Here is a 41156-nt window from a genome sequence, read left to right on the forward strand (position 1 = left end):
GTCGACTCCCGTTGCCGATGGCGTTGCCGGCGAGGAAGCCGGCGAGCACCAGCGGCATCGTGCAGTAGAACGCGCTCGGGCCGAGCCCGCCGTGTGGTCCGATCGGGTGGCCCACCCCCGCCTCGACGGGAATCGGATCCCCGAGCAGCAGGGCAGAGGCGTTGGGCACCCGGGTGCCCTGCCGGGCGGCGCGCCGCACGGGATCCGTCTTCGTCCGACCTGCTCACTTCGGGCCGACGGCCGGTGCCTCGGTGGCCTCGGCGACCAGCACTTCCTTGCGGGTGTCGCAGCCGTCCTTGTCGGCATCGATCCGGTGTCGGAAGGCGGTGCGCACATAGCCGGTGCGGTCCTCGTCGGCCACCGGCAGCACGTCGATCGCCTCGTACAACGTCGTCGTGACCGTCTCTCCGGCCGCCCGATGCGGCGCAGCGGCGGCGGAACGGCTGGTGGCGTGGGCGGGGACGGCGAGCAGCAGGGCGGCTGCGGCGGCGAGGGCGGAGGCGCGCAGTGGTCGTTGGGCGTGTGGGTCGCTCTGCCAACGCATGGGTGGTGTGCGGGTTTCGTGGGTGGGATGTTGATCGCCCGATCGTGCCGTGTGCGACTACCTTTGGATTTCCCAGGTGTCCTCGGGGAGGAAGTAGGAGCCGCCGTCGAACGCTTCGGTGCTGAGGAGCATCGGCCGGGTGAGCAGGTGGTCGCCGGCCCGCTGCACGTTGATCACCACGCCGAGGGACTCCGAGCAGGCCAGGCCCCCGCCCATGTAGGTGACCGTGCCGTCCGGCTCGTGGGCCGGGGCCCGGTCGAGCATCCACCGCTCCAGCGTCGACGGCACCCGGGCCACCAGGGCCGCGCCGTCCGCGTAGACCTGTGGCCCGCACAGGGCGTCGACGATGACCGCGGCGAGCTGTTCCTGCCAGTAGTACAGGCGCAGGCCGAAGTCGAGGTATCGGCCGTCCTCGCTCCCGCGAACGCTCCACGGCGCGGGGTGGTAGTGCCGGTGCGGCTCGGCGTCGGCAGTGATGTTCTTCATCGCCTCCACCGTCTCGCCGGGGCTCATGCCGAAGCGCAACGGCCCCACCCCCGCGAACGGCTCCAGGGTCCACTGCCAGCGCTCGTCGTCCGGCACCACGGGCCACAGTTCGATCATGGTCACGGAGTGTACGGCGGCTGCCGCCGGCGCCGGGCCGGCAGTCAGTCAGCCGCCGTTGGAGAACGTCAGTCCGCCGTCGGCCAGGGGCCGGCGTGCGGGAGCCGGGGCGGGCGGCTCGGTCGCCGGTGGCGGCAGGAACAGGGCCCGGCCGACCGGCGGCAGAGTCCGTCGGCCAGCGGCGGCCGGACGGTCGGTGGCGGGTGCGGAGAACTCGGGCAGGCCCAGCTGGCGGCGATCATCACTCACGCCCGCAAGTATGACCTTCCGTCAGTACGGCAAGCGCACGGCCCGCCCTTCCGCGACCGTTCAGGACCAACCTGCCGCCTGAATCTGATCAGGAAGTTCGCGGACCTACCGGCCGGTGAGGGCGGCCCTGAACTCCCGGGTGGCCGCGGACACCGACCCGGACGCCACCCGCTGGCTGGCGTCGGCCCGGTGCTGCTCGACCGTCTCGACCGCGGTCCGCATCCGGGGCAGCCAGACCCGCTCGACCTCACCGGTGAACTCCTGCGGCACCGGCCGGCGATCGACGATCCCCACGATGACACCGTCGTGCGTCGCCATGCCGTAGGTCTCGAAGCGCCAGCCGAGCGAACGGGCGGCGGCCCGCATCGCGGAGCGCAGCAGGTCCAACCCGCCGACCTCCTCGGCCTCGGCGTGGGTCAGGCGGATCTCCCATGCTCCGCCGTAGCCGCCGGCTCGCGGCGGGCAGGAGCGGGTGAGCAGAGGGGGCAGGACGGTGAGCAGGTGGGTGTGGCGGGGGTCCGCGGCAAGGGAGGGCACGGCCGGGAGCTTACGACGCTGGTGCGGGGTGTTCGGGGAGGCCCGCAATAGTCCGACGAACGGTGGCGCGGTGCCCCGCCCGGTGGGGATCGGTGCAGGTCGCGCGGGGTTGATTCGCGCTGTGGGTGGTGCATGCCGTACGGTTCCTTGCCTTTGTCCGGCGGTTTGGGCGGGCCCTGATTCGGCAGCTCGCGGGGGTTGATCGGCGCGGTGGGCTTCCTACTCTCCCAACCTGTCGGACCGCTGGTGGGTTGTCAGCTGCAGGACCACCCACCGCTGCTCGCGTCCCGGTGCGACACTCGGCAGTCCGCCGACGCCGTGTCCGGCCGGAACCGGCCCGCTGCAGCGGGCCTGCGGAGCCGGGGGAAGCGCGGTGGCCGGCTGTGGGACCGGCCACCGCGTCGATCCGCCCGCCACCGGCTGTCGGGGGAGTCAGCGGGTGGGGACCGTCCGCACCGCATCGACGGTGCTCGATGAAGACAACGAGCCCCGAGGCCGGACGGGCACGGGCACTACCGCAGGCCGTTCGGTCCGGGACCGCAGGGAACCGTCGATCTTGTTGCCCACTGGCCTTTCTCCAGGCCGCCCGGGCCGAGACGCACACCTCCCCGGGCGGGTCCTCTGCGTGGACCCATGCGGCGGCGGCCAGGGGCTGGCCGCGCTCGGGGGTCCGCAGCCAGCCCCTGGAAGACCAGAGTCGCGCAACGACTGCTGGTGGTGCGGGGCGGACTGCGCCGCTCGGGCTGCGCGGTCGCCCTGGCGTGCGATGAAGGCTCCGCTGCACGGACCAGTCCGTACCGATGCGGTTCGGCCCAGCCCGTCTTGTAACGGGCGAGCAGGGTGACGCGGGACGCGGACTCGTCAACGAACGCGCCGCCGCGGGCCGGGGCCCGAGGCTCCCGCTCCCCGCTCCGCTGCCACGCGGCCGACCCGGGCCAGCGGGCAGGGCCGGTGCCGGTGCCGGGACATCGAGGTCAGCGCCGAAGATCGGCCGGTTGCCAGCGGCGGCGGTGCACACGTTCGCGAAGCGCACCGCGTCGGCGGCTGTGCCGCGGTCCGTCAGCGCGAGCGCGTCCGGCAGGCTCGCGCCGTACCGGCACGCACCCACCGACCACCGCCGCCGGTAGATCCTGCCGGGGGCGTGCAGATGGCACCGTCCCGGACGGGTGATGTGCGCTCCTCCCGCGAGCGGTCGGCCACGATCAGCAGTTGCGCTCACCGAGTGCAGTGATCGCCCGGCCGGGCACGGCCTCCGCCGGACGGCGGCCTGCCGGACTCCTGAACCGTGTCAGCACCCGCCTCCGCCGCCCGTCGAACCGCCGTGGCCCAGGGCGCCCCACCAGGAGGCGCGCGAGCGGTCCTCAGGAGCTGCAGGAGGTTCGGCCCGGGTGCTGCGCCGGGCGTACAGGTCGACCGGGACGGCGGGCGCCAGGGCTTCCGTCAATGTGCGGTGCAGTTGCCCGGTGTCGGTTGCCGACGGCAGGGAGCACGTGAAGGTCACCCCGTTCGTCATCACGACGGCCAGAGACGCGGTGACGGTGGGCGGGCGGGCGTCGCCCGGATAGGGCTCTTCCACGGTGTGGTCGATCCGGACCCGGCGCACCCGGCTGATCGGCTGCGGCACGGCGCGCCCGGAACCCTTCACGACGGTGACCGAGGTCGGCCCGGGTACCGGCGCGAACCGCACCCGCCGCACGCAGGTGAAGGCGCGTACGGCAGAGGCCGCCCATACCAGGGCCGCCGTGCTGCCGCCGATCGCGAGGGCCGTCGGCCACACTGGGCGCCATCCCGTTCCGGCGAACAGCATGACCACCGCTACCGGGACGGCGGCGAGGAGACCGAAGGCGAAGGCGAACGGCACCACCGTCACCGAGGAAACCGCCTCGTGCAGCGCGGCGCGGCGGGTCGCCGTTCCCGGCTCGATCACCAGATCCGCTTGTCCGGGGACCGAGTTGTCGATGAGGGCTTGGAAGCCGTCCACGGTATCCGTCATGACACCACGTTAGTTTCGTGTCGGTCGCTTCGACAGAGGGCCAGGGCCTGCTGGACTGTTGGACTGCTGGGCGGCCGCCGCCGGTGTCGGTCGGGGGCGGCGGGCCGGCACGTGCCCCCCGTCGGCCGCCCGGTGCTCCGGACGGGTGCCCTGCCGCCTGAAAGCGCGAAGCGGTGGGCACGGTCCCCGGCATGCCGGCACGCCGCCACCGTCTGCGGAACACCCGCTGCCTGGATGCCGCCGTCGCCCAGCTCCGCATCGAGGGTCAGGACATCAGGGACAAGGACGTGGCCCGCCGCCTCTCCCGCTCAAGGAGCGGCACATCGACTTCCTGGGCCTGCACCCCTTCCGGACCCGGAGGCTGTCGAGGACGACGAGGATCGGCGGCGGCGCACCCGGCCCGCGGGGCCACTCATTGCCTCCCGTGGAGGCCGGGCGCCCGACGTTCCTGGGCCGACCCGACGTTCCTGGGCCGAGGCGAGGAACGCCGGGCTGGGCCTGCCGTGCGCCGGCTCAACGACCCCGCGGAGCCCTATACGGCAGGCTCCTGAACGGGATCCCGGGATTCCGTGTGATCCGGGTCATCGGCCGGGGCGGCGGCACGCAGCGCCGTCTCGACCCGGCGGTTGCTGGTCATGGTCGCGGTGACGGTGGTCATGGTGAGGAGGAGGCCGGCGGCGGCGTAGAGCGGGGTGCGTACGTCGTAGGTGGTGGCCAGCCAGCCGCCGAGGAAGGCGCCGAACGGGGCGGCGCACATGGCGAGCATGCGGGAGGTGGAGGCGACCCGGCCCATCAGGTGGGCGGGGACGATCGCCTGTCGGAGGGAGGGGCCGAGCACCATCGTGGCGCCCATGCCCGCTCCGCAGACGGCGAGTGCGAGGCCGGCGACGTACGGGTTCGGGGCGGCGGCAAGGCCCAGGACGGCGAGTCCTTCGACTGCGGCCGTGCAGGTCAGCGCGGCACCGGTGCCGAGTCGTCGGCCGAGGAAGGAGGCGATGCCCGCGCCGAGCAGACCGCCGGTGGCCTCCGCCGTGAGGAGCAGACCGAAGCCGTAGGTGCCGATGCCGAGGCGGTCGTGCGCGAAGAGGGCGAGGACGGTCTCCACGGCGAGGAAGGCGATGTTCCCGACCGCCGGACGGAGCGCGAGCCCGAGCAGCAACTGATCCCGGAAGACGTACGAGGCGCCGGCCCGCGCCTGCCGCAGCAGTGACTCGCGGGCCTGCGGTACGGGCCGGGGTGCGGCAGGCAGCGACCGTACGAGCAGTGCGGAGAGCGCGAACGAGACCGCGTCGGCGAGCAGCGGAACCGCCCGCCCGAGCGCGAGCAGGGCACTGCCCGCGGGCGGCCCGGCGAAGCCGGACGCGGCGGTCTGGGTGCCGCGCAGGCGGGAGTTGGCGCGCTCCAGGAGCGCGGGGTCGCGGCCGAGCAGATCCGGCAGATAGGCCGTGGCGGCCGTGTCGAAGAAGAGTCCGCCGAGGCCGAGCAGGAAGGCGACGGCCGCGAGCAGTGGAATGCTCAGCACGTCGAGCGCGGCCGCGGCTGCCGGTATCGCGAGCAGCACCGCACGCGCCGCGTCCGTGACCCACATCGTGCGCCGGCGGTCCCAGCGGTCCACCAGCGCACCGCCGAGCACCCCGAAGAGCAGCCACGGCAGCGTTCCGGCGGCCGTGACGACGGCGAGCGCCGTCGGATCCCGCGTCAACGTCAACGCGAGCAGCGGCAGCGCGGCATGCGACACCCCGTCACCGAGCGAGGACACCGTCTGCGCGGTCCACAGCCGTCCGAACCCGGTCGGCAGCTTCCGGATGTCCGAGGTCACTTGGCGTCCCCTTCGGCCTGCTGGCGCGATGCCGGGTGGAACAGTGCGAAGACGAGTGACGCATCCGGCAGCGACGGATCGGACAGCTCCCGGTACTCGTCCGCCAGTGCCTGCAGCCGCGCCCCCAACTCCGCGAACTGCTCATCGGTGAGCCGCAGGTGCGCCATCCGCACATGCCGCTCGGCATCCGCCGGCGCCGCCTCCAGGTCCGCCACCGCATGCCGCATCAGCACGTCCGGGCCTCCCTCGCCCGGGTCCGGCAGCACGATCGCCCGCGCGGCCATTGCGTAGTACCGCTCGGTGACCCCCCGGACCTTCCGAGTGCGCACCACCTTCACCAGGCCGGCCCGCTCCAGCAGTCGTACGTGGTAGCTGGAACTCCCCTTCGCAAGACCCACTCGCTCGGCGATCTGCGTGATCGTCGCGGGCTCGAAGCGGAGCACGGCCATGATCCGGTGACGCGTCAGATTGGAGACGGCGCGCAGCTGCTCGTCAGTGGTGACGTGGAACGTCTCGGGAAGATCGTCGGTAGGCATGCCCTCAATGGTCAACACTTCTTGACCATTGGTCAAGGGAGTTTTTGTTCGGCTTCCGGAATCGGCTGTCCAGCACGTGAGGCCTTCGCCCCTGCACCGCCCCTGGCGCACCCTCCGTCCGGTGGAACGTGCGAGCAGCCCGGTGGAGGGGGCAGTGCGGCCGGGTGCGCCGACTTCCGCGTGCCAAGGGCCGGGCTTCAGGCCCACGCCGGCGACCGCCGTCCACCACCGGCTGCGTGCCCGTACAGCCTCGGCCCCGAGGAGCTCGGCCGGGGCGCAATCGGTCGGGTCGGCCTGGCCGCGATCGAACTCGCGGCAAGCGGGGCCGGCCGGAGTGGGGCGATGGGCAACGCGGCGCACTTCCTCGGTTGCGCGGAAGCGTTCGCAGCCATGGGCATGATCGACGACGCCCCCGAATGCTGCTGACCCCTCCCCCACCGGTCTGCAGCCCTCAGCCCTGGACCGCGGCCGGCCAGCACCGTCAGGCTGGTCGCGTAAGGTGCCCCGATGCCGCGGGACCGCGGCGAGAGAAAACGGCACGGGCATGGCGGTGAGAGCAATGGACGGCGCAGCACGAACGCGCACCTGGTGCCCGCCGTACCCGCTCGACCTGGCCGCGGTCGTCTCGCCGCTGCGCCGCGGGGCGGGCGATCCGACGATCCGCGTCGAGACCGGCGTCGTGTGGCGGGCCTCCCGCACACCGGCGGGGCTCGGCACGCTACGGATCATGGCGCGGCCGGCCGACGGCGCCGTCGCCGCGACGGCGTGGGGGCCGGGCGCGGACTGGCTGCTGGAGCAGATGCCGGCGATGCTCGGCGCGAACGACCAGCCGGACGGCCTGGTGCTGCCGCCCGGGAAGCTGCGGGACGTCCAACGACGCAACCCCGGGCTGCGGCTCGGCGCGACGGCTCTGGTGATGGACGCGCTCGTGCCGGCCGTACTGGAGCAGAAGGTCACCGTGACCGAGGCGCACTGTGGGTGGAGGACCCTGCTGCGGCGCTACGGGACTCCTGCGCCGGGGCCCGGCGCGGAGCTCGGCCTCATGGTGCCGCCTTCGGCCAGGGAGTGGGCGCTGGTGCCCTCGTGGACGTGGCACCGGGCCGGGGTGGATGCGAAGCGCGCCGAGACGATCCTCCGCGCGGTACGGCTCGCGCCCCGCCTGGAGGAGGCCTCCGCGATGGCCGGCCCCGAGGCGGCGGCCCGGCTGACGCACGTGCCCGGGATCGGGCCGTGGACGGCGGCCGAGACGCTGCAGCGCTGCAACGGCGACCCGGACGCGGTCTCGGTCGGCGACCTGCACCTGCCGAACACCGTCGTCTGGGCGCTCGCCGGGAAGGCCCGCGGCACGGACGAGGAGATGCTCGAACTCCTCGCCCCCTACGCCGGCCACCGGCACCGTGTCTGCCGTCTGATCCGCGCGCTCGGTGTGCGCGCACCGCGGTTCGGGCCGCGCCCTGCACCCAACGGCCACCGCCGCCGGTAAGTCGCGCTGTGGGAGGAAGCGTGGCACGCCCCTGGCCCTGGACAGTCGGCCGATTCAGCGGCTTGGCTCCCGCAGCGCGGTGATCGCGCGGCTCGTCACCTCGCCGAGTGTGCCGCCCGCGTCGAGTTCGAGGAGGAAGAGGTGCTGCTTGACGTAGTGCTGCGTGACGGGCTCCCGCAGCGATCCATGTTCGTTGAACAGGCGACGGACGTGGTCCTCGTCGTCGTGCTGATACAGCAGCACCGGTTGCCGGCGCTCAGTGACGGTAGGCGGCTGTCGCGATCTCGATGAAGGATCGGATCAGCGGGTTGGTGTCACCTTCGTTCCACGCCGCCACCACTCGGCTCGGCGCCATGTCGGTCAGCGGTACCAGCGCCAACTCCGCGGGCAGGTCGTGTCCGAGCGGGGCCAGGCCGACCGTGCCGTTCCACAGCACGGCGTGCAGGCATTCCTGGACGGCGCGCACCACCGGGCCCTCGCGCGGCGTGTTGCCGTTCCAGTAGGACCGCCAGACGGGGTCGGTACCCTGCGGGAACTGGAACCAGCGGCGGTCGCTCAGCTCGGCGAGCCGCAGCCGGTCGCGGCGGGCCAGCGGATCGTCGGCGCGCAGGACCGCGCCGACCGGATCGGTTCGCAGCACACGCACCGTCAGGGCGGTCTCGTCGAACGGCGCCCGGGTCAGGGCGACGTCGACCAGTCCGGCGCGCAGCCCGCATGTCGGGTCGGTCAGATCGGTGTCGCGGATGCGGATGTCGATGCCGGGGTGGCTTCGGCGGTAGGCGGCGGCCAGCCTGGACACTCCCGGGTCGGTGCCGTCGCCCAGGATGCCGACGGTGATGGTCGCGGCGCCGGCTGCCGCACTCACGCGTACCCGGACGCGGTCGGCGTGGTCGAGCAGGGCCCGCGCCTCGTCGAGCAGCACCGCGCCCACCGGAGTGAGCGTGACGCCGGTGGGCGAGCGGGCGAACAGCAGGGCCCCGACATCGGCCTCCAACCGCTTGATCGCCCGGCTCAGTGGCGGCTGACTCATGTGCAGTCGGGTGGCTGCCCGGCCGAAGTGGAGTTCCTCGGCGACGGCCACGAAATAGCGCAAGATCCGTAGCTCCACGCTGCAAAGATACCCTCGGGGTATCGGCGTCGCGGGATGGGTCTTGGACACCGGCAGGCCCCCGGCGGTGCACTTGTGCCCATGACCGAAGAAGCAGAGGCCAACGCGGCGCAGGCCAAGCCCGCCGTATCGGTGGTGGGTCCCGGCGACGGCGAGACGATCGTTCTGGGCACCACGCGCATGCGGGTCCTGGAGGACGGCAGCCACACCGGGCACCGTCTCGCGATCGCCGAGTCCGTCCTCGCCCCGCACACCCAGGGACCGCCGCAGCACCGTCACGCTCAGCACGACGAGGGCTTCTACATCCTCTCCGGCACCGTGCGGTTCACCGTCGGGGACGAGGACCACGACGCCACCGCGGGCACGCTCGTGATGGTTTCGCCCGGTACCCCGCACACCTTCGCCAACCTGACCGACCAACCCGCCGTCATGCTCAGCACCTTCACCCCCGACCTGTACGTGCAGTACTTCCGAGACCTCCAGGAGGTGCTCGCCGGCGGCCGGCCGTTGACGCCGCAGGCCAATATCGACGCGATGAGCCGCTACGCGACCGCACCTGCCACCGACCTCGCCTGAAGCATTCGACGGGTCCCCGTGAACCGGTGACCCATGAACGGGAACCATGAACACCGCCTACTGGATCGTCGCGGGACTACTCGCTCTCTTCTACTTCTACGCGGGCACGCTGAAGGTGATCCGCAGCCGCGATCAGCTCCGACCGATGATGGCCTGGGTCGACCGCGTACCACTGCCCGCCCTCAGGGCACTGGGTACGGTCGAAATACTCGGCGCGGCCGGCCTGATCCTGCCGCCGCTGACGGGCATCGCGCCCCCACTGGCGCCGGCCGCGGCCAGCGGCTTCGTACTCCTCCAGGCCGGTGCGATCGCCGTCCACCTGACCGGCGACGACCGCCGGATCGCACTCAACGTCGGGCTCACCACCACCGCGGCTGTGACCATCTGGCTGGCCACCGGGCTGTGATGGAGCCCGCCCCTCGGCTGGCGGTCGAAACCACAGGGACAGCCGCCACACGACCGCTGTCATCTCTCGTGAACAAAACCACGCCGGCACCCCTTTGCCCGGGCGGTCACCTCCTGCCGCTCCGGCCGGCTGCGTGCGAGCAGCACCGGTCACCGCGCGGCCCGGCCGCGCCCGAGTAGGGGCGGGGCGGCCGGGCCGGCAGCCAAGGAGCGGGAGCGGCAGCACGTCGTCCCACGGCGATGACGGTACGGCCTGCACATGCTGCGGGGGTGGAAGGGTGCGCGGCGGGTTGCTGTTGTCAGCCGTTTGCGCGTGCCGGACCCCGACCGGTGCAGCGGCCGGGGTCCGGCGTTCCACTTCTTGGGAGGCGGGGGTCAGATTCGCCGACCGGTGACGGGCCCGCCCTCGTCGTTGTCGTCCGGGTCGGTCTCGGCGTCGTAGACGCCGGCCACGGCCTTCGGGTTCGCGGCCCGTCCCGTCCCTCGTCGGCGGTCAGCCGCGCACGTGCAGTCCGAACCCCGTGCGGCCCGCGGGCTCCAGTCCCTCCTTCAGGTGCAGCGAGGGGATCTCGTAGTCGCCGAAGTTCTGCCGTCGGAAGGCGATCGGCTCGGTCGATTCCAGGGTGAGCAGGCGCTGCTGCCAGGCCTTGGCGACGTCCGGGTAGTCCTCGTCGGTCATCCGGTCGGTGCCGTACAGCACGAACGGCGGCAGCACCTCGATGCCGGGGTAGTAGAGGATGCCGTGGTGGATCGGGAACAGCAGGTCGTCGATGGGGCCGTTGATGCCGCGGGCGGCGTAGTGCGACTCGGGGCCGCCGACGGTCACCGACAGCAGGGCCTTCCTGCCCGCGAGGGTGCCTTCGCCGAAGCGCTCGCCGTACTTGGTGTCGCTGTGCTCACCGACGCCGTACGCGAAGCGGTAGGTGAACACCCGGTCCACCCAGCCCTTGAGGATCGCGGGCATCGTGTACCACCACAGCGGGAACTGGAAGACGATCGTGTCGGCCCACAGCAGCTTCTCCTGCTCGGCCAGGACGTCCGGGGTGAGCGTCCCGGCGTCGAAGGCCCGGCCCGAGTCGAGGGCGACCCTCAGCGGACTCGAGGCGTTGGGGCCGTAGTCCGCGGCGTCCACGACCGCCTTCCAGTTCATCGCGTACAGATCGCTCACCCGTACCTCGTGCCCGGCGGTCTCCAACGTGGACACCGCGAGGTCCTTCAGCGAGCTGTTGAGCGACTTCGGCTCCGGGTGGGCGTGGACGATCAGCGTCTTCACGGGAACTCCTTCGGATCGGATGCCTTCGATCCTGGGCGCTGCGACGCCCGGCGTTCAGGGGCTCCTCTTCCGTCGGACGGGGCTTCCTGGTAACGACAGGACCACCTTCACGGCCGTCACCGAGGCCATACTGAGAGGCATGGACGATCTTGCGGGCTTCCTGCGCACCCGGCGTTCCCGGGTCGACCCGGCGGCCGCCGGCATCCCCACCGACAGCCGCCGCCGGGTCGAAGGGCTGCGCCGCGAAGAGGTCGCCCACCTGTCCGGAGTCAGCGTCGACTACTACGTACGCCTGGAGCAGGGCCGCGCGACCCAGCCCTCCGAGCAGGTCCTCGACGCGCTCGCCCGCGTCCTCGGTCTCGACGAGACCGAACGCGGGCACCTGTACCGGCTCGCCCGGCAGCGCCGCCGCCGTACGAAAACACCGGGCGGACGGGTCCGGCCGGAACTGCTGCGTGTCCTCGGCCTGGTTGCCGACGCACCCGCACTGATCATGGACCACCGCTTGGACGTGCTCGCCGGGAACCGCCTCGCCGGGCTCCTCTTCGGCCGACCGATGCCAGGCCTGAACATCGCCCGGCACATCTTCCTCGAGGAAGCCGAACTCGGCTTGTACGCGGACTGGGAGACATGCACCCTCGACGTGGTCGGGCACCTGCGCCTGGCCGCCGGCAAATACCCCGAGGACCCCCGGCTGGCCTCGCTCGTCGGCGAGTTGGCGATGGGCAGCGAGCGCTTCCGCCGCCTCTGGGCCCGCGCGGACGTGCGCGCCCGCACACATGGACGCAAGGCGTACCGACACCCACTGGTCGGACTGCTGGAACTGCACCAGGAGAACTTCGCGCTGCCGGACGAATCAGGCATGGAATTGCTGGTGCTGTCCGCGGCCCCGGGCAGCCCCACCGAGGACGGGCTGCGCCTTCTCGCGGGCCTGGGCACGGACACCGGTGACGCGCATCCCCCGGTGAACACCCAGGGCCGCCAATAACCCGGCGACGCCTCGCGACATACCCCTGCCCGGACGACGTCAGGCGCTGGGCCACCGCACAACGCGCCCGCCGGCGAACCGACAAACCCCCGCTCACCCGACAGCGACCGGCACCCGAAACTGATCAGCCCAGCTCACGGCACCCCACACTGATCAGAAAAAACGCTCCCGGACATCGCACAGCTCGCCGAGTTCGGGGTCGAATGGGCGTGAACGGCGGCGTGGTCCTGGCCGTGGTCGCCACGGTCGCCCTGGTGGCCGGGTGCGTGCCGGGTCAGGTGACCGTCGGTCAGTCGGTGGCGGTGGCGGCAAGCACCGCGATCTCCTGGCCGCCCGGGCGCAGCGCCGCCACGGGCGGGTCCCAGGCGACGTCGAAGAACCGGTCGAAGAACCAGGGGGAGCCGGTATCGGGGCGGAACCAGTACGTCTGCCGGACCAGTTCGGCGATCTGCTCGACCGGGGCGTCCGCCGGGACCCCGGGTGGCCACGGTGAGATCGAATACTTGTGCGGATATCTGAGGATCAGCGATCATCCGAGCCGACCACCGCCGGGTACCGCTCGTAGAGCGGGCGCGCGCCGCAGCGCACCCGGCTCTCAGCCTCGCAAGGATCCGGGTCTCGGAGACCTGTTCAGCGGCGTGACGACCTCTCACGGGCCCTACGGCCCGTTGCGGCAGAGTTCGGTGCCCACGCATTCATGCTTGCCGAAGCGATCGGCCGCCGTTCGGCGCGACCCTTCAGCGCGTACGTCCGGAGGGTCTACTTGACTTCGACCCGTCCGACCGGGGCGGGGTCGGTTGCCAGCGCCCCACATGCGACCTGCCAGGCCGTGTCGCCGGGGTGGAGCCGGCTGCGGAGGTAGGCGGCGGTGAGTCGCCCGACGGCGGCGACCCGTTCGGGATTCTCGTCGGTGGTCTCGGCGGCGTCGTATCCGGCGATCCCGCCGAGTCCGTGCTCCGCGTCGAACAGGGTGAGCAGGGACTTGGGACCGGGGGCAAGGGTGTAGGGGTCGGCGTGCCAGTCCGGCCCCATGTCGGTGAAGTGCCGAGGGTCGTCCTTGTCGCCTGCGACGACCAGCGCGGGAGCGGTCATGGTGGAGAAGTCGACGGCCCCGATGATCGGCCACTGCTCGGCCATGGGCCCGTTGAGGACGTCGCCACCCCTGCCGGGCGCGGCGAGCAGCACGCCCGCCTTGATCCGCGGCTCGACCAGGTGCACCACGTTCCCGGTGGCGGGATCGTTGAGTCCGGCGCCCAGCAGGAGGGCGGCGGTGAAGCCGCCGAGCGAGTGTCCGGCGAGGGCGACCTTGGTCCGGTCGATCCGTCCCGCGAGCTGCGGCACGGTGCGCTCGATCACGTCGAGCCGGTCGAGGATGTGGGTCATGTCCTCGGCGCGGGAGCGCCAGAAGTCCGGTGCGCCGGGGGCGTCGGCGACCAGGTGACTCAACGTTCGGGAGGTGAGGTGGGTGGGCTGGATGACGACGAATCCGTGTGCGGCCCAGGAGTTGGCGAGCGGCGCGTAGCCGTTCAGCGAGGACAGGTTGTTCGAGGGGCCGTGGCCGTGGGAGAGCAGGATGACGGGAAGGCCGCTTCCGGTCTCGGGTGCGGAGACGCGCACCTGAAGATCGACGGGCCGTCCGGGCACGGGCAGGACCACCGGGCTGTACGACAGGACGGGGGCAGGTGCGGTGTGGGCGGATGCGCTCATGATGAGCGGTTCTCCTTCTGCAGTGGGTGCCGCGGTCGGCCCGGCCGGGCGGCGGCAGGCAATGGTCGGGGGCGTCCCGCTTCGGCTAACCTGAAGCGGAACGCTGTTCCATTTACTATCCGGAACATCGTTCCGCTTTGTCAACAGGCACCGGAGGGAGAGTTGTGTCCAGCGAGAGCCCCACAGGGAAGGTGTCGGCCCGGAGCAAGCGTGCCGATGCGCTGCGCAATCAGCAGGCGCTGCTCGCGGCCGCAGCCGAGGTGTTCGTGGCCTCCGGTGTCGACGCACCGATCCGCCAGATCGCGGCCAGGGCGGGTGTCGGGACGGGAACGATCTACCGACACTTCCCGACCCGGGCCGATCTCATCACGGCCGTCTACCGTCACCAGATCGAGGAGTGCGCGGAGGCAGGCCCGGAACTGCTGGCCGGCACCGACTCCCCGTTCGCCGCACTGCGCCAGTGGATCGACCTCTTCGTCGACTTCCTGGTCACCAAGCACGGGCTGGCCGACGCGATGCAGTCGGACAGCAGCGGCTTCGCCGCGCTGCACGGCTACTTCCTCGACCGCCTGCTGCCGGTCTGCGCCCAGTTGCTCGACGCCTCGGTCGCGGCAGGTGAGATCAGGGCGGACACCCGGCCCTACGAACTGATGCGCGGCATCGGCAACCTGTGCATCGGAGGCGGAGACCCGCAGTACGACCCCCGGCGCCTGATCGAACTGCTCCTGGACGGACTGCAGCACCCTCGGCCGGCTTGACGTCGGCGGCAACCGCTCGCCGGGCGCGGCCACCAGCGCCACATCCGATCGAGCTTCGATGACACAGGGCAGCCGCGCGCGTCCTGTGACGGCCAGCCACGCTTTCGCGCCCCTCGGAGGCCCTCGGAGAGAAGGGATCCACGCGGCGCCAGAAGGCCTGACCCCACGCAGGCGGAGCTCCCGAACCTTGTCGACATGGGACTTCACTGGGCGTTTCGTTCCCGCTTCGAGGCTCAGGCCCCAACGGCACCGTCGTCAAGGTTGGCGACACCCGCATGTCGGCCGCCCGGTTCGGGATCGGCCACCCCGTCACTCGCCACCCTCCGCTGAACGGAACCCGAGCCCACCGGGTACAACCGCCTAATCCGACCATCACGGTGCCGCAGAGAATGCAGTCCCCCGCTGCCACGGTGGACTCCCCCACGCCGCACGGCACGTGGCACCGGGAACAGCGGGCGCCGCACCGTGTCCCGGACCAGCCGCCCGGTCCGCGGCTGTGCACCGGAACCGACCACGTGAGCGTGCGGCGCCCCGCCCCGGCCGCTGTCGGTACCCGCGACAAAGGAGCAGATCCGCGCCACGGAAAGGGAGTTGGGGCTCGCGCTGACGCCCGATCCGGTCGCCGACTGCCGGCCCGCCGGCGGCTCCCCCGGTGCGATCGGGCGCTTCTTCGTAGGCCAGCAGGCCTTCGCGCTCGTCGGCGATCGGCGGTACGTGTGCGGACACGGAGCTGACCCTCTCTCCTGGGGAAAAACCGGCCAACCCTTCGACGAAAATATTTTCAGGCTTTTGCGAAAGATTGGGGCACGCCGCCACCCGCGCGCGCATCACGCCCTGCATCGCCGCGTCGGCGTCACACACAGGGTCGGCGCCGGCTTCCGACCCCGTCGCATCGCCCGCCGACGCCTCGGCCGGCGGAGCCGGTACTGAGGGTTGGGATCGGGTTGATCGGCACGGTGCACGTCAGGGAGGAGCTGCAGTAGAGTCCGGCTGAAACTTGCTGCAAGATCTTGCACTGCGAGAGGGTCCCGCCATGCCGAGAGTCGTCCCGCCCGTCGCCGATGAGCGCACGGCGCTGACCGCCTACCTGGCCCACCAGCGACGCGCGCTGCGGGTCACCGCCTACGGCCTGACCGAGGAGCAGGCCCGCATGGCGGCCTCCCCCAGCGAGCTGAGCATCGGCGGTCTGATCAAGCACGCCGCACGGTGCGAGGGCTACTGGACCGATCTCATCCTCCAGCAGCAGCGCGGGACGCAGCGAAAAGCGGACGAGTCGGACGCGGACGAGTTCCAACTCGCCCCGGACGAGACCCTTGCCGAGGTCCTGGCCGCGTACGCCGAGGCGGCCGAGCGGACGGACGAGGTGATCGCCGGTGTTCCGGACCTCGGGCAGGCCGTTCCGGTGCCGCAGGGGGCTCCATGGATTCCCGCAGAGGTCAAGGAATGGTCGGTTCGCTGGGTCCTGCTGCACCTGATCGAGGAGACGGCACGGCACGGCGGTCACGCCGACGTCATCCGCGAGGGCATCGACGGCGCAACCTTCGACCCGCTGCTCGCCGCGGCCGAGGCGTGGCCCGACCCATGGGTCCAGCCGTGGGAACCCGCGTCCCCGAGCGTCGGCTGACGGCAAGTGCCGATCGATTGATCACGCACCCGCGTCGGGCTGCGATTCGAACCGCCCCGGTTCGGGGGCGGCAGCAGAAGGCCCCGCCGGAATGGTCCAGGGGTGGACGTCTCGGACTCCAGCCGGTGCCGGGTGAAGCATGGCCCGGAGGACCGCCGCAGTACGGCTGCCCTCTGGCAGGTGATCTTGACCGCTTGCCAGGTGAGTCCGACTGCCCGGTTGCCCGCGGTTCGCAGCCTTGGGACACCGGCCCCGGTCATGGTGACCATGCAGGGGCGGCGTCAGGACCGGGGACGGCCGGCGGTAACGGTGCAGGCACCTGATCGAGGGTGTCGTCATGCCGCAGACCTGCCCACCACGGGGCGATCAGCCGGGCGGGGCACTCGGCCGCTCCCCCGTGTGATCGACGTGTCCGCCGTACAGACCACGCGGCCAGTGCCGCGTACCCGGCTGTCCCGTGTGCGAACACGGAAGGCCCAGGCCCGACCCCGGTGGCAGGCGGTGGATGTGGTGGCGCAGCCCTGGCCGCACGAGCGGTCAGCGGGTGCTGTGTGCCGACGCAGGCGTGCGGTCGGCTCCGGGGTTGTGGGCGGGTGCGGTGCGCAGGATGCCGGCGGTCGCGGCGGTGGCCGTGCACAGCAGGGTCAACAGCAGGAAGGTGTGGTTGAGCGCGGTCAGGTGGGTCAGCCAGCCGATGACGGCGGGGCCGGCCAGCATGCCGAGGTAGCCGAGTCCGGCGACGCGGGAGACGTTGGTGCCCGCGGCGGCGGGGTCCGCGTGACCGGCGGCGCTGAACAGCTGGGGGACGCAGCCGGACAGGCCGAGGCCGAACAGCGCCCAGCCTGCGAACGCCGCCCACACCCAGGGCGTCAGGGCCGTGATCGTGATGCCGACGGCAGCCGTCGCCGCGCCGTAGCGCAGGACCGCCATCGACCCGTACCGGGCGACGACCCGGTCGGCAAGCATCCGGCCGATGGTCATCGCCGCCGCGTAAGTGCCGTACGCGAACGCTGCGGTGCTCGCGGGCGCGCCGAGGACGTCCTTCAGGTGCAGGGCGCTCCAGTCGTTGGCCGCGCCCTCGCTCAGCATCACCATCATCGCCAGCGCGGCGAGCACCCGGATCCGCCCGCGGGCACCGCCCCCGGCCGTGGGCGCTCGGGTGTGCTCGTTCTCGGTTTCGCCGGACGGCGGGGTGCCGGGCAGAAGGCTGCGTGCTGCAAGTAGGGCGGCGGCCGTTCCTACGGCTCCGAGGGCGGCGAGGGTCGCGGCCGGGCTCAGACCGGCGGCCGTGGCCGCGGCGGCGAGGAGGGCGGCGATCACGCCGCCGACGGAGAACGTGGCGTGGAAGCCGGACATGACGGGGCGTCGGTAAGCCTTCTCCACGTGCACGGCGTGCGCGTTCATGCCGACGTCCAGGCAGCCGTTGGCGAAGCCGAAGAGCAGCAGCGCGCCGGCCAGTGTCCAGGGGTTCGAGGCGAGGCCTGGCAGGACCAGGGACGCGCCGCACAGCACGCCGGCGGCGGGCACGACGGTCCGGGCGCCGAGGCGGTCGGCCAGGCGGCCGGCCACCTGCATGCCGACGAAGGCCCCCAGGCCCAGCACCACCAGCAGGCCGCCGAGGGCCGCGTGGCTGATGCCCACCCGGGCCTCGACGGCGGGGATGTGCACCACCCACGCACCTATCAGGGTGCCGTTGAGGACGAAGTAGACGTAGGTCGCCACATGGGCGGCTCGGAGCGATCGGTCCATGCGATCGACCATAACGAACATCTACTGTGATCGAAAGTGGCAATATCGAACGGCTTGATTGTTCATTGTCGGATGCGGTTCAATCTCGGTATGAGCAACCAGGACCGCCACGCCCTGATCGCCCAGGCCGTCAGGGATGCGGGCAGCGCCACCGTCCCGGAACTCGCCGGACTGACCGGCGCCTCCGAGATGACGATCCGCCGCGACCTCGACACACTCGCCGCGCAGGGCGTCCTCGAACGCTTCCGCGGCGGAGCCCGCACCCTGCTGCTCCGGGGCGAGGAACCGCCCTTCGCGCTGCGCGCCCGCGACGCAGTCGACGCCAAGCGCCGGATCGCCACCGAGGTCTCCGCGCTGATCGCCGATGGCGAGACCGTCGTCCTCGACAGCGGCACCACCTGCTTGGAAGTCGCCCGCCTGCTGCGAGAGCGCCCGGTCACCGTGATGCCGCTGTCCCTGCAGGCCATCCACGTCTTCGGCGACGCCCCCGGACCAGCCACCCTGATCGTCCCCGGCGGGCAGCCCCGCGCCGCCGAGGGCGCCCTCACCGGCCCCCTCGCCCTCGCCTCCCTGGCCGCCCTGCGCTTCGACACCGCCGTCGTCGGCTGCTGCGCCCTCAGCGCGGCCGACGGCCTGACCGCCTACGACCTCGACGACGCCGCCGTGAAAAAGGCCGCCGTCGCCTCCGCCCGCCGCACCGTCGTCGCCACCGACGGCGGCAAGCTCGGTCGCACCGCCTTCGCCCACGTCCTCCCTGCCGCGCTCCTGGACACCCTCGTCACCGACAGCACCGCACCCGCCGACGAAATCGCCGCACTCGAAGCGGTCGGCACGGCCGTCAAAACCACCTGACACCATCCCGGCACGGCCGCTGACGTCTCTGCCGAGCACCCACTCGGATCAGGCATCCGACGACCGGACACAAGGCAGGACATCAGCACCACCGTCCCCACGAAGGGCCTGCACAACCGAACGAGTCAACCTGTGTTCGCCGTGCACAGCCGGCGGCCCCGGGCCGGTGGGCAGCGCTCGGCATGCGCGCAGTTCGTCCCATTCGCGACCGCCGACACCGCGAACCCCGACGGCCGAGACGGGTATCGACTGCACGACGGTGGTCCAGGCGCCGCCGCGCAGCCCCGGCGGCACCCGGTGCCGAAGGCCTCCGCGGAGGCCTTCGGCGGAGGTCTCGCTGCCGGTGGACGGAGGCGGTCCGGCCAGAAGCTCCAGGCCGAGTTCCGGCTCCTGCCCGATCTTCGCGCACCCGCAGGGACCGAGGGGACCACGAGAAACCGCGAGGGCGAGCGGGCGACCACCCCTGAACCGGCATCAGGGGCGGGACAGGCGCTGCTCGCCGGAGCCGCGGACGACGAGCCGGGTGTCGACCACTATGGTGCGGGCCCGGCCGCGGTCGCCGTCGAGACGGGCCAGGGCGGTGCGTGCGGCCACCGCGCCGAGTGCGGCCGGGTCCTGGGCCACCACGGTCAGCCCGGGCTCCAGGATCTCCGCCAGCGGTACATCGTCGAAGGCGACCAGGGCGATGTCCTTCCGCCCCGCGCGGGCAAGCGCCACGACCGTCCCCATCGCGGCGAGGTTGTTCGCGGCGAACAGCGCCGTCGGCGGATCGGCCAGGCCGAGCAGCTTCGCGGTGGCCGCTGCCGCGTCGGCCTGGCTGTGCGCCCCGAGCACCAGCGATCGCTCGTGCGCCAGTCCGGCGGCGGCCATCGCGTCCTGGTAGCCGGCGAACCGCTCGCGGCGGGTGTAGAGGCTCGCCGGAAGGTCGCCGATGAAACCGATCCGCCGGTGGCCGTGCGCGATCAGGTGGGCGACGCCCTCACGGGCGCCGGCCCGGTTGGAGGAGACCACGCAGTCCGTGGCCAGGCCGCTGCCGGGCCGGTCCAGGAACACCACCGGCAGCCCGGAGGATCTCGCCAGCTTCAGGTGCGCGTGGTCGGATCCCGCCGCCGGCACCACCATCAAAGCGCTGACCCGGCGGGCCAGGAAGGTGGAGATCAGGTCGCGCTCGCGGACGGGGTCGTCCCCGGACGATCCGAGCAGCAGGGTCAGCCCGCGCTCGCGCACCTCGCTCTCGATACCCCCGGCCAGCGTCCCGAAGAACGGGTTGCCCATCTCCGGCACCACCAGGCCGATGGTGGTGTCCGGGCCACCGGTGCGGATGTTGCGGGCCATGAGGTTCGGCTGGAAGCCGAGCCGCTCGACGGCGGCCAGCACCTTCTCCCGGGTCGCCGCCGACGTCGGCCCGTCGCCGTTGAGCACGCGCGAGACGGTCTTCGCGCTGACGCCGACCTCGTGGGCAACGTCGTGCAGCGTCGGGCGGCGGGTCGAGGTCATGGACCACCGTTTCTGGTCGGGTGGCGGTCCTGCCGGGTGCGACCGGACCGCCTCGGGCGGGTCAGCTGGTGCGGACCCCGGCAGCCCTGGCGGCTTCGGCGTCCGCCACGACAGTACCGCCGCCATCGGCCGGGACGGTCGGCGCTCCGGTCATGATGGCCACCACCTCAGGCACCAAGAATTCGCCCGGCCTGATCGGTGCACCCGGGCGGCCCGGTCGGTGGACGTGGATCCGGTCCGCGATCTCGAGTACGCGCGGCATGTCGAGGCTGATCAGAACACCGGCAGGCCGCGGTCCCGGACCTTCCGGATCAGCTCCAGTGCCCGGCCGGGCTCCTTCGTCCCGGGCGCAGCGGTCGGCTCGTCCGTCACCATCACGCTGCGCGCCCGGGCCACCGCGAAGGCCTGCCGCCGGCCGCCGGGAGAATCCCGACCTCCGCCCCGTCATCGGAGCCGAGCGTGCCCTGCAGCTGCCGGGCGAGAACGTGGTGGCTCCGGATGCGCGGGCTTCGCCGTGCTGCTGGTCCTCTGCTCGTTCTCCGGCCTCGCGCTCGCCGGCTCCTGCGTGCGTTCCCGCTACCGGCGAGATCGGTCCGATCAAGGCACTCGGCTTCGGCGACCTTCCGGTTCTTCGTCCACGAGCGGACGTCCCCGGGACCGTCGTGGTGCACGGTCCCGGGGACGCCGGGTCATGAGGGGCCGGGGGCCTCCTGGGTCAGGGGGTCGCGATGAAGTCGTGGGTTGCGGGAGGGTAGGCGGTCAGCTGGCCGGTGCGGGCGCTGTAGATCACTTTGGTGTTGGTGGTGCTGGCGTCGAGGACGACCTGGATGGGCAGGGTGCCGCGGACCAGGACGTTGGTGGCCAGGTAGTTGGAGTCGCCGCTCTTGACCAGGATGGCGGTCGGGGTGGCGCCGGACGGGGTGATGGGGGCGTCCGGGTCGAAGGAGAAGAAGTTGCCGGTGACGGCGTTGTTGCTGCCCTCGATGTGGACCAGCCCGTAGAGGTCGTCGCGCAGGGTGCTGGTGCCGTCGCCGTACTTGCGGCGGAAGTGGTTGCTCGCGATCAGGCTCTCCGAGCTCGACTTCAGGGAGATCATGCTGGGGAAGTTGGAGAGCAGCTTGTTGGCGCTGATCGTCGACCGGGTGGAGTTCTCGAGGGTGATGTTGCAGGCCCACAGCACGGTGTTGCCGGTGATGTTGATGCCCTCGGCGTGCTCGGCCCGGACGGAGTAGCCGCCCCAGGAGCTGACCAGGTAGTTGTTGCTGATCTTCACGGACTGGGAGGCGCCGGTCAGCTCGATCGAGTTGCCGCATTCGGCGATGTAGTTGTTGGTGATGCCGAGCGCGTCGGCGCCGTTCACCGAGATGGCGTGTTCGAGGTAGACGAAGCCCATGCCTTCGATGCGCAGCGCGTCGTTGTCGGACTGCACGGAGATGCCGGTCTTGGCGTTGCCGTTGCTGCCCGTGTAGGGCTTGCTGCTGCTGACGCCGTCGAGGCAGAAGTCCTGGAAGACGATGCTGCTGAGTCTCGGGGTGCCGGTCCGCTGGACGAGGAAGGCCTCGTGGTTGCCGTCGGTGTTCACCACCCTGATGTGGCTGCCGCCGGGCTGGGTCTCCAGCCAGGAGCCGGTCTGGCTGCCGGCGTCGTCGCGGATCGCATTGGAGAAGAAGCCGTGTCCGGCGCCCTTGATCTGCAGGAAGCTGATGTCGATGACGGCGCGGGTGCGCAGGTCGTAGTGGCCGGGCGGGATGTAGACGACGGCTCCGGGGCGGGTGGTCTGGGTGGTCTGGTTGGCCTTGATGTCGGCGATGATCTGGTTGATCACGGCGCCGATGTCGTAGTAGGCCGAGACCGTGGCTCCGGTCCAGGTGGTGACGTCGTACACGGTGTTGGCCATGCTGGTCCTCTCTGGAGGGGGCGGCCTAGAGGAGGCCGACGATCGCGTGGTAGTCGGGGTGGGCGGGCGCGTGCGACGGTCGGGGCGGCTTCGGGGGGCGGGACGGCGATGCGGCATGTGCCGGGGCTGTTGCGGCGGCGGCCGGGCCGATCGGCGTCAACGTTGTCATCAGCGCGGCGACGGCTCCGCGCAGGACGGTGCGCCGGGTGGGCGGCGTGGGCTCCTCTTGGTGCACGATCCCTCCTGGGTGGGTGGACGGTTCATCGGATCGCTCCCGCGGTCATGCCGGCGATGACCTGCCGCTGGAAGAGCGCGTAGATCGCGAGCTGGGGGACCAGGACCAGGGTCGCGGACGCCATCATGGCGCCGTAGTCGGCCCCGTAGGCGCCCTGGAACTGGGAGATGCCGAGCGACAGGGTGGTCATCGTCGGGTCGTTGATGAGGGTGACGGCGAACGGGAACTCGTTCCACACGTAGATCACGTTGAGGATGGCGAGGGTGGCGATCACCGGCCGCATCAGCGGGAAGACCACCTTCCACGCCATCTGCCACAGACCCACCCCGTCGATCACGGCAGCCTGTTCGATCTCCTCCGGGAACTCCCGCAGGAAGCCGGTCAGCAGCAGGATGTTGAACGGGATCGACACCGCGATGTACGGGAGGATCAGTGCCGCGTAGCTGCCGAACAGGCCCATCGCGATGTCCAGCCGGTACACCGGGAACAGCAGGATGTACACCGGCACCGCCAGCCCGGCCAGGAAGTAGTACCGGACCGAGTTCTGCACCCGGCGGCGCCCGCCGCGGAACACCATCCGGGTCAGCGCGAACGCCGCCAGGTACGAGACCACCAGCCCGGCCGGCACCGAGACCAGCGCCAGGATCAGCGTGTTCTTGTACATCACCAGCAGGTTCAGCGTCTGCATCGCCTGCTGGTAGTTGGCCAGGTTGAGGTGGGCCGGTGAGAACGGGTTGGACAGGATGTTCTCGTTGGTCTGGAAGGACAGCAGGACGAGCCACAGCAGCGGCAGCAGGATCACGAAGGTGATCAGGTACGCGACGCCGGTGGCGATCCAGCGGGTGCGGTTCTTCACCGTCATGCCGCGGCCCTCCTGCGCATGACCACCAGGGTGGTCACCGAGGCGACGGCGCCGGCCAGGAAGACGATGACCGCGAGCGCCATGCCGTAGCTGTACTGCAGGGTGGTGAAGGTGACGTGGTACATGTAGCTGACCATCACTTCGGAGAGGTGGACGGGCCCGCCGCCGGTCAGCGCGTAGACCAGTTCGAAGACCTTGAACACGCCGGTGACCACCAGGGCCGTGCAGATCCCGAAGGTCTCCTGCAGCATCGGCACGACGATGTACCGCAGTTGCTGGAACCGGCTCGCCCCGTCCAGGGTGGACGCCTCCATGACGTCCTTCGGCAGCATCTTGAGTCCGGCGTAGAAGACCGTGACGATGAAGCCGATCTGCTGCCACAGGTACACGAAGGCGATCGAGTACGGGCTGAGCGCGGTACCGCCGATCCATTGCGGCCGCGCCGGGACGCCGACCGCGACGAGCAGCGCGTTGGCCAGGCCGATCTTCGGGTCGAGGATGAAGATCCAGATCAGGCCGACGAGGATCGGCGCCACGATCGCCGGGGCGAAGACCAGCGGCCGCAGCACCGAACTGCCCTTGACGTTCCCGCTGAGCAGGACCGCGACCAGGAAGGCCAGCGGAATCAGCAACAGCACCGCGATGGCCAGGATGATCCCGGTGTTGCGCATCGAGGTCCAGAAGACCGCGTCCCGGGCCATCGTCCGGTAGTTGCCGAGCCCGGCGAAGCCGCTCTCGGCGACCCCGTCGAAGTCGGTGAAGCTGTAGTACACGGAGTAGGCGATCGGATACACCATGTACAGCGTGTAGAGGAGGAACGCCGGCGCGATCATGAGGGTGAAGCGCCGTCGCCCGGTGAGCCAGTTCATAGAGGATTTCCGTAGGGCTGCTTGAAGGCGTGGGGCCGCCTGGAGGACCCGGGGCTACTTGAAGGAGCGGTGGACGAGCTGCACGGCGTCCTTCGGGCTGAGCGAGCGGCTCATCACCCCGTACAGGCTGTCGTACATGGCACTGGCGGTCTCGGCGCTGACGACCAGGTCGGGCTGCGCCTGCGGGCTGGACCAGCCGGGCTTGGTGGTGGCGGCGAGGACGTCGGCGAACACCGGGTTCTTGGCGGCGTCCACGGTCGGCTTGTAGGTGGTGACCGGCGGCTGGGCGTTGTCGGCCATGATCTGCTGGCCCTCGTCGCTGTAGTAGAACGAGATGAACGCCTTGACGGCCTCGTACTTCTTCTTGTCCTTCTTGACCTTGGCGCTGACCACCAGCGGGGCGGAGGGCGCGTTCATCACGAGCTTCTGCTCGCCGACGCCGTCGGAGAACGTCGGGCCGGGCCAGAAGCCGACGCTGCCGCCGACCGGACTCTGCTGGATCTTGGCGGCGTCCCACACCCCCGTGTCCACGAAGGCGGCCTGGCCGGAGGTGAACGAAGCGACGGCCTGGACGTAGGTCTGGGTCGTCATGTTGGACGGGAAGGCGCCGGCCGCGGCGAGCTCGTCGATGTGCTCGTACAGGCGCAGGAAATCCGGGTTGTCGTAGCTGCTCGCCCGGAGCAGCATCCCCGGGTACTTCTGCTCGTAGCCGAAGCGGTCGAGCATGGTGAGGAACGCCCAGACCGAGAACGCCGAGTTGTTGGACCCCTGGGCGATCGGCACGACGCCCTTGGCCTTGAGCGCCTTGCTGGCGGCGACCAGCTCCTCGAAGGTGGCGGGCAGGGTGACGCCGTTCTTCGCCAGCAGGTCCTTGTTGTAGTAGAAGCCGGTGACCAGCGCCTGGTACGGCAGGCCGTACTGGGTCGCCCCGTTGCGGAAGCCGGCGAGCATCGGGGGCGCGAACTTGCCGTTCAGGCCGGACTCGGCGAGGACCGGGGTGAGGTCGAGCAGATTGCCGTTCTTGTTCATGGTCTGCGCCAGCGAGTTGTACACCCAGAAGACGTCCGGGAGGGTGTCGCTCTGGGCGGCGATGGTCATCTGCTGCTCGTGCTGTTCGACCGGCTGCCCGACCAGGTTGACCTTCATGGTCGGGTTCTTGGCGTTGAACGCCTCGACGATCTTGTAGGTGGCCGGGTCCTGCGTCTTGCTGTCGGGGTTGTGCATGGACAGCGTGATCACGCTGTCGCCGGCGGCCTTGCCGCCCGCGGTGGTGGCGGCGCCGCAGGCGGTGAGCGGGGAGGCGACCAGGACGGTCGCGACCGCGGCGATGAGCAGCCGGCGGGTGCGGGTGGTGCGGGGTCTGGCGACGGTGGACGTCAACGTTGACATTTTGGAGCCCTTCGGTCGGCCCAGGGGATGTCGGGGAGGTCTGCAAGTGTGCCAGCGGGCCGAATGCGGCGGTGGCGGTGTCCAGCGGCCGGAATCCGGCGCCGCCGGGAGCAAACGTTTCGATGAAAGATACTCAAGCGACCTGGACTGTCAAGGGATCGCGTCGGCACTGTTTCCGGCAGATGACGGCCGCCTCGACGCTGAGCTGCGGCAAGGCCGTTGACGTCGGTTGCAACGCATGCCATGGTGTTGCGCAAACGTTTCGATGAATGGAAGGGGTGATTGCCCAGTGGTGACGATCGTCGACATCGCGCGGCTGGCCGGAGTCTCCACGTCGACCGTCTCCCACGTGCTCAACGCGACCCGCCCGGTCCGGGACGAGACCCGGCAGCGGGTGGAGGAGGCGATCCGGGACACCGGGTACCGGCGCGACAGCGTGGCCCGGGCGCTGCGTCGGTCGCGGACCGACTCGGTCGGCCTGATCCTGTCCGACGTGACCCAGCCGGCCTTCGCCGAGATGATCCGCGGCGTCGAGGAGGAGGCCGCCGCGGCCGGGCTGACCCTGCTGCTCGCCAACTCCGGGGAGGACCCGGAGCTGGAGACCCGCGCCCTCCAGGTGCTGGCCGAGCGCAAGGTGGACGGCCTGATCATCGCGCCGGTGGCACGCTCCCGCCGGGCCGGCCTGACGGCCCTTCAGCAGGAGGGCACCCCGCTGGTCCTGCTGGACCGCCTCGGCGGGATCAGCGCCGACCAGGTGGGGGTGGAGAACCTCACCCCGATGCGCGACCTGGTGCTGCACCTGGTCGGGCACGGTCACCGCCGGATCGCGCTGGCGGCCGGCGACGTGGCGGTGTCCACCGTTGCCGAACGCCGCCAGGGCTACATGGACGCGCTCGCCGAGGCCGGACTGCCGGTCGACCCCGACCTGGTGCTCACCGGCAGCGGGCTGGCAGCCGAAACCCGCGGGCTGGCGCTCGAACTGTTCGGCCGGACGGAGCCGCCCACCGCGGTGGTCGCCGTCTCCACCCAGGCCGCCATCGGCGTCCTGGAGGCCGCCCACCGGCTCGGCCTGCAGACCCCGCGCGACTTCGCGTTCGCGACCTTCGACGGCTTCCCCAACCCCGACCTGTTCCGGCCGCGGATCACCACGGTCAGCCAACCCGCGTACGAGATCGGCAGCACCGCCATGCAGCTCCTGCTCGGGCGGATCGAAGCCGGGCCGGCCGCGGGCTACCGCTCGATCCGGCTCGGGCCCGAGATCACCTACCGCGAGTCCTGCGGCTGCCAGGACGCGCCCTGACCCTTTCCCCGGAAGTGGGCGGCGAGGGAGGCCAGTCCCCCGCCGCCCCGGTTCAGCGACCGCAAAATCACTGAAAGGCACATGTTAATGCCCGCTCCACTCGACCACCTCACCCGGCCGAAGGCGGCCCGCTCCGCCCGCGTCTCCAGCTGGGACCAGCGCGGCCGCAACCAGGACTACTGGACCACGCCCGCGCACTCCAGCCGGGTCCTCGCCGACCTGGAGGGCCCGGGGCAGATCACCCACATCTGGATGACCCAGTTCTGCCGCCGCACCCTCGGCCCCGGCCTGATCGACCCGCTGGAGGCGGACACCGTCGCGCCGGTCATGGAGATCCACAACGCGCTCGGCGTCAACTGGGAGGAGCCCGACCCGGACTACTACCGCAAGGTCCTGATCCGGATCACCTGGGACGACGAGGAGCAGCCGGCCGTCCTCGTCCCGCTCGGCGACTTCTTCGGCGTCGGCCACTGCATGCCCAACTCCTACCAGTCCGCGCTGTTCACGGTCTCCGCCAAGCCCGAGGAGTCGCTGGTCTTCGGCGGCAGCGCGGCGCTCAACTGCTGGGCCCCGATGCCCTTCGACAAGCGGGCGAAGATCGAGCTGGTCAACGAGAACGACCTGCCGATCCAGCAGTACTTCTACATCGACTACGAGCTCCACGCCGAGCCGCTGCCCGAGGACACCCTCTACTTCCACGCCCGCTGGAGCCGCAACAACCCGTGCAACGGCTGGGCACCGGACATCCAGACCAACAGCCCCGAGGTCAACATCGTCGACGACACCGGCGACGACAACTACGTCGTCCTGGACGTCGAGGGCCGCGGCCACTACGTCGGCTGCAACCTCTCCGTCCACCACCGGCAGGGCAGTTGGTGGGGCGAGGGCAACGACATGATCTGGATCGACGACGACTTCCGCCCGGACGGCACCCGGGTCTGGCCGCCGTCACTGCACGGCACAGGAACCGAGGACTACTTCAACCACGCCTGGGGCATGCAGAAGAACGCCTACCTGTACCACGGCGCGATCCTGCACGAGGCCGACGTGCCCGGCTACTCGGTCAACTACCGCTTCCACGTGACCGACCCGGTCCGTTTCGAGGAGCGGATCCGGGTCTCGATCGAGCACGGCCACGGCAACCACCTGTCCGACGACTGGGCGTCCACCGCGTACTGGTACCAGACCCTGCCGTCGCCGCCGGCGAGCATCCCGCCGCTGGAGGAGCGCCTGCCGGTCCGGCCCGCCGCCGCACCCGCGCCGACCCCCTCCCCGCGCTCCGGCACCGTCGCCGAGGAGATCGCCGTGATGCGCGAGCGCTACCGCGAGCGGTTCGAGCGGCACCTGGACCACCTGGCGCAGCGGACGGCGCAGCGCGGCGAACGCTCGCTCGCCGAGTCCGAGGCCAACACCCGGCAGGCCGCCGACCTCCGCCGCCGCTATGACGGGCGTCGCAACGAGGGGTCGCGCAACGATGGCTGACCCGCACCTGCCCGCGGTCCACCCGCGCCCGCCGCACCACTGGGTCAACGACCCCAACGGCCTGGTTCACCACGATGGCCACTACCACGTCTTCTTCCAGTACAACCCGGGCAGCGCCCGCCACGCCGACATGCACTGGGGTCATCTGCGCAGCCGTGACCTGCTGCGCTGGGAGGAGCTGCCGGTTGCCCTGGCCCCCAGCCCCGGCGGCGACGACGTCGGCGGCGTGTGGTCCGGCAACGCGGTGGAGGCCGACGGCGGCGAACTGGTCGCCTTCTACTCCGCCAGGCACCCGGACCGCTGGCACCAGCCGGTCACCCGCGCCCTGTCCCGGGACGGCGGCATGACCTTCACCAAGCACAACGGCCTGCTGATATCCGAAGCCCCGCCCGGCACCACGATGTTCCGCGACCCGTACGTGTGGCGGGACGGCGACCGGTGGCGGATGCTGGTCGGCGCCTCGCTCGCCGACGGACGCGGCGCCGCTGTCCAGTACCGCTCCACCGACCTGGTCGACTGGGCGTACGGCGGTGTGTTCCTGGCCGAGCCGCCGACCCCGCTGCCGGGCGGCGGCAACACCGAGGAGGGCTGGGAGTGCGCCCAGTACGCGCCGTTCCCGGACGGCCGGGGCGCGGTGCTGGTCAGCGCCTGGGACCCGAAGGACGGCGCGCTGTGCGCGGTCGCCTGGCCCGGTCGTGAGACCGACGGCCGGTTCACCACGGACGGTCCCCAACGGCTCGACCACGGGCCGGACTTCTACGCCCCCGCGCTGCTTCCCGCGCCCGACGGGCGGTGGCTGATGTGGGCTTGGAGCTGGGAGGCGCGGGACGAGGCACATGTCGGTGCGCCCAGTGCCTGGACCGACGAGGTCGGCTGGGCCGGCCTGCTCACCCATCCGCGCGAGCTGACCCTTGCGGCGGACGGCACCCTGCAGCAGCGGCCCGCCCGGGAGCTGGACGGTCTGCGGGTCGGATCGCCGCTCACCGCCGAGGGTACGGCCGGGGCGGGGCGGCCGGTGGAACTGGGCGGGGTGGGCCGGGCCTGTGACCTGACGGTCCGGCTGGCGCGCGGCGCCGGCCTGCAGGTGGTCACCTCGGCGGACGGCGCCGAGTACCTGTCGCTGACCCGGGACAGGGCCACCGGCGACGTGGTCGTCGACCGCTCCCGGGCGTCGCTGGACCCCCGGGCCAAGGGCGGCAGCCGGCGGCTCCCCGCCGAGCAGGACGGGCCGGTCGAGCTGCGTGTCCTGCTCGACCACTCGGTGGCTGAGGTGTTCACGGCCGAGGGGCAGGCGCTCACGATGCGCTTCTACCCGGTCGGCGACCGGCCCTGGCGGCTGTTCGCCACCGCCGACGGCTGCGACCGCGCGCCGTACGCGGTGACGGCCTGGGACCTCGCCACACCGGCCTGAGGCCCCGTCGACTGAATGTCTGTCGGCGCCGGCCGGTGCGAGGGGGATCGCGCCGGCCGGCGCCGGCCCGGGACCACGCCGGGCCGAGCTCCACCGTGGAGCACCGTGCGGCGCATGAACGATCAGCGTGACGTTGACGCCCTTCCTCCGGGGTGGAGCCTGTCGGCGACGGCCCGGTCGACCTCGCCGCGGGCCGGGCCGGTGGTTCGTAGGCTCGGTCCGAGCCGGCGTCGGGGGCGACAGTGGCGATCACGTGCGGATGACCTCGGGTCCGAGGGTCTCGATCTCTGCGGCCTCCCGATCGCCCAGCCCGATGTCGGTGACCAGGATGTCGACCTGGTCCAGCACGCCGAAGCGGGCGAAGTGCCGGGCTCCGTACTTGGAGGAGTCGGCGAGCAGCATCACCAGGCGCGCGCCGGCCAGCATGGCACGCTTCACGGCGGCCTCCGCGAGGTCGGGCGTCGAGAGCCCGCCTTCCGGGGAGAAGCCGTTGGTGGCGATCACCGCGACGTCGGCCTGCATGTCCACCAGGTCGCGCAGGGCCCGGTCGTCCACGGCGGCCTGGGTTCGGTGACGCAGGCGCCCGCCGACCAGGTGGAGATCGAGGCTCGGAGGGTCGGCCAGCCGCGCCGCGATTGGCAGCGAGTTGGTGATCACGGTCAGCGTGGAGTCCCTCGGAAGCAGCGCGGCCAGCCGGGAGACGGTGGTGCCGGCGTCCAGGAGCACGCTGCCCTCGGCGGGCAGCAGGTCCAGCGCGGCCCGGGCGATCCGTTCCTTCTCCGGGGCGGCAGTGGTGTCGCGTTCAGCCAGGCCCGGCTCCGGATGCAGCGCGCCGGACGGCAGCGCGCCGCCGTGCACCCGGTGCAGCAGGCCGGCCCGGTCGAGGGTGCTCAGGTCGCGCCGGATCGTCTCCTGCCTGACGCCGAACTCGTCGGCCAGGGTGGGCACGTCGACCCGCCCGCGCTGCTGGGCGATGCGCAGGATCTGCTGGTGGCGTTCAGGAGCATACATGTGGGATCGGGTCCGTTTCATGTCTATTTACGCCTGGTTAGGCCCGACCATACGCCACTCACGCCAGAACGCAAGGGTCGCCTCCCATAGAGGATGAACCTGCACGATTGCCCGAATGCGTTTGACCTGCTCCTGAACCAGATGTAGAACCAATCGGAACTCCTCGCCTGCGGGCACAAAACCACAGAGCGCCCGGGTCCGGGGCGCCGCCCGACAGCCGGTCAAAGTCACTGTCGCCAGGCCCGGCCGGCCCGGCGTGGACGCCCGCAGCTTGCTTTCCGTACTCGCACTCGCCGCCCGGCACGGCGACACCCTGGAACTCGCCGCCGAAGGGGAGCAGGCCGACCACGCCCTCGCCGAACTCGCCGCCCTGCTCGCCGTCGACCTCGACACCGCCTGACCGGCCGTCCGCCAGGACAGGAGGCGCCGTCATGTACCGGATGCCGCCCGGCGTCGGCGTCGTCCCCGGCAGCGCTGCGGGCCGGCAGCCTGCCGAGATCCACGACTTCCCGTCGGCCCCCTCGTACCCGTCTCCGCGCGGGGTCTTCAGCGGCTCCGGTAGGAACCGAGGTGCCACAGCTCGAGGTCGTCGAGCTTCGCGGTACCGCCTTCGGCGAAGAGCCGGACGCCCTGGCTGTCGGTGTCGGGGAAGATCTGGTCGGTGATCACGGCCTGCCCCTGGCCGCCGAACACCTCCACCGAGGACCGGTCGACCACCACGCGGATGTGGACCTTGCCGCCCTGCGGCTTCAGGGGGGCGGTCTGAACGCCGGGGAAGTCGGGGGCGAAGTCGACGGCGCCGGACTTCGTCCGGTCGACGTAGAGCTGCTGTTCGGTGGCGTCGTAGCCTATGACGGTCTCCTGGCCGACACCGGTGCGCACCTTCAGTCCGAACTTCCGGGCGTCGGCGAGCGAGAAGGTGGCGTCGATGTCCAGGGCCTGGCCGCCGGCCCACTGGGGCAGGTCGAGCGTGCCGTGGTGGACGGTGACGTCGCCCACGGCGAGTTCGGGCCCCTCGTACAGCGACTCGAGGGACCGGACCGGCTGCTGCGTCAGTTCGAGCCGGCCGCCGATCGTGCGCAGCCGCAGGGTGCGCGGCAGGCTCTGCGCGCTCCGCCAGGGCGAGGTGGGGATGCTGCCGCCGTACTGCCAGTTGTTCATCCAGCCGATCATGGTGCGCTCGCCGCGGGGTGCGTCGTTGTAGGTCACTGCGGCGTAGAAGTCCTTGCCGAAGTCGGCCCAGCGGGCGCGCCGGACGCTGGAGAGGGCGGGCCGGTCGGCGGCGGTGAACCGGTCCGCCATGATGTGTCCCCAGCCGCCGGTGTTCGCATCCACGATCTCGACTCGTGCGGTCCTGCCGCGGAGGGCGCGCAGGTCGAAGGAGGCCCAGTCGAGGGTTTCGTTGTCGGCGCCGGTGGCGCTCTGCACGACCTGCCCGTCGACCAGCAGGTTCACCGTGGTCTCGCGTGACTGCGGCCTGGCCGGGGTGTCGGAGAGGAGGACCTGGTCGAGGTTGATGTGGCCCCAGCCGCCGGTGTTCGCGTCGACGACCTTGATCTGTACGGTCCTGCCCTGCAGGTCCGACAGGTCCCAGGAGGCCCAGTCGAGGTGCTCGTCGTTGGTGCCGGTGGCGCTGCGGACGGCCTTGCCGTCGACTGTGAGTTCGACCGCAGTGGGGGCGTCGGAGCTCGCCGGGTGGGCGCCGCCGCCGATCAGGAAGTTCAGGTACTTCTTGTCGACGGTGAACGGGGGCGAGGTGAGTTCGCCGGTGCCGGCGTCGCCCGGGAGGAAGCTGTTGACCAGCCCGTGGCCTAGGTGGCCGGTCACCTGCTGCTGGCCGGGGAGGGTGCCCTGGGCGGGTCCGGTGCCGAAGGCTGTCCCGGTGGTGGTCCAGGTGCCGTAGTCGCCGCCCTCGAAGTCGGCGAGCACGGTGCCGGTGGGCACCGGCTGCGGTTCGGTGGCGGCGTTCGGGTCGTGCGGGTGGTTGCCGCCGCCGATCTTGAAGTTGAGGTAGTCGGTGTCCACGGTGAAGGGGGGCGAGGTGAGGGTGCCGGTCGCGCCGTCGCCGCCGTGGAAGCTGTTGGTGTAGCCGCTGCCCTCGATGCCGGAGACGGCGGACTGGCCGGGCAGGGGGCCGTCGGCCGGCCCGTTGCCGAAGGCCGTTCCGTCGACCGTCCAACTGCCGTGGCCGGGCTGCTCGAAGTCCTGGAGGATCGTGCCGCTCGGCGGCGTGTACGAGCCCTTGTCGTCGGGGCTGAAGTTGGTGCCGTCGAAGTCGCCGAGGAAGTACTGCACACCGGATCCGCCGGCGATGCCGCCGGGGTTGATGCTCACGGCGAGGACCCACTTGATGCGGCGCGGGTCCCCGTCCACGGCGAGCGGGAACAGGTCCGGGCACTCCCAGGCGCCGCCGGTGGCGCCGGCCGGGCCGAAGCCGCTGAGCCGCTTCCAGGACTTGAGGTCCTTGGAGGAGTAGAACTCCACCTTGTGCTCGTCGGCCAGCACCACGGTCATGAGCCAGCTCTTCGTCGGCGCGTACCACTGCACCTCCGGGTCGCGGAAGGCGTTCGAGCCGACGTCGAGCACCGGGTTGCCCGAGTACTTGGTCCAGGTCCGGCCGCGGTCGGTGCTGTACGCCAGGGACTGGGCCTGCTTCCCGTTCGGATGGGCGCTGGTGTAGACGGCGACCATGGCGGGGTTCGTCCGGCTGCCGAGGCGGGAGGTGTTCTCGGCGTCGACCACGACGCTGCCGGAGAAGACCATCTCGCTGTTGTCGTGCGGGATGGCGAGCGGCAGTTCCTGCCAGTGCACCAGGTCCGTACTGACGGCGTGGCCCCAGGACATGTTGCCCCAGGAGTTGCCGGCGGGGTTGTACTGGTAGAAGAGGTGGTACTCGCCCCTGTAATACACGAGCCCGTTGGGGTCGTTCATCCAGTTCTTCGCCGGGGTGTAGTGCACCTGGGGGCGGTACGGCTCCTGGAACGGCGTGGTGTCCGCGACCGCCGGGTTGCCCGCGGTCAGGACGAGGCAGGCAGCGGTGGTGAGGGCGACCGTCGCGGAACGGCGGGCACGTCGGGAAACGGGCATGGGGAAGCTCCTTCGCAGAGCCTGGCCTGGGGGGGGTGGATGCGATCGCGGGGCACGGTGGGGCGCAGCCCTGACGGGGCAGGGCCGGCGGCGTTGCCGGGGCAGGGCGGTAGGCCCGTTGGCGGGCGGGGCAGCGCGGAGGTGTCGCGCGGGGCGGTGCCGCCGAAGAACGCCGGGCAGTCGGGCTCAGTGGGTGGTCCGCCCGGCCCGCCGGGTGGCGGTGTGAACTGTCAGGGGGTCGGCGGAACTTCGCCGGAACCGCGGGGGATGAGTCGGGTGGGGATGGTGACGGTGCGGGCTCGGGTGCGGTCGCCGTCGATCCGGGCGAGGACGGCCCTGGCGGCGGCGGCACCGATGGCGGCCGGGTCCTGGGCGATGGTGGTGATGGCGGGCTCCAGCACTTCCGCGAACGGCAGGTCGTCGAAGGAGACGAGGGCGATGTCGCGGCGGCCTGCCCGGGCGATGCCGCGTACGGTGCCCATGGCGGCCATGTTGTTCGCCGCGAGGATCGCGGTCGGCGGCTCGGGGCGCTGCAGCAGTCGGACGGTGGACTCCTCGGCCTCGTCCTGGGTGTGGCCGTACAGCACGAGGGCCCGGTCGTAGGGCAGGCCCGCGGCCTCGAGGGCCTGCCGGTAGCCGGCCAGGCGCTCGCGGCGGGTGTGGAGGGCGACGGGCCGGTCGCCGATGAAGGCGATGCGGCGGTGTCCTGCGGCGATCAGGTGGGTGGTGCCCTCGCGGGCGCCCTCCCGGTTGGAGCTGACCACGCTGTCGGCGGTGATCCCGCTGCCCGGGCGGTCGAGGAAGACCACCGGCATGCCGCGGGTCCGTGCGGCCTTCAGGTGGGCATGGTCGGCCCCGGCCGCGGGCACCACCATCAGGATGCTGACCCGCCGGGCGAGGAAGGTGTCGGTCAGTGCCCGCTCCCGGGCGGGGTCTCCGGCGCTGGAGCCCATCAGCAGTGTCAGCCCGCGTCGGCCGACCACGGTCTCGATCCCTCCTGCGACAGCGCCGAAGAACGGGTTCCCCATGTCCGGGACGATCAGGCCGACGGTGCTGTCCGGCCCCCCGGTGCGCATGCTGCGCGCCATCGGGTTCGGCTGGAATCCCAGCCGCTCGACCGCTGCCATGACCTTCTCCCGGGTTGCCGCGGAGGTCGGCCCGTCGCCGTTCAGCACCCGGGAGACGGTCTTGGCGCTGACGCCGACCTCCTGGGCCACGTCGCCCAGCGTCGTGTGACGGGGCGAGGCCGTGTGCCCGGCGTCCCGGCGTCGGGCACGGGCCCCGGTGTCGGGCGTGGAGGGCAGCGGTGCTGTCCGGTCAGTTCGCGCGGACACCGGAGGCCCTGACAGCCTCGGCGTCCGCCACGACGGTGCCACCGTCCGGGGCGACGGCGAGAGCTCCCGTCATGATGGCGACCACCTCCGACATGGAGTAGTCGGACGGCCTGATCAGTGCCTCCCGGCGGCCCATCCGGTGGACGTGGATGCGGTCGGCGATCTCGAAGACGTGCGGCATGTTGTGGCTGATCAGCACGACCGGCAGGCCCTTGTCCCGGACCCGCCGGATCAGGTCGAGGACCTGACCCGACTCCTTGACGCCGAGTGCCGCGGTCGGCTCGTCCATCACCACGACGCTGCGTGCCCAGGCGACGGAACGGGCGACGGCGACGGCCTGGCGCTGGCCGCCGGAGAGCGTTTCCACGGCCTGGGTGAGCGAGCGCAGTCCGATCCTGAGGTCGGCCATGTGCGCGGCGGCCTCCTCGCGCATCCGCTTCTTGTCGAGCATCCGCAGGACGCTGCCCAGCGGACCGGGCCGGCGCAGTTCGCGGCCGAGGAACATGTTGGAGGCGATGTCCATGGAGGCGGCGACCGCGAGGTCCTGGTACACCGTCTCGATCCCGTGCCTGCGGGCGTCCTGCGGGCCGTTGAAGCGGATGGGCTCGCCGTTGAGGCGGATCTCGCCCTCGTCGGGTGTGACGGCCCCGGTGAGGGCCTTGATCAGGCTGGACTTGCCGGCGCCGTTGTCGCCGATGACGGCGAGGACCTCTCCGGGCAGCAGGTCGAAGTCGGCTCCGTCGATGGCGGTGACGTGGCCGTAGCGCTTGACCAGGCCCCTGGCCTGGATCACGGGGGTGGGTGCGGTCATCAGCGGGTCCTCTTCCGGGAGATCTGGTCGACGGTGACGGCGAGGACGACCAGGACGCCGGTGATCAGGGTCTGGTAGATGGAGGCGACGCCCATCAGCTGGAGGCCGTTTCGAAAGACGCCCACGATCAGGGCGCCGACCAGCGAGCCGAGGACGCTGCCGCGGCCGCCGAAGAGGCTGGTGCCGCCGAGGACGACGGCGGTGATGCTGTCGAGGTTGTCGGTCTGGCCCGCCTGGGGGTCGCCGACGCCGGTGCGGGAGATCAGCAGCAGGGCGGCGATGCCGTACACCAGGCCGGCGAGCGTGTAGATGCCGATGGTGAGGCCGCCGGTGCGGATGCCGTTGAGGCGGGCCGCCTCGGGGCTGTTGCCGAGTGCGTAGACGTGCCGGCCCCAGGACGTGCTGCTCAGCAAGTAGGCGAAGACGGCGAAGAGGCCGAGGGCCACGAGCGAGCCGTAGGTGACGTCGGTGTCGCCGAGCGGGAACGTCTCGCCGAGGAACGTCAGGGGGCCCGGCAGGTCGGTGACGGTCTGCTCGTTCGAGTAGATGTGGGTGAGGGCGAAGGCCACGTTCAGCATGCCGAGCGTCACGATGAACGGCGGCAGCGGGACCAGTTTCACCAGCAGGCCGTTGACCAGGCCGAAGGCCGAGCAGACCGCCAGGCCCAGCGCGATCGCCACCAGCGGCGGGACGGTGCCCTCCGCGGCCATTCTCGCCATCGTGATCGACCCGAAGGCCATCACCGCACCGCAGGACAGGTCGATGCCGGCGGTCAGGATGATCAGCGTCTGTCCGACGGCGAGCGTGCCGACGACCATCACCTGCTGGATGATCAGCGAGAAGTTCCCGCCGGACAGGAAGGTGTCCGTGGTCAGGGAGAAGAACGCGCAGGCCAGAACGAGCGCGGCGAGCGGTCCGGCCGTGGGTGCGGTCACCAGTCGCCGAAGGTGCGTCGGCCCGGTGAGGTGCCCGTACGGGGCGGTGGATGCGGTCATGAAGGGTCCTTGCCGGTGGGGCGGATCGGGAGCGCCGTGCGCACACCGCCGCGGGAGGGGGAAGCGGCCCGGGCCGGGTCGGGGCGGTTGCACCGGCCCGGGCCGCCGGTCGGGTGCGGGGCGGCTCAGCCCCAGCAGTTCTCCAGTCCGTAGGCGGTGTCCTTGGCGTCCACGCCGCTCTGCGGCTTGTCGGTGATCAGCGTGACGCCGGTGTCGGTGTAACCGGCGGCCTTCGCACCGCCCTTGGCGTAGTCCACGACGGCCTTGACGCCCTGGATCGCCATCACCAGCGGGTACTGCTGCGAGGTGGCGGCGATCTTGCCGTCCTTGACCGCCCGGGTGCCGGTGCAGCCGCCGTCGACCGAGACGATCAGCACGTCCTTCTCCCGGCCCTTGGCCTTGAGTGCGGTGTAGGCACCGAGCGCGGCGGGCTCGTTGATGGTGTAGACGACGTTGATGTCGGGGGCCTTCTGCAGGCAGTTCTCCATCGCGGTCTGGCCCTTGGCCTGGTCGCCGTTGGTGTCCTGGGAGCAGACCACGGACGGGTCGCCCTCGGGCACGCCGAAGCCCTGCAGGAAGCCGTCGTGGCGAAGCCGGCCGACGGCGACGCCCGGGGCGAGGTCGAGGGTGGCGATCTTCGCGGTCTTCCCGGCCATGGCGGCCTTGGCGTACTGGCCGATCAGCACGCCTGCCTTCTTGTTGTCGGTGGCGAACAGCGCGTCGGTGCCGTCCTGCGGCTCGGTGGGGCTGTCGAGGGCGATCACCAGGACGCCCTTGTCCCGGGCCTTGTTGATGGCGGGCAGGATCGCCTTGGAGTCGCTCGGGGTGATCAGGATGCCCTTGACACCGCCGGCCACCATGTTCTCGATGGCCGCGATCTGGCCGGCGTTGTCGCCGTCGAACTTGCCGGCCGCCGTGCTCAGCGTGACGCCGTTCGCCTGGGCGGCCTTCTGCGCGCCCTCCTTCATCTTCACGAAGAACGGGTTGGTGTCGGTCTTGGTGATCAGGCCGACCTTGACCGTTCCGCCGGCGGATCCGGTGTCGGCCGAACCCTTCGAGCCGGACCCGCACGCGGTCAGCGCGAGCGCCATTCCACCGGCCAGGCAGACGGCGGCGGTTCTGGTCAGGGTGGGGCGGTGAACAAGGGTCATGATGGCTCCTGGTGGGGAAGGGCGCCCGTTCGTCGGGGGCTGGGATCGGCCTTGATCAGAGCGGCGACCGGGGTGGCTCACCTGAACTGTCATCGTTGACATATGTCATCGTTGACATTCACTTGATGGAGATGATGAAGTCTCTGCGACCCGAGTCACAAGCCCCGCAGTCGTAACGACTGGGTAACGCGGCCGCAATCGCCGACCCGACCTGTTGAAAGCTACTGCGCAGTCAACAAGCCTCCCTCCCCATGCGGTTCCGTCCCGGGTGCACCGATCCCCTCCCGTCTCGAAAGGCCGACCGATGGCTGCCCAGCGCCCGATCGCTGTCCTCGGCGAGTGCGTCGCCGACGCCGTCCCCGACACCTCCCGACCGCGCCCCGGCGAACTCGCCCTGCGCGTCCTGCCGGGCGGCGGGCCCGCCAACACCGCCGTGGCTCTCGCCCGGCTCGGCACCGACACCCGCTTCCTCGGCCGGATCTCCGCCGATGCCTTCGGTGCACTCTTCCGCGCACACCTGCTCTCCTCCGGGGTCGACCTCTCCCACGTCGTCGCCGCGCCCGAGCCGAGCACCCTGGCCCTCGCCACCCTCGACGAGCACGGCCAGGCCCAGTACTCGTTCCACGCCGAAGCCACCGCCGACTGGCAGTGGACCGCCGACGAACTGGCCGCAGCCCCCGGCGCGGACGCCGCCTGCCTGCACACCGGATCCCTCGCACTGGTGCGTCGACCCGGCGGTGAGCACATCGAGGAGCTGCTCGGCCGCGCCCGCAGCGGCGCGACCGTCTCGGTCGACCCCAACGTCCGTCCCCTGCTCGTCGACCCGCGCCTCTACCGGGCGCGCATGGCCCGCTGGTGCGCCCTCGCCGACATCCTGCGGCTCAGCTCGGACGACCTGGAGCTGCTGGCACCGGACACGTCGCCCGAGCGCGCCTGCGACGACTGGCACCTGGCCGGGGCGCGCCTGGTCGTGATCACCCTGGGCAGCCGCGGTGCGATGGCATCCCTGGACGGCGTCCGCGCATTCGTACCCACCCCACAGGTCGCGGTCGTGGACACCATCGGGGCCGGCGACTCGTTCACCGCCGGCCTGCTCCACCGGCTGTCCGTCACCGGCCGCCTGGGCGGACGCCTGGACGGGCTGACGATCGACGAGGTGGCCGACGCCTGCGGCTTCGCGACCCGGGTCGCCGCCCTCACCTGCTCGGTGGCGGGCCCCAATCCGCCCTGGGCGCAGCAGTTGGAGTCCGGGCCTGCGGTCGCCGCCCACGGGCAATGACCGGTCGCCGGCCCGCGCCGGAAGGACCGGTGCCGCACGACCACCGGCGGGCCGGGTAGGGACGGAGCGCTCACGATGTGGACCTGGTTGCCGCCGCGGACACTGCTCCGCACAACGTTTCGACGAAAGGGACCCAGAGCGGTTGTGGGAACCGGCGACCCCGGCTGCGGATCCGCGGGCGAGTTCCACCTGACCCTGCGGGCACCAAGCCCTACCGGCCAGTGCCGTGTCAGGCGACCTTCGCCCCGTCGCGGCCCCGTGTTCCCCCGGTCCCACGGGGGCCGGGAGCAGCCCCCATCACCTGGGCGCACCGCCGAAGCACCCGAGTACGTCCAGTACGAGGGCGCTCCGGCGGCACGCCCAGCCGGCCACCTCGGGCCGCTCCTTGGCGGGCATGCACCGGGCAGCGCCGGCCTGTTGACTGTGGCACTCAGCTCCACCAGACACGGAAGTCGGTGGGCAGCAACCCCAGTGCGTCCAGTTCAGCCGCCAGCTCGGGTGCGGACACCTCGATTCGCTGTCCCTTCACCAGCGGTGCGGAGCTGTAGATCTTGCGTAGCGAGAAGTCCCACCCGGAACGATCCCCGGAAGCATGCCCCACCACGGCCTTCAACCGGTGCAGCTCGTACCGGATCATGCCGCTCTCCGTTCGGGTGGCGGCGCAGGAGTCGAATGCGGACCAGAGCTGGGGATCGGTCATCCGGGCGAGCCGGGCCGGGGTGAGCGTGGTGTTGTCGAGCAGTTGGCCGGCCAGGCGCCGGATCACCGAGACCGGGCCCACGTTGTCCCAGGAGGTGTGGAGCCGTGCTTCCGCGCAGACCAGGGCGACAAGTGCTGCGGCAGTCCCGTGGTCGGCCGACACCGCCGAGTCCTCGAGGTCGAGGCGGGCCAGCATGACGGCCGGATCGGCATTCAGACGCCCGGCGGCACGCCCGCTGCGCACGTAGGAGTCGAGATGGTCGAGGTTCAGCAGGCCGGGGTGGCCGGTGAGGGGTGAGAGCGGCTGCCCGCCGAGTGCGGCGGCGACGGCCTCGGTGCCGATCCCGTGCCTCTCCAGTACGGGACGGATCGGCTCGGCCCGCAGCAGCTGCGCGCCGATCGTGTGATGGTCGAGGCCGCCGATGCCTTCGAAGGTGTGGCTCAGTGGCAGGTGGCCGATATCGTGCAACAGTGCCGCGACACGCAGGAGTTCGTCCTCCGGACGGAAGTGCGCGACCAGCGCGAGGACACCGAGGGTGTGCTCGAGCCTGGAGTACGACTGCAGGGTGCTGAGCGTCGAGGCCCCTCCGTGTGTGACGAAGTGCAGGCGCCGCAGCGGCTCGGTGCGGAGCAGCTCGACTTCCACGGGATTCAGGCGGACGGGTACCCGCCAGAGTGGGTCGGTGAACACCGGGGCCAGGCCCACGACATTGGTCGGGGTGGGCCGTACGATCTCATCCCCGCGGCTCTGCGGCGGACTCTGATCCGTGTGGGTAGCCATCGGGTCACTCTAGGGCTGGTACCAGCTTCAGGTCTCCCAGCCACCGGTTGAAGAACCGCCTTGCCGCTATGGCGTGTTGTGGAAATGATCGAGCTCGCTGCCTGGCAGCTCACAACCCGCGGATGGCTTCGGCCAGGTCAGGGCCGTAGGAAGCCCAGCAGATGACAGAGCCGTCGGGGTCGAGCTGTCCCATGAACCAGTCGTCGCCGGCTCTTGCAAGGCACAGGTCGTAGCCATGGAAGGAAATGATGACGTCGGGCTG

General features: G+C 71.3%; 37 protein-coding genes and 4 pseudogenes (1 of these 41 cut by a window edge). 12 read left to right on the top strand and 29 right to left on the bottom strand.

The features are described 5' to 3' along the window. The 9 genes and pseudogenes from AB0M03_RS09465 to AB0M03_RS09505 all read right to left on the bottom strand — a co-directional run. Nucleotides 1–151, bottom strand: a pseudogene (locus AB0M03_RS09465) (ABC transporter) (its annotated part extends 408 nt beyond the left edge of the window); the annotation flags it as partial. Between the two features lie 72 nt (nucleotides 152–223). Next, the gene (locus tag AB0M03_RS09470) at nucleotides 224–544 is read right to left on the bottom strand and encodes a hypothetical protein (RefSeq protein WP_363490204.1); all 321 of its coding nucleotides are present in this window, start codon (nucleotides 542–544) and stop codon (nucleotides 224–226) included. A gap of 57 nt (nucleotides 545–601) precedes the next feature. After that, entirely contained in the window at nucleotides 602–1147 is a 546-nt protein-coding gene (locus tag AB0M03_RS09475; RefSeq protein ID WP_363490206.1) for a hypothetical protein, read from the bottom strand. A 48-nt stretch (nucleotides 1148–1195) separates the two neighbouring features. After that, a complete protein-coding gene (locus AB0M03_RS09480; protein ID WP_363490208.1) occupies nucleotides 1196–1396 on the bottom strand; it encodes a hypothetical protein in 201 nt (66 codons plus the stop codon). Nucleotides 1397–1501: 105 nt separating this feature from the next. Further along, complete coding sequence (locus AB0M03_RS09485; RefSeq protein ID WP_363490210.1) at nucleotides 1502–1933, bottom strand: hypothetical protein; 432 nt, start codon at nucleotides 1931–1933, stop codon at nucleotides 1502–1504. Between the two features lie 776 nt (nucleotides 1934–2709). After that, a pseudogene (locus tag AB0M03_RS09490) lies at nucleotides 2710–3008 on the bottom strand (hypothetical protein); the annotation flags it as partial. A 213-nt stretch (nucleotides 3009–3221) separates the two neighbouring features. Further along, entirely contained in the window at nucleotides 3222–3926 is a 705-nt protein-coding gene (locus tag AB0M03_RS09495) for a hypothetical protein (protein WP_363490212.1), read from the bottom strand. A gap of 532 nt (nucleotides 3927–4458) precedes the next feature. After that, entirely contained in the window at nucleotides 4459–5745 is a 1287-nt protein-coding gene (locus AB0M03_RS09500; RefSeq protein WP_363490214.1) for an MFS transporter, read from the bottom strand. Beyond that, nucleotides 5742–6281, bottom strand: a complete 540-nt coding sequence (locus AB0M03_RS09505; RefSeq protein WP_363490216.1) for a winged helix-turn-helix domain-containing protein — start codon at nucleotides 6279–6281, stop codon at nucleotides 5742–5744. The genes AB0M03_RS09500 and AB0M03_RS09505 overlap by 4 nt, the downstream gene beginning before the upstream one ends. Nucleotides 6282–6825: 544 nt before the next feature. Here AB0M03_RS09505 and AB0M03_RS09510 point away from each other — a divergent pair. Continuing rightward, the gene (locus AB0M03_RS09510; RefSeq protein WP_363490218.1) at nucleotides 6826–7764 is read left to right on the top strand and encodes a DNA-3-methyladenine glycosylase 2 family protein; all 939 of its coding nucleotides are present in this window, start codon (nucleotides 6826–6828) and stop codon (nucleotides 7762–7764) included. Between the two features lie 54 nt (nucleotides 7765–7818). Here AB0M03_RS09510 and AB0M03_RS09515 read toward each other — a convergent pair whose 3' ends face one another. Together AB0M03_RS09515 and AB0M03_RS09520 are read right to left on the bottom strand one after the other, a co-directional pair. Then, the gene (locus AB0M03_RS09515; protein WP_363490220.1) at nucleotides 7819–8007 is read right to left on the bottom strand and encodes a hypothetical protein; all 189 of its coding nucleotides are present in this window, start codon (nucleotides 8005–8007) and stop codon (nucleotides 7819–7821) included. Between the two features lie 13 nt (nucleotides 8008–8020). Next, nucleotides 8021–8872, bottom strand: a complete 852-nt coding sequence (locus AB0M03_RS09520; protein WP_363490222.1) for a LysR substrate-binding domain-containing protein — start codon at nucleotides 8870–8872, stop codon at nucleotides 8021–8023. 81 nt (nucleotides 8873–8953) lie between these two features. Between AB0M03_RS09520 and AB0M03_RS09525 the strand changes: the two genes are divergently transcribed. Both AB0M03_RS09525 and AB0M03_RS09530 read left to right on the top strand, forming a co-directional pair. Beyond that, nucleotides 8954–9448 carry a cupin domain-containing protein gene (locus tag AB0M03_RS09525; RefSeq protein ID WP_363490224.1) on the top strand — a complete coding sequence of 165 codons (495 nt, stop codon included), beginning with the start codon at nucleotides 8954–8956 and terminating at the stop codon, nucleotides 9446–9448. Between the two features lie 46 nt (nucleotides 9449–9494). Further along, nucleotides 9495–9854, top strand: coding sequence for a DoxX family protein (locus tag AB0M03_RS09530; RefSeq protein WP_363490226.1), 360 nt, complete (start codon nucleotides 9495–9497; stop codon nucleotides 9852–9854). A 492-nt stretch (nucleotides 9855–10346) separates the two neighbouring features. Here the strand turns inward: AB0M03_RS09530 and AB0M03_RS09535 are convergent, their stop codons facing one another. Then, nucleotides 10347–11126, bottom strand: coding sequence for an NAD(P)H-dependent oxidoreductase (locus tag AB0M03_RS09535; protein WP_363490228.1), 780 nt, complete (start codon nucleotides 11124–11126; stop codon nucleotides 10347–10349). 139 nt (nucleotides 11127–11265) lie between these two features. Here AB0M03_RS09535 and AB0M03_RS09540 point away from each other — a divergent pair, with 139 nt between their 5' ends. Next, entirely contained in the window at nucleotides 11266–12114 is an 849-nt protein-coding gene (locus AB0M03_RS09540) for a helix-turn-helix transcriptional regulator (protein WP_363490230.1), read from the top strand. Nucleotides 12115–12403: 289 nt separating this feature from the next. On the opposite strand, the gene AB0M03_RS09545 is transcribed toward AB0M03_RS09540, so the two are convergent. Together AB0M03_RS09545 and AB0M03_RS09550 are read right to left on the bottom strand one after the other, a co-directional pair. Further along, nucleotides 12404–12640, bottom strand: coding sequence for a DUF6183 family protein (locus AB0M03_RS09545; protein WP_363490290.1), 237 nt, complete (start codon nucleotides 12638–12640; stop codon nucleotides 12404–12406). Nucleotides 12641–12873: 233 nt separating this feature from the next. Further along, nucleotides 12874–13821, bottom strand: coding sequence for a chlorophyllase (locus tag AB0M03_RS09550; RefSeq protein ID WP_363490232.1), 948 nt, complete (start codon nucleotides 13819–13821; stop codon nucleotides 12874–12876). A gap of 164 nt (nucleotides 13822–13985) precedes the next feature. On the opposite strand from AB0M03_RS09550, the gene AB0M03_RS09555 reads away from it, so the two are divergent. Beyond that, nucleotides 13986–14579, top strand: coding sequence for a TetR/AcrR family transcriptional regulator (locus AB0M03_RS09555; protein WP_363490234.1), 594 nt, complete (start codon nucleotides 13986–13988; stop codon nucleotides 14577–14579). A 1033-nt stretch (nucleotides 14580–15612) separates the two neighbouring features. Further along, complete coding sequence (locus AB0M03_RS09560; RefSeq protein WP_363490236.1) at nucleotides 15613–16203, top strand: DinB family protein; 591 nt, start codon at nucleotides 15613–15615, stop codon at nucleotides 16201–16203. 537 nt (nucleotides 16204–16740) lie between these two features. Here AB0M03_RS09560 and AB0M03_RS09565 read toward each other — a convergent pair. After that, on the bottom strand, nucleotides 16741–17952 hold the full coding sequence (locus tag AB0M03_RS09565; RefSeq protein ID WP_363490238.1) for an MFS transporter: 1212 nt from the start codon (nucleotides 17950–17952) through the stop codon (nucleotides 16741–16743). A 90-nt stretch (nucleotides 17953–18042) separates the two neighbouring features. On the opposite strand from AB0M03_RS09565, the gene AB0M03_RS09570 reads away from it, so the two are divergent. Continuing rightward, nucleotides 18043–18804 carry a DeoR/GlpR family DNA-binding transcription regulator gene (locus AB0M03_RS09570; RefSeq protein ID WP_363490240.1) on the top strand — a complete coding sequence of 254 codons (762 nt, stop codon included), beginning with the start codon at nucleotides 18043–18045 and terminating at the stop codon, nucleotides 18802–18804. 474 nt (nucleotides 18805–19278) lie between these two features. On the opposite strand, the gene AB0M03_RS09575 is transcribed toward AB0M03_RS09570, so the two are convergent. From AB0M03_RS09575 to AB0M03_RS09605, 7 genes and pseudogenes are all read right to left on the bottom strand, one after another. After that, nucleotides 19279–20301 (bottom strand): LacI family DNA-binding transcriptional regulator, encoded by a 1023-nt coding sequence (locus tag AB0M03_RS09575; RefSeq protein ID WP_363490242.1) that lies wholly within the window; start codon nucleotides 20299–20301, stop codon nucleotides 19279–19281. Nucleotides 20302–20362: 61 nt separating this feature from the next. After that, nucleotides 20363–20730, bottom strand: a pseudogene (locus tag AB0M03_RS09580) (sugar ABC transporter ATP-binding protein); the annotation flags it as partial. Between the two features lie 286 nt (nucleotides 20731–21016). Next, complete coding sequence (locus tag AB0M03_RS09585; RefSeq protein WP_363490244.1) at nucleotides 21017–22198, bottom strand: NosD domain-containing protein; 1182 nt, start codon at nucleotides 22196–22198, stop codon at nucleotides 21017–21019. A gap of 25 nt (nucleotides 22199–22223) precedes the next feature. Further along, complete coding sequence (locus tag AB0M03_RS09590; protein WP_363490246.1) at nucleotides 22224–22433, bottom strand: hypothetical protein; 210 nt, start codon at nucleotides 22431–22433, stop codon at nucleotides 22224–22226. A gap of 25 nt (nucleotides 22434–22458) precedes the next feature. Then, entirely contained in the window at nucleotides 22459–23295 is an 837-nt protein-coding gene (locus AB0M03_RS09595) for a carbohydrate ABC transporter permease (protein ID WP_363490248.1), read from the bottom strand. Next, nucleotides 23292–24164 (bottom strand): sugar ABC transporter permease, encoded by an 873-nt coding sequence (locus AB0M03_RS09600; protein WP_363490250.1) that lies wholly within the window; start codon nucleotides 24162–24164, stop codon nucleotides 23292–23294. Before AB0M03_RS09600 ends, AB0M03_RS09595 begins: the two co-directional genes overlap by 4 nt. Before the next feature lie 54 nt (nucleotides 24165–24218). Continuing rightward, complete coding sequence (locus AB0M03_RS09605) at nucleotides 24219–25544, bottom strand: extracellular solute-binding protein (protein ID WP_363490252.1); 1326 nt, start codon at nucleotides 25542–25544, stop codon at nucleotides 24219–24221. 301 nt (nucleotides 25545–25845) lie between these two features. Here AB0M03_RS09605 and AB0M03_RS09610 point away from each other — a divergent pair, with 301 nt between their 5' ends. From AB0M03_RS09610 to AB0M03_RS09620, 3 genes are all read left to right on the top strand, one after another. Then, on the top strand, nucleotides 25846–26853 hold the full coding sequence (locus AB0M03_RS09610) for a LacI family DNA-binding transcriptional regulator (RefSeq protein ID WP_363490254.1): 1008 nt from the start codon (nucleotides 25846–25848) through the stop codon (nucleotides 26851–26853). 87 nt (nucleotides 26854–26940) lie between these two features. Then, complete coding sequence (locus AB0M03_RS09615) at nucleotides 26941–28335, top strand: glycoside hydrolase family 172 protein (protein WP_363490256.1); 1395 nt, start codon at nucleotides 26941–26943, stop codon at nucleotides 28333–28335. Beyond that, nucleotides 28328–29746, top strand: coding sequence for a glycoside hydrolase family 32 protein (locus AB0M03_RS09620; protein WP_363490258.1), 1419 nt, complete (start codon nucleotides 28328–28330; stop codon nucleotides 29744–29746). Before AB0M03_RS09615 ends, AB0M03_RS09620 begins: the two co-directional genes overlap by 8 nt. Nucleotides 29747–29995: 249 nt before the next feature. Here the strand turns inward: AB0M03_RS09620 and AB0M03_RS09625 are convergent, their stop codons facing one another. Then, on the bottom strand, nucleotides 29996–30757 hold the full coding sequence (locus AB0M03_RS09625) for a DeoR/GlpR family DNA-binding transcription regulator (RefSeq protein ID WP_363490260.1): 762 nt from the start codon (nucleotides 30755–30757) through the stop codon (nucleotides 29996–29998). 205 nt (nucleotides 30758–30962) lie between these two features. Here AB0M03_RS09625 and AB0M03_RS09630 point away from each other — a divergent pair. Continuing rightward, nucleotides 30963–31157: pseudogene (locus tag AB0M03_RS09630) on the top strand (HPr family phosphocarrier protein); the annotation flags it as partial. 146 nt (nucleotides 31158–31303) lie between these two features. Here AB0M03_RS09630 and AB0M03_RS09635 read toward each other — a convergent pair. The 5 genes from AB0M03_RS09635 to AB0M03_RS09655 form a co-directional block, all read right to left on the bottom strand. Continuing rightward, nucleotides 31304–33844, bottom strand: a complete 2541-nt coding sequence (locus tag AB0M03_RS09635; RefSeq protein ID WP_363490262.1) for a GH32 C-terminal domain-containing protein — start codon at nucleotides 33842–33844, stop codon at nucleotides 31304–31306. A gap of 230 nt (nucleotides 33845–34074) precedes the next feature. Continuing rightward, on the bottom strand, nucleotides 34075–35061 hold the full coding sequence (locus AB0M03_RS09640; protein ID WP_363490264.1) for a LacI family DNA-binding transcriptional regulator: 987 nt from the start codon (nucleotides 35059–35061) through the stop codon (nucleotides 34075–34077). Nucleotides 35062–35161: 100 nt separating this feature from the next. After that, nucleotides 35162–35989, bottom strand: coding sequence for an ATP-binding cassette domain-containing protein (locus AB0M03_RS09645; RefSeq protein ID WP_363490266.1), 828 nt, complete (start codon nucleotides 35987–35989; stop codon nucleotides 35162–35164). Then, nucleotides 35989–36984, bottom strand: coding sequence for an ABC transporter permease (locus AB0M03_RS09650; protein WP_363490268.1), 996 nt, complete (start codon nucleotides 36982–36984; stop codon nucleotides 35989–35991). The genes AB0M03_RS09645 and AB0M03_RS09650 overlap by 1 nt, the downstream gene beginning before the upstream one ends. 125 nt (nucleotides 36985–37109) lie before the next feature. Continuing rightward, a complete protein-coding gene (locus AB0M03_RS09655) occupies nucleotides 37110–38075 on the bottom strand; it encodes a sugar ABC transporter substrate-binding protein (RefSeq protein WP_363490292.1) in 966 nt (321 codons plus the stop codon). A gap of 364 nt (nucleotides 38076–38439) precedes the next feature. On the opposite strand from AB0M03_RS09655, the gene AB0M03_RS09660 reads away from it, so the two are divergent. After that, a complete protein-coding gene (locus AB0M03_RS09660) occupies nucleotides 38440–39414 on the top strand; it encodes a carbohydrate kinase (protein WP_363490270.1) in 975 nt (324 codons plus the stop codon). Nucleotides 39415–39844: 430 nt separating this feature from the next. On the opposite strand, the gene AB0M03_RS09665 is transcribed toward AB0M03_RS09660, so the two are convergent. Beyond that, nucleotides 39845–40759, bottom strand: coding sequence for an HD domain-containing protein (locus tag AB0M03_RS09665; protein WP_363490272.1), 915 nt, complete (start codon nucleotides 40757–40759; stop codon nucleotides 39845–39847). Between the last annotated feature and the right edge of the window lie 397 nt (nucleotides 40760–41156).

Origin of the sequence: Kitasatospora sp. NPDC051914 (assembly GCF_040680995.1) — a bacterium.
In the GTDB taxonomy this organism is placed as follows: Bacteria; Actinomycetota; Actinomycetes; order Streptomycetales; family Streptomycetaceae; genus Kitasatospora.

What these genes read in the sequence shown, in the direction of transcription:
- AB0M03_RS09470 (WP_363490204.1), bottom strand. Translation starts at nt 544, where the DNA reads ATGCGTTGGCAGAGCGACCCACACGCCCAACGACCACTGCGCGCCTCC.
- AB0M03_RS09475 (WP_363490206.1), bottom strand. Translation starts at nt 1,147, where the DNA reads ATGATCGAACTGTGGCCCGTGGTGCCGGACGACGAGCGCTGGCAGTGG.
- AB0M03_RS09495 (WP_363490212.1), bottom strand. Translation starts at nt 3,926, where the DNA reads ATGACGGATACCGTGGACGGCTTCCAAGCCCTCATCGACAACTCGGTC.
- AB0M03_RS09505 (WP_363490216.1), bottom strand. Translation starts at nt 6,281, where the DNA reads ATGCCTACCGACGATCTTCCCGAGACGTTCCACGTCACCACTGACGAG.
- AB0M03_RS09510 (WP_363490218.1), top strand. Translation starts at nt 6,826, where the DNA reads ATGGCGGTGAGAGCAATGGACGGCGCAGCACGAACGCGCACCTGGTGC.
- AB0M03_RS09525 (WP_363490224.1), top strand. Translation starts at nt 8,954, where the DNA reads ATGACCGAAGAAGCAGAGGCCAACGCGGCGCAGGCCAAGCCCGCCGTA.
- AB0M03_RS09530 (WP_363490226.1), top strand. Translation starts at nt 9,495, where the DNA reads ATGAACACCGCCTACTGGATCGTCGCGGGACTACTCGCTCTCTTCTAC.
- AB0M03_RS09540 (WP_363490230.1), top strand. Translation starts at nt 11,266, where the DNA reads ATGGACGATCTTGCGGGCTTCCTGCGCACCCGGCGTTCCCGGGTCGAC.
- AB0M03_RS09550 (WP_363490232.1), bottom strand. Translation starts at nt 13,821, where the DNA reads ATGAGCGCATCCGCCCACACCGCACCTGCCCCCGTCCTGTCGTACAGC.
- AB0M03_RS09560 (WP_363490236.1), top strand. Translation starts at nt 15,613, where the DNA reads ATGCCGAGAGTCGTCCCGCCCGTCGCCGATGAGCGCACGGCGCTGACC.
- AB0M03_RS09565 (WP_363490238.1), bottom strand. Translation starts at nt 17,952, where the DNA reads ATGGACCGATCGCTCCGAGCCGCCCATGTGGCGACCTACGTCTACTTC.
- AB0M03_RS09570 (WP_363490240.1), top strand. Translation starts at nt 18,043, where the DNA reads ATGAGCAACCAGGACCGCCACGCCCTGATCGCCCAGGCCGTCAGGGAT.
- AB0M03_RS09575 (WP_363490242.1), bottom strand. Translation starts at nt 20,301, where the DNA reads ATGACCTCGACCCGCCGCCCGACGCTGCACGACGTTGCCCACGAGGTC.
- AB0M03_RS09585 (WP_363490244.1), bottom strand. Translation starts at nt 22,198, where the DNA reads ATGGCCAACACCGTGTACGACGTCACCACCTGGACCGGAGCCACGGTC.
- AB0M03_RS09595 (WP_363490248.1), bottom strand. Translation starts at nt 23,295, where the DNA reads ATGACGGTGAAGAACCGCACCCGCTGGATCGCCACCGGCGTCGCGTAC.
- AB0M03_RS09600 (WP_363490250.1), bottom strand. Translation starts at nt 24,164, where the DNA reads ATGAACTGGCTCACCGGGCGACGGCGCTTCACCCTCATGATCGCGCCG.
- AB0M03_RS09615 (WP_363490256.1), top strand. Translation starts at nt 26,941, where the DNA reads ATGCCCGCTCCACTCGACCACCTCACCCGGCCGAAGGCGGCCCGCTCC.
- AB0M03_RS09620 (WP_363490258.1), top strand. Translation starts at nt 28,328, where the DNA reads ATGGCTGACCCGCACCTGCCCGCGGTCCACCCGCGCCCGCCGCACCAC.
- AB0M03_RS09625 (WP_363490260.1), bottom strand. Translation starts at nt 30,757, where the DNA reads ATGTATGCTCCTGAACGCCACCAGCAGATCCTGCGCATCGCCCAGCAG.
- AB0M03_RS09635 (WP_363490262.1), bottom strand. Translation starts at nt 33,844, where the DNA reads ATGCCCGTTTCCCGACGTGCCCGCCGTTCCGCGACGGTCGCCCTCACC.
- AB0M03_RS09645 (WP_363490266.1), bottom strand. Translation starts at nt 35,989, where the DNA reads ATGACCGCACCCACCCCCGTGATCCAGGCCAGGGGCCTGGTCAAGCGC.
- AB0M03_RS09650 (WP_363490268.1), bottom strand. Translation starts at nt 36,984, where the DNA reads ATGACCGCATCCACCGCCCCGTACGGGCACCTCACCGGGCCGACGCAC.
- AB0M03_RS09655 (WP_363490292.1), bottom strand. Translation starts at nt 38,075, where the DNA reads ATGGCGCTCGCGCTGACCGCGTGCGGGTCCGGCTCGAAGGGTTCGGCC.
- AB0M03_RS09660 (WP_363490270.1), top strand. Translation starts at nt 38,440, where the DNA reads ATGGCTGCCCAGCGCCCGATCGCTGTCCTCGGCGAGTGCGTCGCCGAC.